The organism is Streptomyces sp. NPDC006624, assembly GCF_040611555.1.
In the GTDB taxonomy this organism is placed as follows: Bacteria; Actinomycetota; Actinomycetes; order Streptomycetales; family Streptomycetaceae; genus Streptomyces.
Genome location: NZ_JBEXOM010000006.1, coordinates 1 through 43,720 on the forward strand (window position 1 = coordinate 1; position 43,720 = coordinate 43,720).

Below are 43,720 nucleotides of genomic sequence, written 5' to 3' on the forward strand. Positions count from 1 at the left end.
CCGCGGCCGACGGCCGCGGCGGCGGGGGGGGGGGGGGCCCCCCCGCCGCGCGGGGCCGTGGGGGGGGCGTCGGGGCTTCCCCCCCGCGCCCGGCGCGGCCTCCAGCTCCAGCCCCGCGCCCCGGGCCCCCCGCAACCCCCGTGTGCGGTGGTTCCGTACGGTGTGCCGCACCCTCGCGGCTACTCCGTCGCGATCGCGTTCAGGACGTTCATCCGGCCCGCCCGGAACGCCGGGACCAGTGCCGCGAACAGGCCCACGAACGCCGAGCCGATGAAGACGCCGATGATCGTCGGCCAGGGGATGTCCAGGACCATCAGGCCCTCCAGCGCGAGCAGCTGCTGCGCGGTGGCGCCCCAGCCCATGCCCAGTCCGAGGCCCAGCAGGGCGCCGAAGAGGGCGATCACGACCGACTCCATGCGGATCATGCGGCGCAGCTGGCGGCGGGAGAGACCGATCGCCCGCATCAGCCCGATCTCCCGGGTGCGCTCCACCACCGACAGCGCCAGGGTGTTCACCACGCCCAGGATGGCCACGATGATCGCCAGGGCCAGCAGGCCGTAGATCATGTTGAGCAGCTGGCCGATCTGGTCCTTCAGCGCTTCCTTGTAGTCGGTCTGGTCGCGCACGGTGTACTGCGGGTAGCCGTCCAGCGCCGACTTCAGCGACGTGTAGGCGGCGTCCTGCCGCCCGTCCTCGGCGGTGGCGAAGAGCAGCGAGTCGAGCGGCATCCTGTCGGCCGGGACGTACTCGGCCAGCGTCGAGATGGACGTGTACATCGCGCCCGCGTCGATCACGACGTCGCTGCTGGTGATCGCCCGGACGGTCAGGTCGGCGGTCTCACCGTCCTTGAAGGCCACCTTGATCGTGGAGCCGAGGCTGATGCCGTGGTCCTTCGCGAACTTCTCGTGCACCGACATGGAGTCGGGCTTGTAGGCGTCCGGCAGCTTGCCGGCGACGACCTCGGTGCGCAGGTCGGTGGCGTAGGACGGGTCGGCGGCGGTGATCGCCGTGTCCTTCAGCGTCTTGCCGTCGGGGGTGGTGAAGTCGGCCTTGGTCCACTTGTACTCGGTGACCCGCTCCAGGCCGGGTGCGGCCTTGACGGCCTCGACCGCCTGCGGGGTGATGAGCTGGCCGCTGTCGGACTGCACGATGAAGTCCGTGCCGACGGTCTTGTCGAGCTGGTCGGTGGCGGACGCCACCATGGACGAGCCGACCACGGACAGGCACGCCACCAGGGCGAGGCCGATCATCAGCGCGGCGCCCGTCGCGCCGGTGCGGCGCGGGTTGCGCAGGGCGTTGCGCTCGGCCATGCGCCCCACGGGGCCGAACATCCGCAGCAGCACGGCGCCGAGGACGCGGACCACCGCGCCGGCCAGCAGCGGGCCGATGACGACGAAGCCGATCAGCGAGAGCACCACGCCGAGTCCGAGCCACAGCGAGCCGTCCTTGGCCTGGTCGGCCGCCGCGGCCAGGTACAGGGCGAAGCCTCCGGTGCCGGTGAGGACCGTGCCGAGCACGCCGCGGATCCAGCCCGCCTTGGCGTCCGCGGGGGCGCCGGCGTCGCGCAGGGCGGCCATCGGGGAGATCTTGCCGGCGCGGCGGGCGGGCAGGTAGGCGGCCAGGACGGTGACGAGCACGCCGAGGACGAGACCGACCACGGGGGTCGTCCAGGCCACGGTGAGGTCGTCGGTGGACAGTTCCATGCCCATCTGGCCCATGAGCTGCATCAGGCCGACCGCGAGGCCGACGCCCGCGCCCACGCCGAGCACGGAGCCGACGAGGCCGAGCAGCAGCGCCTCGGCGAGCACCGAGCGGTTGACCTGCTTGCGGGAGGAGCCGATGGCGCGCATCAGGCCGATCTCCCGGGTGCGCTGGGCGACCAGCATGGAGAAGGTGTTGATGATCAGGAAGATGCCGACGAGGAAGGCGATCCCGGCGAAGCCGAGCATCGCGTACTTCATGACGTTCATGAAGCCCGCGACGTCCTTCTGGTTGGCGTCGGCGGTCTCCTGGGCGGTCTTCACCTGGAAGCCGGCGCCCAGTTCGGCCGTGACGTTCTTCTTCAGCTCGGCGTCGCTGACGCCGGGGGCCGCGGTGACGTTGACGTTCGTGTAGACGCCGCTCTCGCCGACCAGGGCCCGCTGGGCGGTCGCGGTGTCGAGGTAGAGGATCGCCGCGCCGGGGTTGGTGACGGTGAAGTCGGCGATGCCGGAGATCTTCGCGGTGTGCGTGCCGACCGCGCTGATCACGCCGATCTCGTCGCCGAGCTTCAGGTCGTGCTTGCCGGCGGTGTCGGCGTCCACCATGATCTGGCCGGCGCCCCGGGGCGCCGCACCGGAGGTGATCTTCATGGTGCGGGCTTCGTTGCTGTTCCAGCTGCCGACGATGGTCGGGGCGCCGCTGGAGGGCGACAGGCTGTCCTTGTCGGCGTCGACGACGGTGACCGCGCTGGAGAACACGGCGCCCTCGGCCGACTTCACGCCCGGTGCCTTGCGGACCTCGGCGAGCACGGAGGCCGGCATGACCGGCGGCTTGCCGTTGTCGGCGGTGGTCTCACCGGTGTCGGAGGCGCCCTTGGCGCTCACCGTGACGTCGGAGGAGGTGGCCGCGAAGAGCTTGTCGAAGGTGGTCGACATGGTGTCCGTGAAGACGAGCGTCCCGCAGACGAAGGCCACCGACAGCAGGACGGCGATCGCGGAGAGCGCCATGCGGCCCTTGTGCGCGAGGAAGTTGCGCATCGAGGTCTTCATGACGGTCATGACGTGCGCCCCCGGGCGTCGAAGTCCTTCATGCGGTCGAGCACGGCCTCGGCGGTCGGCTTGAACATCTCGTCGACGATGCGGCCGTCGGCGAGGTACAGCACGCGGTCGGCGTAACTGGCGGCGACGGGGTCGTGGGTGACCATCACGATGGTCTGGCCCAGCTCGTCGACGGAGCGGCGCAGGAAGCCCAGCACCTCGGCGCCGGCGCGCGAGTCGAGGTTTCCGGTCGGCTCGTCGCCGAAGATGATCTCGGGCCGGGCCGCCAGGGCCCGTGCCACGGCGACGCGCTGCTGCTGGCCGCCGGACAGCTGGGTGGGCCGGTGCCTGAGCCGGTCGGCGAGCCCGACGGTCTCCACGACCCGGTCCAGCCACTGCTTGTCCGGCTTGCGGCCCGCGATGTCCATGGGCAGCGTGATGTTCTCGATGGCGTTGAGCGTCGGCAGCAGGTTGAACGCCTGGAAGATGAAGCCGATCCGGTCCCGGCGCAGCTGCGTGAGCTTCTTGTCCTTCAGGCCGGTGATCTCGGTCTCGTCGAGGTAGATCTGCCCGCCGGTGACGGTGTCGAGCCCGGCGAGGCAGTGCATGAGCGTGGACTTGCCGGAGCCCGAGGGGCCCATGATCGCGGTGAACTGGCCGCGTGCGATGTCCACGTCGACGTGATCGAGGGCGACGACCCGGGTCTCACCGGACCCGTACGCCTTCACGACCTGCCGCGCCCGCGCGGCAACGGCCGTACGCCCTCCAGTACCCCCGTGCCTGGGAATGGTTACAGCCGAAGTCACGGTATGTCTCCTATATCGGTCAGCAGTTGGTGATGGCGGTCGCCTGTCCGGCTGCCGCTGGTGCGGTGCCGGATTCGGGAATCCGTCCGACGCGTTTCAGTCTCGCGGCGGGGAGGGGTCCCGCGCGCTGGTGTTCAGCGCAGTCTTTTGCTGTGGAAAACCCCACCCCCGCCGGTGTGCCCACCGCCCCCCGGCGGCGTAAAGCCAGGTTAAGGACGGCACCCCGTGCGTCTCGTCCTCCGCCGGTACGAACCCTCCCCAGGTCCTAGTACGGAGGTACCCCTAGGGGCAGTCCGCCGAAGGGTGGAGTCGTTCTCAGGGTCGGCTCCACCCCAGGGCTCGGTCAGCCTCCACCCTCCCGCGACGTCAGGGTCAAGTGGGATGCTGTCCGGCGGCAGATAGGTGCAAGGGGCAGTCGGACGCGAGGGAGGGGATTCCCGGGGTGGGCGGCACCAGACCCGCGGCGCGCGAGGCCGCACGACCCGCCGCGTCCGGACGGCGCACCGCCGTCGTCGCCGCGCTGATGCTGTCGATGGCGCTGGCGGCACTGGACTCCACCATCGTCTCGACCGCGGTGCCGCAGATCGTGGCGGACCTCGGCGGGTTCTCGGTCTTCTCCTGGCTGTTCTCCGGCTATCTGCTGGCCGTGACCGTCACTCTGCCCGTGTACGGCAGGCTCTCCGACACCTTCGGCCGCAAGCCGGTCCTGGTCGCGGGCTCGGTCCTCTTCCTCGCCGGCTCCCTGCTGTGCGCGCTGGCCTGGGACATGGGCTCGCTCATCGCCTTCCGCGTGGTGCAGGGGCTGGGCGGCGGTGCGCTGCAGGGCACCGTGCAGACGCTCGCCGCCGACCTGTACCCGCTGAAGGACCGTCCCAGGATCCAGGCGAAGCTGTCCACGGTGTGGGCGGTGTCGGCGGTCGCCGGCCCGGGGATCGGCGGTGTGCTCGCCGCCTACGCGGACTGGCGCTGGATCTTCCTGGTCAACCTGCCCGTCGCCGCGGTCGCGCTGTGGCTGATCGTCCGTCATCTGCACGAGCCGCAGCGGGAGAAGCCCGCACGCGCGCGTGTGGACTGGGCGGGCGCGCTCGCGGTGTTCGCCTGCGGCGGGGTGCTGCTGACGGCCCTGGTGCAGGGCGGGGTGGCGTGGCCGTGGCTGTCGGCGCCCTCCCTGCTCCTGTCCGGCGCGGGACTCGCCCTGGTCGCGGTCGTGGTGCTGGTGGAGCGCCGGGCCGCGGACCCGATCATCCCGGGCTGGGTGTGGCGGCGCCGGACGATCGCCGCGGTCAACCTGGCCCTGGGCGCGCTGGGTGTGCTGATGGTCGCGCCGACGGTGTTCCTGCCCACCTACGCCCAGTCGGTGCTGGGCCTGGCGCCGGTGGCCGCCGGGTTCGTGCTGTCCGTGTGGACGCTGAGCTGGCCGGTGTCGGCGGCGCTGAGCCAGCACGTGTACCGCAGGATCGGCTTCCGCAACACCGCGATGCTGGGCATCGGCGCGGCCTGCCTGACCCTGCTGGCGTTCCCGCTGCTGCCGTATCCCGGGCGGGCGTGGCAGCCGGCGCTGCTGATGCTGCTGCTCGGCGCCGCGCTCGGGCTGTTCCAGTTGCCGCTGATCGTCGGGGTGCAGTCGACGGTGGGCTGGTCCGAGCGCGGGACGGCGACCGCGTCCGTGCTGTTCTGCCGGCAGAGCGGCCAGACGATCGGCGCGGCCATCTTCGGCGCGGTCGCCAACGGGGTGCTGGCCGCCCGGCTCGGCGGCGCGGGCGACCTCGACTCGGTGACGCGTGCGCTGGACGCGGGCCCCGCCCCGGAGGCGACCCGGCGGGCCATCGCCGACGCGGTGCACGCCGTCCACCTGGGGGCCTCGTGCGCGGCGGCGCTGGCGTTCCTGGTGCTGCTGTTCCTCGCGCCCCGGAAATTCCCGGTGCTCAACGACTGACCGTACGTACGCTCGCCCCATGGTGACCTTGGAACGGCTCCGGGCGGACCACGCGGACGCCCTGCTGGCCTTCGAGCGGGAGAACCGGGCGTACTTCGCGCGCACGGTCCCCGATCGCGGGGACGCCTACTTCACGCCCGAGGGCTTCGCCGCCCGCCACCGGGCGCTGCTCGACGAGCAGCACGCGCGCGTGTGCCACTTCCACGTCGTCCTCGGGGAGGAGGGCGAGCTGGTGGGCCGGGTGAACCTGGTCGACGTGGCGGACGGCGGCGCCGAACTCGGCTACCGCGTCGGCGAGCGCGCCGCCGGCCGGGGTGTGGCGACGGCGGCGGTCGCGGCGGTGTGCCGGCTGGCCGCCGCCGACTACGGCCTGACGCACCTCACCGCCGCCACCGCCCCGGGCAACACGGCCTCCGTGAGGGTCCTGACGCGCAACGGATTCGTCCGGGTGGAGCACACCGCGGTGGCCGGCCGTCCCGAAGTCCGTTTCGTACGCCGCCACTTGGACGCCGGCGCCGGGCACTGATCCACCGCGGGCACCCCAGGGACGCCCACACGCCCGAGTTAACGCGGGTAACACCCGAGGTCACAGCGGCCGGCACGTACCGACCAATCAGTTTGTCGAAACCCTCGCGCAAGCCCGGTACTCCGAAGTAACCTGCGGGGCCGCCCGCCCCCCACCTCCCTGCGGTCCGCCGCACCGGATCCCACGTTCGCAAGGAGCACCGGGATGTCCTACGACCCGCCGCCCTCCCCGTACCCACGCCCCGACTCGTCCCCCTCCTACGCCACCTACTCCTACGAGACCTACCCCTGGACCCCACAGCAGGAGCCCGAGCCCGCCGAACGGCGCTCCCCGCACCACCCCGCGCTCGGGCACCACAGCGACCTGCGGCTCCTGCGCGGCGCCTACCGGTGGCAGCGGCGGACGGCCACGCTCACGGCCCTCGGCTACTTCGTGCTGTTCCTGCTGCTGTCGGCGTTCGCGCCGTCGTTCATGACGAGCACCGTCACCGACGGGCTCCCCACCGGCGTGCTGCTCGCGCTCCTGCAGGTCCCGGTGACCTGGGCGGCGATCGCCCTGTACGAGACGACCGCCCGCCGCCGCGTGGACCCGATCGCGGACCGGATCCGCCGGCACGCCGAGCTGGACGTCAAGCGGGAGGCGACGCGGTGACCACCGAGTTCAGCGGCAACGCCCAGACGATGTCCCTGGTCGGCTTCTCCACGGTCGCCACCATCACGCTGCTGCTGTGCGTGATGACGGGCCCCGACCGGGACGACCTCGACGAGTTCTACACCGGGTACGGCTCGCTGTCCCCCATGCGCAACGGCCTGGCGATCGCCGGCGACTACATCTCCGCCGCCACCGTCCTCGGCACCGGCGGCGTCATCGCCCTGTTCGGCTACGACGGGACCGTGCTGGCCCTGAGCACCGCGCTGTCGCTGATGCTGCTGATGTTCCTGCTGGCCGAACCGCTGCGCAACGCGGGCCGGTTCACCATGGGCGACGCGCTGGCCCGCCGTATGCCGGGACGCGCCGTGCGGATCGCGGCCTGCGTGGTGACCCTGGCGGCGCTGCTGCCGCTGATGCTGGTGCAACTGGCCGGGACCGGGCAGCTGATGGCGTTCATCCTGGGCTTCTCCGGCGAGTCGCTGCAGACGGGCTGCATCATCGGCGTCGGCGCACTGATGATCAGCTACGCGGCGATCGGCGGCATGAAGGGCACCGCCCTCATCCAGATCCTGAAGATCGTGCTGCTGCTCGGCTCGGGCCTGGTGGTCGCGGCGCTGATCCTGCACCGCTTCGACTGGGACCCGGGGGCGCTGTTCACCGCGGCCGCCGCGAACAGCGGCGCCGGCTCGGCGTTCCTGTCGTCGGGCCTGCAGTTCCAGGGCGGCACCAGCCCCGACCTGGACATGATCACCGCGCAACTGACGGTGGTCCTCGGCGGGGCGGTCCTGCCGCACGTGACGATGCGCATGTACACCGCCGGCAGCGCCCGGCAGGTGCGGCGCTCGATGTCCTGGGCGGTGTCCATGGTGGCCCTGTTCGTGCTGGTCATCACGGTCATCGGCTTCGGCGCGACCGCACTGGTGGGACGGGCGGTGATCGCGCAGGTGGACCCGCAGGGCAACACGGCCTTCCTGCTGGGCTCGCAGGCGGCGTTCGGCGCGGACGTGTCGACGGCGGAGACGTTCCTGTTCACCACCGTCACCACGGCCGTCTTCCTCACGGTGCTCGCCTCCGTCGCCGGCATGATCCTCGCCTGCGCCAACTCCCTCGCGCACGACGTGTTCGCCGCCCGGGTCCGGGAGATGTCTCCGCGCCGGGAGATGACCCTGGCCCAGGTCTCGGCACTGGCGGTGGGCATCCCGGCGATCGCCCTCGCGACGCTCGTCCAGCACCGCAGCCTGCAGCCCCTGGTGACGCTGTCGTTCTGCCTGGGCGCCTCGGCCATCGCGCCCGCGCTGGTCTACAGCCTCTTCTGGCGCCGCTACACCCGGACGGGCCTGCTCAGCACGCTCATCGGCGGCTCGCTGGCCGTCCTGCTGCTGATGCCCGGCACCAACCTGGTCTCCGGCTCACCGGTGTCCGCCTTCCCCGAGGCCGACTTCAACTGGTTCCCGTTCACCACGACCGGACTGCTCTCCATCCCCTTCGGCTTCGCCTGCGGCTGGCTGGGCACCCTGGCGTCCGGCCGCCGCAAGTCCGAGGAACAGCGCCACCAGTACGAGGCGGTGGAGGCCTGGATCCTGGCGGGCGCGGTGCGCAAGGACGGGTGACGGAAGGGGCCGGGGGAATCCGGGAGCAGCGCCGGAAGGCCACTCCTCCCGGTGCCCCGGCCTCCCCCGGACTCTCCCCTCGCACACGGGAAGCCGGGCCCCGGTCGCGTAAACGACCAGGGCCCGGCTTCCCCGCAGACGTCAGCGGCCCGTCACACCGTCACAGCAGTCCGTCCCACATCTGCTCCAGCAGCACCGACCACCAGCTCTCCGGCGACCCCAGCGCCGCCGGGTCCAGCGCGGCCAGCTGCGCCTGGAAGTCGACGGTCCAGCGGCCCGCCTGCTCCTGGTTCAGCCCGAACCGCAGCCGCCACATCCTCCCGAGCAGCGCCAGACAGCGCGCGAACTCCGGCAGCCCGGTGTTCACGAACTGCGGCGGAACGGGCGCCCCGCCCGGACCCGCCTCCACCGGCACCGCGACGATGTTGGCCGTGCCGTACTGCACACAGATCGCCTTGCCGAAGTCGCTGCCCATCACCAGGTAGGAGCCCGCGTCCGAAGCCGGCTGCACACCGCGCTCGGCCGCCAGCTCCGCCAGCGTCGGAACGGGCCGCCCCGGCTGGGCCTGCGCCCAGAAGAACGGGCCCATGTCCATCGGCAGACCGGCCACCACCAGCGTGTGCGCCACGACCGGCGGCACCCCCTGCCGGGACACCGCCGCCTGCTCGAACCGGAACACGCCCGGCCCGAACGCCGCCGCCAGCTCCTGCGCGATGCCCTCCGGCGGGACCGGCGGCACCGGCGGCACCGGCGCAATCGGCGCGCGGACCGGCGCGGGACGCGCCGGACCGTCCGCGACCTGATGCAACTCCCCCTGGTGGGCGAGCAGTTGCCGCATGCCCTGCTGCCGGCTCGCGTGATCCGTGCCGTACGGGGCGATGCTCGTGATCCGCGCCTGCGGCCACTGCTCCCGGATCATCCGCGCGCAGTACGCGCCCGGCAGCTCACACGACTCCAGCTCGGTGTGCAGCTCCAGCACCTGGTCCGGCGGCACGTTCATGGCACGCAGCTCGTGGAAGATCTGCCACTCCGGGTGCGGCGTGCCCGGCGCCGAACGCCGGATCAGCTGCTGCTCCGAGCCGTCCTGCGCGCGGTAGCGCAGCACGGCCTGGTAGCCGGGCCCCACCGTCGGCAGCCCGGCCGGCTGCTGCGGATAGCCGTACGCCGCGGGCTGCCCGGGGACGGGCGCGCCGGGCGGCGGCACCGCACCGGGCGGCACACCGGGCGGCACCGCTCCCGGCACACCGGGAACACCCGGAGCCGCGGGAGGTGCGCCGGGAGCCTGCGGCGGCGGGGGCACGCCGGGGCCGCCCGCCGGGGGCGCGGCCAGCATGGTCTCCGCGTGGTGCACGGGACCCGGCGCGCCGGGCGGATGCGGCGCACCCGGAGGCTGAGGCGCACCGGGCGGGCCGGGGACACCGGGAGGCTGGGGTGCACCCGGCCCACCCGGAGCACCGGGCGCTCCCGGAGGTCCCGGCGGCTGCGGCGCGCCCGGGCCCGTCCGAGCAGGGTCGGCGAACATGGTCGCGGCGTGGTGCACACCGCCGGGCGGCGTACCACCGGGCGCACCGGGAGGACCGGGCGGGGTCGGCGCACCCGGAACACCGGGCGGACCGGGCGGCCGCGGCGCGCCCGGCGCCCCCGGCGCGGCACCCGCACCGGCACCGGCACCCGAGGAGTCCCCGGACCCGCCCGGGACACCGGGCCCACCCGGACCCTGCGCTCCCGGCCCGTCGGGCCCGAGCGCCGACACCAGCTGCGTCGGCACGTAACCACCCGCCGGAGTCCCCGGAGTACCCGGAGCCCCGGGCCCCGGCGGCACGGGCGCGGCACCCGGCCGCGCCCCCGGCGTCCCCGGGGCACCCGGCGGGGGCGGCGTCGTGGGACCCGTACCCCGCCCACGGCCCTGCGGCGGAGCCGCCTTGCTGGTCGCCGCGTCGGCGATGTCGGCCGCGCTCGGCACACCCGGCTGCTGCTGCGGATAGCCGTACGGCTGCGAACCGGTGCCCTGCGCGGGCGTACCGCCCTGCGGCACACCGCCGGGCGGCGTCCCCGGCCACGCGGGCGCCTGCGCGCCCGGCGCGTGCGGGTCGCCGATCGCCGGCGACACCGCCGTGGGCGGAAGCCCGCTACCGCCCGACATCAGCGCCGTCTTGGCGTCGGAAGCCGCGGACGGAGGCGGCGGCGCGTCCTCGTCGGTCCCGCTCAGCGGCGGCGCGAAGACCGTCGCGGGCAGCGGAACGGAACGGTCCTCACCGGCGTCCGCGTTGGTGTCCGTACCGGCCCAGGGAGTCGCCCCGGCCGGCGCCCCCGGAGCACCGGAAGCACCCGGGCCCTCCGCCGCGTCGCTCCCCCCGGCCGCCGGCCACGCCGTACCACTGCCCGGCGCGGCGGGCGCCCCCTGGGCGTCGGCCACCCCGCCACCGGCCGCGACGGCCCCCGAAGCGGACGCCGCCGGAGCCCCGGAAGCCCCCCGCACCCCCGCACCGGAGGTCGAGGACGCCCCGGACCCCGACCCGGCCCCACGCCGATCCGGAATCCCCAGCTTGTCCGCCGCGTCCTGCAACCACTCCGGCGGAGTCAGCAGGAACGACGTCTGGTTCAGATCCACCCGCGCGGCAGGCGCCGCCACCGGCTCGTCCGCCCCGTCGGAACGCCCGTACTCCTCCTCGTACCGCCGGATCACCTCACCCACCGGCAGCCCGGGCCACAGCGTCGCCTCACCGCTGTCCCGCGCGATCACCAGCCGCTGCGCACCACCGTCCGACCGCGGCCCGTCCGCCCGGTCCTCGGCCCACACCACGAACCCGAGGTCGAACTCCCGCACCCGCACCTCACGATGCTGGTACGACGGCACATCCCCGTTGATCCACTCCTCGGCGCGCTCCTGCGCCTGCGCGAAGGTCACCATCGCCGAACGTCACTCCCCCACAGCCGACGACGACACCGCGTCCACCGGCACCACACGCGCGAAACCGCCGTCCACCATCAGGTTCGCCACCGTCTCCAACTCCGGCGGATTCCCCGCCAGCCGCGACAGGAAGTCGTCGAAATCGTCCCCGCAGGGCAGCAGCAACCGCTCCACCCGCTCCGCCGGCGGCAGCGCCGGATCCACGTCCCGCACGTCGTCGTACGCGCAGAACCACACCGACCCGATCCGGTCACCCTTCACCTTCACCGCGAGCAACCCGCCCTGGACGAAGGAGACACCCAGGTAGTCCTTGGTCAGATGGTCACGCAGACACTTGTTCACGTACACCAGGTCGTTGACCGCCGCCTCGTCGCGCACCGTGAAGAACGGCTGATCCAGCAGCAGCCCCAGCTCCGCGTCCAGCGCCGCACCCACCGGGGCGCAGCCACCCGCCGCCTTCAGGAACGACCGGTACGCACCCGGCAGCCGGTACCCGAGGTCCTCCTCGACACCCTGCACCTGCGACTCCGTCACCGCCACACCCGACTTCGGCAGCCCGAAATGCGCCGGACGCGTCTCCTGCAACGGCCGCGTGCCCCGCTTGGCATGGTCGACACCCGACGTCGCCACCCCACCGTGATGCCGCAGCAGCGCCTTCACCTCGACCGGCACCAGCTCCAGCCGCCGCGAACCCACCACGTGATGCCACGTCCAGCCGTGCGGCGTCGCCACCGCCGGCACCGTGTCCCACAACTCGTGCCCCGACACCGACAACGCCGTGTTCGCCGACACGTAGTCCGTCAACCGCAACTCGTCGACACCGAAACCCTCCGGCGGCTCCGCGATCTCCGCCGCCGCACGCGCGTAAGGCGAGAAGTCGGGGTAACCGTGCTCGTCGACCCGTACCCCTCTCGGGTGACGCGCCGCCCGGACCGGATCCGGGAAATGCACGACCTGCCCGGCGTAGGCCGCGTTCGGCGGCGCGGCGTCTCCCCCGGCCTGGCGGCCGGGAGGTGCCCCCAGCCCGAGCCGACCTGTCGTCATGGCGGTTGCCCCCTGCGGCACTCTGTACGACCCGTATTGACCACCCTTGGCGCACTACGGCCCGTATCGACTGTCACGTCTGCTGTCTCGACTTCACCGCATCACCCGCGGTGCCGACAGCCTATGCGGTACGGCCGACCCGGTCACCGGCACCGGTCCGCCCCCCCCCACCACCTCCGTGACCAGGCGTCACCCCACCGTGACGCCATGCCCCGCTACGGGCGTGTCGCCCCGCCCCAGCTTCCCGACGAGCCACGCCATTTGGCAGTCTGTGACCTCCCGGGGGATGCACGGAGGGGAAGACGATCATGAACGCGACACAGACGGGACCACACACCGGCAGGTCCGCCGACCCACGCACCGGCGACCCGCGCACCGGCGACCCCCGCATCGGCTGGAGCGCCACCGACAACGCCCACACCCCCGTCCTCCGCCACCGCCGCGACGGCATCCTCCCCACCGTCGCCGCCGCCCTCTCCGTCCGCGGCGCCACCCTCACCGGCACCGCCGCCCGCGGCGACACACCCCCCGCCCTGCACCCCCTCGTCCAGGACTTCCTCGACACCCTCACCAGCGCCCAGCGCGACCGCTTCACCGGCCGCTGCGCCGAAACGATCCTCATCTCCCGCCACATCACCGCCGCCGACGCCGCACGCAGCAAACGCGCCGCCCGCAAACCCATGACCAACGGCGAAGCCCGCAAAGCCCTCAAACAGGCCAAACTCACCACCCGCCGCATCCGCGAGGACGGCGACCCCCTCCACGGCGCCTACGCCACCCCCTGCCGCGCCTGCACCGCGCTCAGCGCCCACTTCGGCGTCCGCATCGTCGACCCGGCGACCCAGAACACCTGACACCCGGCCGGCACCCACCCCACCCCCACACCCCACGCACGGCACGGCGCCCCCACCCCGGCCCGCCACGCAACGACCTCGACGAGACGAAGGGCAGATGCACACCGACCGCACCTCGACCACCCGCTTCGCCGTACCCGTCGACGCCGCACTGCGCGCCGCCGGCTGGCAACCCGGACGCTGGGACATCAAACAAGCCGAGATCTGGGCCGACACCCTGCGCGACCACACCTCCCCCGCAGGCCACCGCCACACCGTCTTCCCCGCAGCCGTCGAAGCCTGGGCCGAATTCGGCGGACTCCACATCACACCCACCGGCCCCGGCCGCCAGGTCGCCCCCGCCACCCTCCACCTCGACCCCCTGCACGGCCTCCACATGGCCCGCACCCTCGGCGACCTCGGCCGCGCCCTCGACACCGAGGTATGCCCCCTCGGCACCGAAACCGACAACCAGGCACTCCTCGCCATCGACACCGAAGGCCGCGTCTACACCCTCGACCACACCGGCGACTGGTACCTCGGCCCCGACATCGACCAGGCCCTCACCACCCTCATCGCCGGCACCGCACCCCCACGCCTCACCACCGGCTGACCCCCGCACCCACCCCGCCCCGCCCGGAGCAGGGCTACGACGCCGGAATCACCGCCGACACCCGGAAACCCCCCGCATCCGTCGGCCCCGACACGAACACCCCGCCCAGCGCCGACACCCGCTCCTTCATCCCCACCAGCCCGTTCCCCCCGGACGGCAACCCCGCCGACGACGCCGCCGCCTGCGGCGGCTCGTTCTCCACCTGCATCGCGATCTCCGACACCCGGTGCGCCAGCCGCACATACGTCTTCGCACCCGCCGCATGCTTGTGCACGTTCGTCAACGCCTCCTGCACCACCCGATACGCCGTCTGCTCCACCTGCGGCGCATACGACCGGGCATCCCCCTCCACCGACAGATCCACCACCATCCCCGCCGCAGCCGACTGCCCGACCAGCTCCTCGATCTCCGCCAAGGACGGACCCTCGTCATCCGCCGCCCGCGACGCCGCCGCGGCAGCCGCCGCCCCCACCGCCGCCAACGGCACCGGCACCACCGGCGCACGCCGCCCACCACCACTGCGCAGCACCCCGAGCATCTCCCGCAACTCGGTCAGCGCCTGCCGCCCCATGTCCCCCACCAACGCGGCGTTGCGCACCGCCTTCTCGGGATCCTTCCGCGCCACCGCCTGCAACGCCGCCGCGTGCACCACCATCAGACTCACCCGGTGCGCGACCACGTCGTGCATCTCCCGCGCGATCCGCGTCCGCTCCTCGTTCCGGGCCCACTCGGCCCGCTCCTCCGCCCGCTCGGCCAGCAGCTGAAGCTCCCGCTCCAGACTGTCCGCCCGCTCCCGCAGACTCTCCATCAGCCGCCGCCGCGCCCCCACGTACAGACCGAGCAGCACCGGCGGCGCCGTGAACCCGAGCGACATCGTGACGGCCGCGAAGGGCACGAACCAGTCCCCTATGTCCAGGTCCCCGCGCGACATGTCCTGCCGCGTCTGCACGAACGTCACGATCAGCGTGCCCACCAGCGACATCCCCGCCAGCACGGCGATGATCCGCCGGGGCAGCTCCGAGGCGGCCAGCGTGTACAGGCCCACCACGCCCATCAGGAAGCCCATCTGGGCCGGCGTGATGGCGATCGACACCAGCACGACGGCGATCGGCCACTGCCGGCGCACCAGCAGCACGGACCCGGCGAGCAGCCCGAACACCACCCCCGCGGCCACCGGCACCCCGGCGTCCCTGGCGAACGGAATCCCCTCCAGCCCGCACTCCAGCGCGGACACCACGGCCAGACCCACATCGAGTACGGCACTACGCCGTCTCGCCCACCACCAGGGCCCTCCCCGGGCCGTCACATGCTCTTCCCCCGTCGCGGTCATGCCTCCAGCCTACGGGCGCCCCCCGCCGGTTTTCCGGCGAGTTTCCCCGACTCGCCTGCACCACACTCCGTGACCGTTCGGCTGCGAATCGACCCGATATCCCTCGAACTGCTGAATCGCTCACCGTTCGGTCCCGGACGCGCCCATTCCGCCCGGACGGTATGCGTATGACACATGCACCCGGCAAGTACGCCGACTTCGAGGGACTGCGGGAGAAGGCGGTGGCGCTGCGGCGGGCGGGGCTGAGCCGACGCCAGATCCGCGACCGCCTGCACGTCGACAACAACGACCTCCTCAACCGCCTCCTGGAGGGCGAGCCCCCACCGGACTGGACGAGGCGCCCGAACGCCAAGGACGACCTGAGGGAGAAGGCCAGGGAACTGCGGCTCCAGGGCTGGACGTACGACCGGATCCAGGTGGAGCTGGGGTGCTCGAAGAGTTCGATCTCCCTGTGGGTGCGGGACCTGCCGAAGCCGGAACGCAGGAGAACCCCCGAAGAGGCTTCGGCGATCGCGAAGCGGGGCTGGGAGGCCACACTTCGACTGCGCGAGGAGGAGCGTCAGCGCACCAGGCGCCAGGCCATGCTGGCCGTCAGTGAGCTGACCGACCGCGAACTCTTCCTGGTGGGCGTGGGCCTGTACTGGGCAGAAGGGGCCAAGAGCAAGCCCTACAGCCGTCGGGAGCGCGTCACCTTCGTCAACAGCGACCCCGACATGATCACGGTCTTCCTCGCTTGGCTGAGCCTGCTCCGCGTCGACCCCTCACGCCTCAGGTTCGCCGTGCAGATCCACGAGACCGCGGACGTGGCGGCCGCCGAGGCCTTCTGGGCCGGTCACGTAGGGATCGACACGACAGACCTCCTCAAGACCACCCTCAAGCGACACAACCCCAGGACCAACCGCAAGAACACCAGCGGGACATACAACGGTTGCCTCCGTGTCGACGTGAGAGACGGGGCCGACCTCTACCGTCGCATCGAAGGCTGGTGGTGCGGCATAGTAGGGGCTGCCACCGCGTCCGATCCGCGAAATCGGACATAGCGGTAATCCCGGGTCGTCTAAGGGCAAGACGTCAGATTTTGGTTCTGATCATGGGGGTTCGAGTCCTCCCCCGGGAGCACACACTCCGTTCGGGTCCTGGCTGATGCAATGCCGGTCAGGCCCCACACCCATACCCCCCACAAAACCCCCCGGTATCCTGCGGATGTCACCCCACCCCATCCACAGCCGAAGGGCATCCCGTGAGCGCCAACCGCCCGGCAGCCGTCGTCGTTCTCGCAGCGGGTGAGGGCACCCGTATGAAGTCGGCCACACCCAAGGTCCTGCACGAGCTCTGCGGACGCAGTCTCGTGGGGCATGTGCTCGCCGCCGCGGGCGAGCTGCACCCCGAGCACCTGGTCGTCGTGGTCGGGCACGCGCGCGAGAAGGTCACCGCGCATCTCGGCGAGATCGCGCCCGACGTCCGCACCGCCGTCCAGGCGGAGCAGAACGGCACGGGCCACGCCGTCCGGATGGGTCTCGAGGAGCTCGGCGGGTCCGTCGACGGGACCGTCGTCGTCGTGTGCGGGGACACGCCCCTGCTGACCGGCGCGACGCTGCGGGCCCTGTCGGAGACGCACTCCGCGGACGGCAACGCGGTCACCGTGCTGACCGCCGAGGTGCCGGACGCGACGGGTTACGGCCGGATCGTGCGGGACGGCACGGGCGCCGTGACGGCGATCGTCGAGCACAAGGACGCCACCGACGCGCAGCGGTCGATCCGGGAGATCAACTCGGGTGTGTTCGCGTTCGACGGCCGGTTGCTGGCGGAGGCGCTGAAGCAGGTGCGGACGGACAACAGTCAGGGCGAGGAGTACCTGACGGACGTGCTGGGGATTCTGCGGGAGGCCGGGCACCGGGTCGGGGCGTGCGTGGCGGGTGACCACCGCGAGATCGCGGGGATCAACAACCGTGTGCAGTTGTCCGAGGCGCGCCGGATCCTGAACGACCGGTTGCTGGAAGCGGCCATGCTCGCCGGGGTGACCGTCGTCGATCCGGCCACCACCTGGGTCGATGTGACGGTGACGTTCGAGCAGGACGCCGTGGTCCACCCGGGTACGCAGTTGCAGGGTGTGACGCATCTGGCCGAGGGGTCGGAGGTGGGGCCGAACTGCCGGCTGACGGACACCCGGGTGGGTGCGGGTGCGCGGGTGGACAACACGGTGGCGTCGGGTGCGGAGGTGGGTCCGGAGGCGACGGTGGGGCCGTACGCGTACTTGCGTCCGGGGACCCGGCTGGGTGCGAAGGGCAAGATCGGTACGTACGTGGAGACGAAGAACGCGTCGATCGGGGAGGGGACGAAGGTTCCGCATCTGTCGTATGTGGGGGACGCGACGATCGGTGAGCAGACCAACATCGGTGCGGCGAGCGTCTTCGTGAACTACGACGGGCAGGAGAAGCACCACACGACGATCGGTTCGCACTGCCGGACGGGTTCGGACAACATGTTTGTGGCGCCTGTCACGGTGGGGGACGGTGCGTACACCGCCGCGGGGTCGGTGATCACGAAGGATGTGCCGGCGGGTTCGCTGGCCGTGGCCCGTGGTCAGCAGCGGAATATCGAGGGTTGGGTGGCGCGCAAGCGTCCGGGGAGCGCGGCCGCGAAGGCGGCGGAGGCGGCTTCCCGTGAGTCGTCCGGGGAGGGGTGACCGGAAACCGGTGCCTCAAACACGGCGTACGGTGATAAGTGCACACCCGCACCCCCACCAGCTGAGACGGCCTCCGGCAAGCCGGCTGCGAGGTCTCTCGACACCTAGCTGCGACACCTCTGAGGAGACAGTGCTGTGACCGGGATCAAGACGACCGGCGAGAAGAAGTTGATGTTCTTCTCCGGCCGCGCCCACCCCGAGCTTGCCGAGGAGGTCGCCCAACAGCTGGGTGTCGGGGTCGTCCCGACGAAGGCCTTCGACTTCGCGAACGGCGAGATCTATGTGCGTTATCAGGAGTCGGCCCGTGGTGCCGACTGCTTTCTGATCCAGAGCCACACGGCTCCGATCAACAAGTGGATCATGGAGCAGTTGATCATGATCGACGCGTTGAAGCGGGCGTCGGCTCGTTCCATCACGGTGATCGTGCCGTTCTACGGTTACGCGCGGCAGGACAAGAAGCACCGCGGGCGTGAACCGATTTCGGCGCGTCTGATCGCGGACATGATGAAGACCGCGGGTGCGGACCGGATCCTGACGGTGGATCTGCACACGGACCAGATCCAGGGCTTCTTCGACGGTCCGGTGGACCATCTGTTCGCGTTGCCGCTGCTGGCGGACTACGTGGGGCGGAAGGTGGACCGGTCGAAGCTGACGGTGGTGTCCCCGGACGCGGGCCGGGTGCGGGTCGCGGACCGCTGGTGCGACCGGCTGGGCGCGCCGCTGGCGATCGTGCACAAGCGGCGGGACAAGGACGTCGCGAACCAGGTGACCGTCCACGAGGTCGTGGGTGAGGTCGAGGGCCGGGTGTGTGTGCTGGTGGACGACATGATCGACACCGGTGGGACGATCTGTGCCGCGGCGGACGCGTTGTTCGCGCACGGTGCGGAGGACGTGATCGTGACGGCGACGCACGGTGTGCTGTCGGGTCCGGCGGCGGACCGGCTGAAGAACTCGCGGGTGAGTGAGTTCGTGTTCACGAACACGCTGCCGACGCCGTCGGAGCTGAGCGCGGATCTGGACAAGATCTCGGTGCTGTCGATCGCGCCGACGATCGCGAGCGCGGTGCGTGAGGTGTTCGAGGACGGTTCGGTGACGAGCCTGTTCGACGAGCAGTAGAGATCCTTTTGGGTGCGGCCTCCCTCGCCGAGTAGACTGCTGCAGTTGCTCGGCGAGGGAGGCCGTTCCCGTTGTGGGTCGGTGGTCCGTTATCGACGCGCTCTTCGTAGCAGGCCGTTCGTGGCCGGGTGACCACGTCCGTTTCTGACTTTCGAGGAGTGGTTGACATGTCCGAGGTGAAGATCTCCGCGGCGACGCGCACCGAGTTCGGCAAGGGTGCGGCGCGCCGTATCCGTCGTGAGGACAAGGTTCCGGGTGTGCTGTACGGGCACGGCGCGGACCCGCTGCACCTGACCCTGCCGGGTCACGACCTGCTGATGGCGCTGCGTACGCCGAACGTGCTGATCGCGCTGGACATCGACGGCAAGACGAACGAGCTGGCGATTCCGAAGGCCGTGCAGCGTGACCCGCTGAAGGGTTTCCTGGAGCACGTGGACCTGCTGCTGGTGAAGCGCGGCGAGCAGGTGAACGTCGACATCTTCGTCCAGACCGAGGGTGAGCTGGCTCCGGGCGGCAACCTGCTGGAGCACGTGCTGAACGCGCTGCCGGTGCAGGCCGAGGCCACGCACATCCCGGAGTCGGTGACGGTGTCGGTCGAGGGTCTGACGGCGGGTGACTCGGTCCTGGCGAAGGACATCCCGCTGCCGAAGGGCACGACGCTGGCCGTCGAGGAGGACACCGTCGTCCTGCAGGTCCTGGCCGCGCAGGCCGAGGAGGCCCCGGAGGGCGAGGAAGAGGGCGGAGAGGGCGCCGAGGCCTGATCCTCCGCGTCGTCGTTTCGTCGGCCGCTGTTCCCGTGCGGGGCAGCGGCCGACGCGTATGAAGGAGACATGGACGTGACGACCGATGCCGCCGCTCCCTGGCTGATCGTGGGGCTGGGCAATCCGGGGCCGGAGTATGCGGGGAACCGGCACAACGTGGGTTTCATGGTGGCCGATCTGCTGGCGGACCGGGTCGGGGGGAGGTTCAAGCGGGCCGGCCGGGCGCAGGCGCAGGTCGTCGAGGGGCGGATCGGGCCGCCGGGGCCGGCGAACCGGCGGGTGATCGTGGCGAAGCCGATGTCGTACATGAACCTGTCGGGTGGTCCGGTGAACGCGTTGCGGGACTTCTACAAGGTGCCGGTGGGGCATGTGGTGGCGGTGCACGACGAGTTGGACATCGATTTCGGGACGCTGCGGCTGAAGCTGGGTGGCGGGGACAACGGTCACAACGGGCTGAAGTCGATGACGAAGGCGTTCGGGGCGGATTATCACCGGGTGCGGTTCGGGATCGGGCGGCCGCCGGGGCGGATGCCGGTGGCGGATTTCGTGCTGAGGGATTTCTCGTCGGTGGAGCGCAAGGAGCTGGACTACTTCGTGGACCGGGCGGCGGATGCGGTGGAGTGTCTGGTGATCGAGGGTCTGGAGCGGGCGCAGGGTACGTACAACTCCTGACTTGTCGCCCGGCGAGGTTGACGGGCCGTTCAGGCATGGCCAATGATCCCGGCCATGCCTGCCACTGCCGCCTCTTCCCGTCGGGCCTCGGTCGTCGCGCTGCGGTTCGGGCGGTTCGCGATGATGGGTGCGGTCGCGGTGCTGCTTCTGATCGCGGGGGTGTGGGCGTCGTGGGGTACGGCGCAGCACGTGATGCTGACGAAGGGCCGGGAGCGGGGCACGGTCGAGGTGGCGCAGTGCGGGCCTGAGACGTGCTGGGGCCGGTACACGCCGTTGTCGGAGGGTTCGCAGCCGCGGCCGCGGGTGGTGCTGGAGAAGTCGGTCGCGGTGGAGCGGGGCCGGACGTACACGGTGGTGATGAAGCCGGGCGGTGCCGAGGCGGTGCGTTCGGGTCCGGCCGGGGTGCTGTACGCGTGGATTCCGCTGGGTGGTGCGCTGCTGCTGGCGTCGGTGGTGGTGGCGGGGGGTCTGTTGCGGACGCGGGCGGCGTGGGTGCTGGCGTTGTCGGGGGTGGCGTTGCTGACGGCCGCTTTCGTGGCGGTCTGAGGGGTGGGGCGTTCTCTTCCTGTGGGGAGGGCGTGAGCGTTGTGGGTTCGTGATTGACCGGGTGACGGGCGGGGCTGGATGCTGAGCCGCCCCCTCCACATGTTTCCGGTCACTTCTCGTAGACGGACGACTTTCGATGCGAAACCTCTCGCGCGCCGGCGCCGTGTCCGCCGTCGCTTCCGCGGTGCTCCTGCTCGCTCCGGCCGCTCATGCCGCTCCTGCGGGGGACAACGGCACGGTGAAGATCCACGATGCGGCGACGGGTGAGGAGCTGCGCCGCAACGAGCCGAAGGTGTGCTCCTTCTATCTGGACGCGTTCGGTTTCGACGGGGGTCAGGAGGTGGACTGGCGCATCGTGGCGATCCCTCCGAGTGCGGACAAGGGGGAGACGGTGGAGTCGGGTTCGCTGGTTCTGGACGGTCAGGGGCACGGCCGGACGGATGAGCTGTCGCTGCCGGACGGGCACTACAAGCTGTTGTGGACCTTCGACGGTGAGAAGGGTGCGGCCAAGCACAAGGTGTTCTGGACGGACTGCGAGGACGAGGGGGGTCCCGGTGGCGGGAAGCCGTCGGGGTCGGCGTCGGTGACGCCGTCGGCGGGGGCGTCCGAGGAGCCGTCGGGTGGGCCGGGGTCGTCGCCGTCGGCGGGTGCGCCGGCGGGTGGGGGTGCTGCGGCGTCGTCGTCGCCGTCGGCGCAGGGTGTGGCCGGTGGTGATCTGGCGGAGACGGGCAGCGGGGCTCCGGTGGGTCTGCTGTCCGGTGTGGCGGCGGTGCTGGTCGCGGCGGGCGGGTTCCTGCTGCTGCGCCGCCGGGGCGTCGGCCGGGGCTGACCGCAACGTGCCGTGCCCCCGAGCCCGTACGGGTTCGGGGGCACGGTGGTGTCCGGGCCGGGTCAGCCGGTGTTGCGCAGGCCGGCTGCCACGCCGTTGACGGTGAGGAGCAGGGCGCGGGCGAGCAGCGGGTCGGGCTGTTCGCCGGCGGCCACGGCGTCGCGCTGCCGCTTGAGCAGGGCGACCTGGAGGTAGGAGATCGGGTCGAGGTAGGCGTCGCGGATGGTGAAGGTCTGCTTCAGCACGGGTGCGGCGTCGAGGAGTTCGTCCTCGCCGGTGACGCGGAGCACTTCGCGGACGGTGAGTTCGTGTTCGGCCTTGATGGTGTCGAAGACGTGCTTGAGCTCGTCGGGGACGAGGGTGTCGACGTAGTGCTGGGCGATCCGCAGGTCGGTCTTGGCGAGGGTCATCTCGACGTTGGAGATGAAGTTGCGGAAGAAGTGCCACTGCTGGTGCATCTCGTCGAGGACGGTGTCGAGGCCGGCCTCGCGCAGGGCCTTGAGGCCGGAGCCGACGCCGAACCAGCCGGGGACGATCTGCCGGGACTGGGTCCAGCCGAACACCCAGGGGATGGCGCGCAGGCCGTCGAGCGAGACGCCGGAGCCGGGGCGGCGGGAGGGCCGGGAGCCCAGGTGCAGGTCGGCGAGCTGGTCCACCGGTGTCGACGCGAGGAAGTACGTCGGCAGGTCGGGGTCCTCGACGAGGCGGCGGTAGGCGGCGTGGGCGGCGTCGGAGACGACGTCCATCGCGGCGTCCCAGCGGGCGAGGGCCTCGTCGGACTGGCGGGGCGCGGTGTGCAGGGCGGAGGCCTGGAGGGTGGCCGCGACGGTGAGTTCGAGGTTCTCGCGGGCCAGGGACGGGATGAGGTACTTGTCGGAGATGACCTCGCCCTGTTCGGTGACCTTGATCTCGCCTTCGAGGGTGCCCCAGGGCTGGGCGAGGATGGCGTCGTGGGTGGGGCCGCCGCCGCGGCCGACGGTGCCGCCGCGGCCGTGGAAGAGGCGCAGGCGGACGCCGTAGCGGTGGGCGACGTCGCGCAGGCGGCGCTGGGCGCGGTGGATCTCCCACTGGCTGGTGGTGATGCCGCCGAACTTGGAGGAGTCGGAGTAGCCGAGCATGACCTCCTGGACGTCGCCCCGGAGCGCGACGAGGCGCCGGTAGGACGGGTCGGAGAGCATGTCCTCGAGGATGGTGTCGGCGGCCTTGAGCTCGTCGGTGGTCTCCAGCAGCGGCACGATGCCGATCTTGGCCCAGCCGGCGTGCAGGTCGAGGAGCCCGGCCTCGCGGGCGAGGACGGCGGCGGCGAAGACGTCGTCGGCGCCCTGGCACATGGAGATGATGTAGGACTCGATGACCTCGGGTCCGAAGACCTCCAGGGCCTTCTTCACGGTCTGGAAGACGCCGAGGGTCTTCTCGCCGGGGGCGTCGACGGGTGCGGGGGTGGGGGCGAGGGGGCGCCGGGAGCGGAGTTCCTTGGCGAGGAGCTTGGCGCGGTACTCGCGGGGCATGTCGGCGTAGCGCCAGGATTCCTCGCCGAGCCGGTCGAAGAGCTGGCCGAGGGCGTGGTGGTGGGCGTCGGCGTGTTCGCGGACGTCCATGGTGGCGAGCTGGAGGCCGAAGGCGGCGAGGGTGCGGATGGTGCGGGCGAGGCGGCCGTCGGCGAAGAGGCTGCCGCGGTGCTCGCGCAGGGAGCTCTGGATGATCCGCAGGTCGGCGATGAGCTGGCTGGTGCCGAGGTAGTCGCGGCCGGGCTGGTGTGCGGTGCCCTTGGCGAGGCGCTGCTTGGTGTTGACCAGCTTCTGCCGGATGCAGGTGGCCTTGAGCCGGTAGGGCTCCTCGGCGTTGAGGCGCTTGTAGCGGGGGCTGATCTCGGGGAGGTTGTCCAGGTCGGCCTGGAGGGAGGTCAGCAGTTCCTCGGTGGCGCCGGCGTAGCGGATGGAGTTGGACAGGAAGCCGCGGAGTTCGTCGATGGTCTCCAGGGCGTCGTTGATGCCGTGCTCGTGCTGGAGGATCAGGACGTCCCAGGTGACCTGGGGGGTGACGTTGGGGTTGCCGTCGCGGTCGCCGCCGATCCAGGTGCCGAAGGTGAGGGGGCGGGTGTCGTCGGGGAGCTTGACGCCGGCCCGTTCGAGTTCGGCGGTGAGGTCTTCGAGGACGTCGCCGACGGCGCCGGCGTGCAGTTCGTCGAGGTAGTAGATGGCGTTGCGGGCCTCGTCGGCGGGCTCGGGGCGGACGACGCGCAGTTCGTCGGTCTGCCAGACGAGGTCGATGTTCTCGGCGAGGCGGGTGTCGAGGCGGCGGCGGTCGGACTCGATGACCGGGGTCTCCAGGAGCTCGGCGATGCGCCGGAGCTTGTTGAGGACGGAGCGGCGTGCGGCCTCGGTGGGGTGTGCGGTGAAGACGGGGCGCACGGTGAGGTTGCGGACCGTCTCGCGCAGGTGCTCGGGGTCGGCGTCCTTGAGGCGGTCCGCCGTCCGGGCGAGGAGCCCGCCCTCGGCGGCGCGCCGGGCGCGCAGTTCGCGGCCGCGGTGCACCTGCTCGGTGACGTTGGCCAGGTGGAAGTAGGTGGAGAAGGCGCGGACCAGCTTGGCCGCGGTGTCGAGTTCGGTGCCGCGCAGCAGCTCGGCGGCGGCCTCGCCGTCCTCTCGGGTGAGGCGGCGGACCTTCTCGACGAGTTCCAGGAGCTCGGGACCCTCCTGCCGGACGAGGGTCTCCCCGAGGAGGTCGCCCAGTCGGCGGATGTCGGCCCGCAGCTCGCTGCTCGTCGTCGTGGTCTGGTCGTCGGCACTGCTCACAGGTGCGGCTCCTTGCAGTGTTGAAGCTCGTCTGGGAGGGGAACCCGGACGGCGTCTCGCGGCGGCGGCTGCCGCATACGGTTCGGACATCCGGGAAGAAATCAGAGCGGACCGCGCTGTCCGACCGACTCCAGGATAGGTGTCGGCCGGGACGCGCAGGCTCGCGGGCTCTTGCCGCCGGGCGAGGCACTGCCATACTTACGAAGCCGTAGGTTACGGAACCGTAGGAAGCACGTCGCGGTTCCGCCGGCCCGGCCACCCTTCTCCCATTCCACATACCCCCCAGGGGACGCGTATGACCAGTAGCTCCGACGTGATCGAGGACGCCCCGAAAGCGCCCGGTCAGCCCACCGATGCCGCAGAGCCCTCCGCCACGCTCGGCGGCGAGAAGAAGCGGTCCGTCGAACAGATCGCCCTCCTCCTCTTCATCGTCGTCCCCTTCCTCGCGCTGCTGGGGGCGGTCCCGCTGGCGTGGGGCTGGGGGGTGAGCTGGCTGGACCTGGGTCTGCTGGTCTTCTTCTACTTCCTGGGGTGCCACGGCATCACGATCGGGTTCCACCGCCACTTCACGCACGGGTCCTTCAAGGCGAAGCGGCCGCTGAAGATCGCGCTGGCGATCGCGGGGTCGATGGCGGTCGAGGGTCCGCTGGTGCGCTGGGTGGCCGATCACCGCAAGCACCACAAGTTCTCCGACGCGGAGGGCGACCCGCACTCGCCGTGGCGGTTCGGCGAGACGCTGCCGGCCCTGATGAAGGGCCTGTGGTGGGCGCACATCGGCTGGATGTTCGACGAGGAGCAGACGCCGCAGGACAAGTACGCCCCGGACCTGATCAAGGACAGGACGCTGCGGAACATCTCCCGCCAGTTCGTGCTGTGGACGGTGGTGTCGCTGGGGCTGCCGGCGCTGATCGGCGGTCTGGTGACGATGTCCTGGTGGGGCGCGTTCACGGCGTTCTTCTGGGGTTCGCTCGTCCGGGTGGCGCTGCTGCACCACGTGACCTGGTCGATCAACTCGATCTGCCACGCGGTCGGCAAGCGCCCGTTCAAGTCGCGGGACCGCTCGGGCAACGTGTGGTGGCTGGCGATCCTGTCCTGCGGCGAGTCCTGGCACAACCTGCACCACGCGGACCCCACCTCGGCGCGGCACGGTGTGATGCGCGGCCAGCTGGACTCCTCCGCCCGGCTGATCCGCTGGTTCGAGCTGGCGGGCTGGGCGTACGACGTGCGGTGGCCGTCACGCTCGCGTATCGATTCGCGCCGTAACTCCGGGGAAGGCGGCTCCCGGCGCGGGAAGGAGCCCGTCGAGGCGGCATGATGGTCGCTGTGGCGACCGACTCGAGCAGCACCCCCAGCAATGACAAGCCGCGGCGAGTGCGTCGCACCCGGATGACCGGTGCCGAGCGCCGTCAGCAGCTGCTGGAGATCGGTCGCACGCTCTTCGCCGCGAAGGGCTTCGAGGGCACGTCGGTGGAGGAGATCGCGGCGAAGGCCGGGGTCTCCAAGCCGGTGGTGTACGAGCACTTCGGCGGCAAGGAGGGCCTGTACGCGGTGGTCGTGGACCGCGAGATGCGGCGTCTGCTGGACATGGTGACCGGCTCGCTGACCGCCGGTCACCCCCGTGAGCTGTGCGAGCAGGCCGCTTTCGCGCTCCTGGACTACATCGAGGAGTACACGGACGGTTTCCGCATCCTGGTCCGCGACTCCCCCATCCCCCAGTCGACCGGTTCCTTCGCCTCGCTGATCTCCGACATCGCCACGCAGGTCGAGGACATCCTGGGCCGGGAGTTCAAGAGCCGGGGCTTCGACCCCAAGCTGGCGCCGCTGTACGCCCAGGCCCTGGTCGGCATGGTCGCGCTGACCGGCCAGTGGTGGCTGGACGTGCGCAAGCCGAAGAAGGCCGAGGTGGCCGCGCACCTGGTGAACCTGGCGTGGCACGGCCTGGACGGCCTGGAGGCCAAGCCGCATCTGATAGGCCGGCGCAAGAGCTGACGGCGGTTAGACGTTTGGGTCACAAGGTTAATCTTGTGACATCATGTGCTCATGATTGAGATCACGATCAGCTCCGCCCGTTCCCAGCTCGGCGACCTGGTCCGGCGCGCGGCCCACAGCCGCGAGACCATCGCCATCACCGACCACGGCCACGTGGCCGCGCTGCTCGTGTCTCCGCAGGTGATAGAGGATCTCGAAGACGCGCTGGCCGTCGCGGACTATCAGCGGCGCAAGGCGGAGGGCACCCTGGGTGAGGGGGTTTCCCACGAAGAGGTCGGACGCATGCTGGGGCTGCGCCCGTGATCTACCGCATCGTCTGGGAGACGAACGCCACGAACGCGGCGGTGCGGTTCCTCAAGGAAGATCCGGCCGGACTGGCCGCCGCCTACGAAGCCGTCGACGCCCTCGCCGAAACTCCCCGGCCACTCACCACCTCCATCCCCTACGGCCCGGACTTCCGTCGGCTCCGCGTCGGCGAATACCGCGTCCTCTACGCCGTCGACGACGACGTCATCCGCATCCTCGTCACCCACCTCGGCCGCATGGCCTGAGCGCCGGTCACGCCTGTTTCCGCGCCACCGCGAACACCCGGCGGAACGGGAACGGCGTGCCGTGCGGCCCCGCCCGATAGGCCTCGCGCAACGCGGCCCGATACTCGGCGACGAACGCCTCGCACGCCTCGGGATCGTCGCCGAGGGCGGTCAGCACGGGCCGCAGCCCCGTCCCCTTGACCCAGTCGAGCACCGGGTCCTCGCCGTGCAGCAGGTGGAGGTACGTCGTCTCCCAGACGTCCGCCACGCAGCCGAGCGACGTCAGCCGCTCCAGGTAGGTCCCGGGGGTGTGCACGGCGTCGGCGTGGCGCAGGACGCCGTCGAGCCGGTAGCGCCAGCGGGGCGACGCGGCGAGGTCGCGCATCAGCCGGTGGCTGGGGGCGTCGAAGTTCCCGGGGACCTGGAAGGCGAGGGTGCCGCCGGGTTTCAGGCCGGCGACCCAGTCCGCGAACCGCTCGGCGTGACCGGGCACCCACTGCAGCGTGGCGTTGCTGACGATCAGGTCGTACGGCTCCCCGGGCCTCCAGGTCCGGACGTCGGCGGGGGCGAAGTCGAGCCGTCCGCCGCCGGGCGTCGGGCCTGCGTGCTCGACGTGGGCCCGGTCGAGCATCTCGGGGGAGTTGTCGTAGCCGGTGACGCGGGCGGCGGGCCAGCGGCCGGTGAGCAGCGCGGTGACGTTGCCGGGGCCGGAGCCGAGGTCGGCGATGCGCGGCGGGTCGGAGGGCGGTTCGGGCACGCGGGCGAGGAGGTCGGCGAAGGGGCGGGCGCGGTGCCCGGCGTGGCGCAGGTACTGGGCGGGGTCCCAGGTGGGGGCGGCTGCGGACATGGCTCCTCCGGGTGTCCTGCCGTGCGGACCGTACGGGCCGTGAGCCCAGCCTCGGCCGGGCAGTCTCTCGATGTCAAGATACTGGACATCAAGAGACTCTACGTCGACACAACCACTACACTGATCGTCATGGAGGACGAGGTCGACCGGCTGGTCGCAGCATGGCGCCGGGAGCGCCCGGACCTCGACGTGGAACCGCTCGAGGTGCTCAGCCGCGTGAGCAGACTCGCCCGGCATCTGGACCGGGCGCGGCGGCTGGCCTTCTCGGAGCACCACCTGGAGCCGTGGGAGTTCGACGTGCTGACGGCCCTGCGCCGCGCGGGCACGCCGTACCAGCTCTCGCCGGGTCAGCTCCTCACCCAGACGCTGGTCACATCGGGGACGATGACGAACCGGATCGACCGCCTGGCCAAGAAGGGCCTGGTGGAGCGCCTCCCCGACCCCTCCGACCGCCGCGGTGTCCTGGTCCGGCTGACGGACGAGGGCCGCGACCGCGCGGACCAGGCCCTGGCGGGTCTGCTGGACCAGGAGCGCGCGATCCTCGCGGAGCTCTCCCGCGCCCAGCGCGGCGAGCTGGCCGGGCTGCTACGCCAGCTGACCGCCCCGTTCGACAACATCCCCGGCTAGGTCGGCCGGACCGACGCCGGCCCGGCGCGCGAGGGCGACGGCGGCGAGCGTGGAGTGCACGCCCAGCTTGCCGAGGACGTTCTGCATATGGGTCCGCACGGTGTGCGGCGACAGGTAGAGGCGCTCGGCGACGGCCTTGCGCCCCAGCCCCGCGACCATGCAGCGCAGCACCTCCCGCTCGCGCGGCGTCAGCGACTGCACGAGCCGCTCGCTCTCGGTGCGGTGCTTGCGGGCGGCGGTGAGTTCGCGCAGGACGCCGGTGAGCAGGGCGGGCGGCAGATGGGTCTCGTCGCGCAGGACGCCGCGGATGACGGTGAGCAGCCGGGACAGCGAGCAGTCCTTGGCGACCCAGCCGGACGCCCCGGCCTGCAGCGCGAGCGCCGCCCGCCGCGGGTCGTCCTTCTCGGCGAGCACCACGATCCGTACGTTCGGCTGGGCGGCCCGCACCCCCGTGACGAGGGAGATCCCGTCGACGAGCCCGTCCTCGTTGCCCTCCTGCACGGGTACGGCCGGCCGGGCGCCGGGCACCTTCCCGCCCAGGTCGGCGTCGACGAGCAGCACGTCGAACCGGCGCCCCTCGGCGACCGCCCGCTCCAGGCTGCGCAGCGCGGCCGGGCCGCTGCCGGCCGCGGACACGTCCACGTCGGGCTCGGCGGCCAGGGCCGCGGCGAGTGACTCGGCGAAGATGCGATGGTCGTCGACGACCAGGACTCGGATGCGAACCACGTAACCCCCCTTCCCCGGTGCTCCTGAAGAGCAGGGGATACCCCATCGTCGGCAGACGACACCGCGCGGGCACGACGCCGGAGTGTCCAGATCCGCTGCGTCCGTCCGTCCTTGCCGCAGCCTGGCCGGGTCGCCGCAGCCGCACGGCCGCCGCCGTACGGAAACCGCTACCCCCACCCCGGGCGTCGTACCCGGCTGTCTCGCCCCCTGAGCGGCACCGGCCCCCACCGGCGCTGTTCATCAGAGTACGGACGGGGCCCCGGAGCGGAAGGCTATTTGCAGAACTGACCGTCCGGCGCGTTTATGGTGTGCCGCATGTTCCGTCTTGAGACAGAAGTCGACAAGGCCCGACGTGATCTGCTCCGCGCACGGCTGCGGGACGCGAACACGGCCGCCTCCCCGGTCCTGCGAGCCCTGCGCGGAACACCGGACGAAAGGGACGTCCCGTTGCACGTGTGGGCTGTGAACGACACGGACGGCACCCTCGCCGGCGGCCTGGTCGGCTACACCTGGGCGACCTGGCTCCACGTGACCTACCTGTGGGTCGACGCACCCCACCGCGGCGCCGGCCTCGGCAGCCGCCTGCTCGCACGGGCGGAACACCTCGCGGCCTCCCGGCGCGGCTGCCGCGCCGCCCGCCTGGAGACCTGGGACTTCCAGGCCCCCCGCTTCTACGAGAAGCAGGGGTACGAGGTGGCGTGCGCGGTGCCGGACTATCCGCCGGGGATCACGGAGTACCTGCTGACGAAGAAGCTGGGCTGAGCCTCAGGCCAGGCGGTGGGCGCCCGCCGCCGGCACCGCCTCGAAGACCCGGGGGGCCGTGAAGCCCGCCGCCGCGAAGGCCTCCGTGACGGCCTTGGTGAGGGCGTCGACGTCCGCCTCCTCCGCCAGGACGATCGCCGAGCCGCCGAAGCCGCCGCCCGTCATACGGGCGCCCAGGGCGCCGGCGGACAGGGCCGTGTCGACGACCAGGTCCAGTTCCGGGCAGGAGATGCGGAAGTCGTCGCGCAGGGAGGCGTGGCCCTCGACCAGGACCGGGCCGATCGCGCGGGTCTCGCCCGACTCCAGGAGGGCGACCACGCGCTCGACGCGCTCGTCCTCGGTGACCACGTGGCGGACCAGGCGCCGGACCTCCTCCTCGTCGCCCAGGCGGGCCAGCGCCGCGTCCAGGCCGTCGTAGGGGACGTCGCGCAGGGCGTCCACGCCCAGCAGGGCGGCGCCCTTCTCGCAGCCCGCGCGGCGCTTGCCGTACTCGCCCTCGCTGTGGGAGTGCTTGACCTGTGTGTCGACGACCAGCAGGCGCATGCCCTCGGCGGCCAGGTCGAAGGGGATCTGCCTCTGGGAGAGGTCGCGGGTGTCGAGGAACAGCGCGTGGCCGGCCTCGCAGCACGCCGAGGCCGTCTGGTCCATGATGCCGACCGGGGCGCCGACGTAGACGTTCTCGGCGCGCTGGCAGAGGCGGGCCAGCTGCCAGCCCCGCAGTCCGAGCTCGAACAGGTCGTTGAGGGCCAGCGCCACGACCACCTCGAGCGCCGCCGAGGACGACAGGCCCGCGCCCGAGGGGACCGCGGAGGACAGGTGGACGTCCGCGCCTGTCACCGCGTGGCCGGCCTCGCGCAGGGCCCACACCACGCCCGCCGGGTACGCCGTCCAGTTCCGGTCCGACTCGGGGGCCAGGTCGTCCAGACGGAACTCGGCCACGCCGTCCTCGACGTCCGCCGAGTGCAGGCGCAGCACCCCGTCGTCGCGGCGTGAGACCGCCGCCACCGCCCGGTGCGGCAGGGCGAACGGCATGACGAAGCCGTCGTTGTAGTCCGTGTGCTCGCCGATGAGGTTGACGCGGCCCGGCGCCGCCCACACCCCGTGCGGCCGGGCGCCGTACAGCTCGGTGAACCGCCCGGCGACCGTCTCGGCAACAGCCTCGCTCATGCCCTGACCCCTGACCCTTTCCGTACCTACTAGTTGCCGCGCCGCTGCGCGAAGTCCCACGCGTCCGCGACGATTCCCGCGAGGTCCGCGCGGGACGGGTTCCAGCCCAGCTTCTCGCGGGCGGTGGCGGCCGAGGCCACCAGGACCGCCGGGTCGCCGCCCCGGCGGGGGGCGATCACCTCCGGGATCGGGTGGCCGGTCACGCGGCGGACCGTCTCGACGACCTCGCGGACGGAGAAGCCGTTGCCGTTGCCGAGGTTGCAGATGAGGTGCTCGCCGGGGGCCGCGGCCTTCAGGGCCAGCAGGTGCGCCTCGGCGAGGTCCGCGACGTGGATGTAGTCGCGCACGCAGGTGCCGTCCGGCGTCGGGTAGTCGTCGCCGAAGACGGAGATCGCCTCGCGCCGGCCCTGCGCGACCTGCAGCACCAGCGGGATCAGGTGCGACTCGGGGTCGTGGCGCTCGCCGTACGCGCCGTACGCGCCCGCCACGTTGAAGTAGCGCAGCGAGACCGCGCCCAGGCCGTGTGCGGCCGCCTCGCCGGTGATCATGTGGTCGACCGCGAGCTTCGAGGCGCCGTAGGGGTTCGTCGGGTTCGTCGGTGCCGACTCCACGATCGGGACCTGCTCCGGCTCGCCGTAGGTGGCCGCCGTGGACGAGAAGACGAGGGTGCGCACGCCCGCCTCGCGCATCGCCGCGAGCAGGGCCATGGTGCCGCCGACGTTGTTGTCCCAGTACTTCTCCGGCTTCACGACCGACTCGCCGACCTGGGAGAACGCCGCGAAGTGCAGGACGCCGTCGAAGGAGGGGTCCAGCCACTTGGCGGCGTCGCGGATGTCGCCCTCCACGAACGCCGCGCCCGCCGGGACGCCCTCGCGGAAGCCCGTGGAGAGGTTGTCCAGGACGACGACCTCGTGACCGGCCTCCAGCAGGTGCTGGGCCACCACGCTGCCGACGTAACCCGCGCCGCCCGTCACCAGGTACTTCCCGCTCATGAACTCGCTACCTCTCGCAGTCGCTCGGCCGCGCGCTCCGGCGGCACGTCGTTGATGAACACGTTCATGCCGGACTCGGAACCCGCGAGAAACTTCAGCTTGCCGGAAGTGCGGCGGATGGTGAAAAGCTCGAGGTGGAGCGCGAAGTCCTCACGCACGACCCCGTCGAAGTCCTCCAGCGCGCCGAACGGGGCCTGGTGCCAGGCCGCGATGTACGGCGTCGGAGTCTCACCCTCACCGAAGATCCGGTCGAAACGCCTCAACAGTTCCAGATAGACCTTGGGGAACTCTGTGCGCGCGTCCTCGCCCAGGCCGAGCAGGTCGGGCACCCGGCGCTTGGGGTAGAGGTGCACCTCGTAGGGCCAGTGCGCCGCGTACGGCACGAAGGCCGCCCAGTGCTCGCCCTCCAGGACGACCCGCTCACCGGCGAGTTCGCTCTCCAGGACGGCGTCGAAGAGGTTGCCCCCGCCGGTCATCTCCTTGTGCTCCGCGGCCGAACGGAGCATCAGGGCGGTGCGCGGGGTGGTGAAGGGGTAGGCGTAGATCTGCCCGTGGGGGTGCTGGAGCGTGACACCGATCTCGGCGCCCCGGTTCTCGAAGCAGAACACCTGCTCGACGGAGGGGAGATGGGACAGCTCAGAGGTGCGGTCCGTCCACGCGTCCAGCACCAGGCGGGCCTGCTCCTCGGAGAGGTCGGCGAAGGACGCGGTGTGGTCGGAGGTGAAGCAGACGACCTCGCAGCGGCCGGAGTCGCCGGCCAGGGAGGGGAAGCGGTTCTCGAAGACCACGACGTCGTACGAGGAGTCCGGGATCTCGCTGAGCCGGTCGCCCTCGGACGGGCACAGGGGGCACTCGTCGGCCGGCGGGTGGTAGGTGCGGCCCTGGCGGTGCGAGGCGACGGCGACGGCGTCACCGAGCAGGGGGTCGCGGCGGATCTCCGACGTGGTGACGGTGCGGTCCAGCGGGCGGCGGTCGGCCGCGCCGCGCACGCTGTCGTCACTCAGGTCGTAGTAGATGAGCTCGCGACCGTCGGCCAGCCGGGTCGAGGTCTTCTTCACGCCGGACTCCTCATCCTTCAAACATAACTCAACATACCAAAACACAACTCACCACAATCGTCAACATCACAATCAAACAAAGAGGATCACCGGACGTGTTCAATGACTGAACGCGGAGGCGTAGATTCCGCGAGGTATCGGTTCCCGCAGCAAAGCGAGGGCTCATGCACACCCCCACATACCTGGCAGCCGAGCTTCGACTCCCCACCAACTGGCTCGACTACACGATCCTCGGCCTCTACTTCGCCGTCGTCCTCGGCATCGGCTTCGCCGCCAGACGCTCGGTGAAGACCAGCCTCGACTTCTTCCTCTCCGGCCGCTCCCTGCCCGCCTGGGTCACCGGTCTGGCGTTCATCGCCGCCAACCTGGGCGCGACCGAGATCCTGGGCATGGCCGCCAACAGCGCGCAGTACGGCGTCTACACGACCCACTGGTACTGGATCGGCGCCATCCCCGCCATGGTCTTCCTCGGCCTGGTGATGATGCCCTTCTACTACGGCTCCAAGGTCCGCTCGGTCCCCGAGTTCCTGCTGCTGCGCTTCGACCGGGCGGCGCACCTGCTCAGCTCGGCCCTGTTCGCCTTCGCCGCCATCCTCATCGCCGGCGTCAACCTCTACGCCCTGGCCATCGTCGTCGAGGCGCTGCTGGGCTGGCCGGAGTGGGTGGCGATCGTGGTCGCCGGCTTCTTCGTCCTCGCCTACATCACCCTCGGCGGCCTGTCCTCGGCCATCTACAACGAGGTCCTGCAGTTCTTCGTGATCCTCGCCGCGCTCATCCCCATCACGGTGCTCGGCCTGAAGAGCGTCGGCGGGTGGGACGGTCTGTCGGACTCCCTCACCGAGTCCCGCGGCGGCGACTTCATGACCGCCTGGGGCGGCACCGGCATCGGCAGCGACAACCCGCTGGGCGCGAACTGGCTGACCATCGTCCTGGGGCTCGGCTTCGTCCTCTCCTTCGGCTACTGGACGACGAACTTCGCCGAGGTGCAGCGCGCCCTGTCCGCGAAGAACCTCTCGGCGGCGCAGCGCACCCCGCTCATCGCCGCGTTCCCGAAGATCTTCATCGTGTTCCTGGTGATGATCCCGGGCCTGGTCGCCGCGGTCCTGGTCCCGAAGATCGGCACCTCCGGATCCGACCTGCAGTACAACGACGCCATCCCCTACCTGATGGAACAGCTCCTGCCCAACGGGGTGCTCGGCATCGCCGTCACCGGTCTGCTCGCGGCCTTCATGGCGGGCATGGCGGCGAACGTGTCGTCCTTCAACACGGTGTTCACGTCGGACATCTGGGCCAAGTACGTGGTCAAGGGCCGGGAGGACGCGTACTACGTGCGCTTCGGCCGGCTCATCACCGCGATCGGCGTGCTGGCCTCGATCGGCACGGCGTTCCTGGCCCGCTCCTTCTCCAACATCATGAGCTACCTCCAGACGCTGTTCTCCTTCTTCAACGTGCCGATGTTCGTGGTCTTCATCATCGGCATGTTCTGGAAGCGGGCCTCGATGAAGTCCGGCTTCTGGGGCCTGCTCGCGGGCACCACGGCGGCCATGGTCAACTACTTCGTCCTCTACAAGCAGGACGTCATCGACATCCCCTCCGACCAGGGCGCCAACTTCGTCTCGGCGATCGCGGGATTCGTCGCGGGCGCGGTCGTCATGGTGGCGGTGTCGCTCTTCACCGCACCCAAGCCGGCCGAGGACCTCCAGGGCCTGGTCTACGGCACGACCTCGCCCGGCATGGCGGAACCGCCGGCCCCCGGCGACGAGGCGTGGTACCGCAAGCCGGCACTGCTCGGCTGGGGCGCGGTCGTCCTGGCCGCGGCCTGCTACATCCCGTTCTCGTTCTGACCGAGGGAGAATCGACAGATGTCCGAGCACTACTCCGACAAGGACGTCCAGCGGGAAGTCACCGACCTGGAGGGCAAGTCGGCGACGGCCGCGAGACTGTTCGACATCCGGCGCATCATCGGCGGGCTGTTCGTGGTCTACGGCGTCATCGTCACGATCGCGGGGATCACGGCGTCCGACGCCGACATCGACAAGGCGGAGGGCGTCAACATCAACCTCTGGACGGGACTGGGGATGCTGGCGCTGGGGGTGTTCTTCCTGGTGTGGCTGCGGCTGAGGCCTTCGGCTCCGCCGCCGCCGGGGGTGGAGCCGGGGGATGAGCCCCAGGAGTGACGGAGGGGCGGGGCCGCGCCCCGTCAGCACCGCCGACGCATGTGTGGGAGACAGGGCCGCTCCGCTCCGGCGCCCCCATGCGGCAGCCCGTGCGGGGCGGGTGGGTTCGTGCCGCCCACCCGCCCCGCACAGGTCATTTCCGGTAGCGGAGGTCCTCTGTCACCAGGGCCGTGGGTGGCCGAGCCGATTCCCGGGGCCGAAGGCTGCGGCGCCTGGCGATTCGTTGCGGATTCGTCGTGCAGCGACCGTCAGCGTGGCTCCTGGTGACTCGTTCCTGAGAGTACGGCCTCAAGCGCGTCACCCGTCATGTCGATGACGACCGCTTCCTCCTGCATGTCCGCGGGAAGCCCCGTCCGCTCCTCAGCACGGCACACAACCCTGCCGGTACGTGGGTCGAAGATCACCGCCCCGAGCGCGGCGACCAGATCGGCGAGGATGGCGAAAACGCGACCAGCCTGTGGGCGCTCCACCAGGATGCCGGTTTCGTCGGCGGAGATCTCGGCTTCGCTGCCGTCAGGCGCCCGGAGCCAGAACCGCAGGCTTCCGTCCTCACTGACAGTGGACTGTGGATCCCCCACGTTGTGGGGCTCCAGGACCGCCCGCACCAGTTCCATATCCGGCGGAACGGGTACGTCACCACCGTCGACGAACTTGTAGATCGACGGGCTGTAACTCATGAAGCTCCTCTCGGTGTCCTGCCACCGCCGTGGCAGGACACCGCTTTCTCATCACGTCACAGCGGCCGCCGTGTCGTCGGACCAGTGGGACGAGTCGCCCGCCGGGGTGGCCGGCTCCGTGCCGGTGGGCCTGTCCGACAGGCCCGGCTGGACGGCCACGCCGGCCAGTACGGCCACCGCTGCCGCGGACGTGACGACGGACGTCAGGAACCGGGGTCTGCCCGATCCGGTCAGGAATCGGGTTCTGGGCAGGAAAGGCCCTGGTCTCGGGCGCAAGGAAACTCCCCCTCGTCGCAAAGGAAGGCGTCCGGGGGTGTGGTCGGAACACGGGAGAGATGCGCGACGAACCGGCGATGCCGTCGCGGCATGCCGGTGCGTCCCTCCCCCGTGGCGACGATGTTCCCCCGGTCGCCGGTTGACGCGCCTCGTGGCGGAGTGGTCAGCTCCGCCGAGCGCGACGATCACTTTAGGTACAGGAGTTCGAATCGACCAGGGTGTTTTGCCGAGCCCGGGGCGGAGTGGCGCGAAAAGAGCCCCGGGGGTTCGCCGGTCCGGCAGCCGCAACTCCCTCTGGAAGCTGTGGAATTACTGTGTGCATCCCGTGAAAGCGGCGGGGAGGCCGCGGGCCGGTCAGGGCTGAGATCGACCAGAACCCGCCCATGCCCCACGGCTCGGTGTGCAGCGGGTCAGGCCTCCGGCCCGGTGCCGGTGTTCCGGGTCACCGCACCCGCCCGGTCCAGCAGCCCCGTCCGCGCCGCCAGCGCCGCCGCCTCCAGGCGGGAGCCCACGCCCAGCTTCATCAGGACCCGCTGGACGTGCGTGCGGGCCGTCGAGGGGGCGATGTTCATGCCCGCCGCGATCAGGCGTGTGTCCTCGCCGTCCGCGACGCGGACCAGGACCTCGACCTCGCGGGGGGTGAGCATCGACAGCAACCGCTGCCCCTCGTCGTCCGGTTGGGCCGCCGGGTTGAGCAGCTCGCTGAAGGCCCCCTGCAGCAGCCCCGGGGCCACCGCCGCCTCCCCCGCCCGCGCCTTCATGATCGCCCGCTCGACCCCCTCGATGCGCTCGTCGTGCCGGACGTAGCCGGAGGCCCCCGCCGCGAACGCCGCCGCGATGCCGCGCGGGCTCGGAACCGGTCCCAGCACCAGCACGGCCACCTGCGGCCGCTCCCGCTTGATCCGCACCACCGGGTCGAAGATCCCCGGCTCCGCCGGCGCGGCCGTCCCCAGCAGGCACACCTCCGGCGCCCGCGTGATCACCAGCTCCGCCGCGCCCGCCGCCGGCGCCGCCGCGGCCAGCACCCGGTGGCCCCGCAGCTTCAGCGCCGAGGCCAGCGCTTCCGCCAGCAGTCGGTGGTCGTCGACCACCATGAGCCGCACTCCCATCGGCAACCCCCCAGTCACCCCAGTCCCCCCGATGGAAGCCCCCCGGCCTCCCCGCCGTCATGCCCCCGGAAGCTACACGCTTGTTCGACGTTGCGCTCCCCCTACCCGTGAGAATCGCCCCGGATCGCCGAAATTCCTCGCATTCGAGGTTGACTGAGCCAAACGCGAACGGTCCCGCCCCTGAACAGGGACGGGACCGTACAGGCCACCAGTCGGTCAGCAGCCGATCACCACCGTGCGGATGATCGACCACTGATCACCAGCCGGTCGGAAACCGATCACCCGGTGCCGAAGCCGACCGCGAGGTATTCCTTGTCGCTGATGCCGGACCGCTTGCTCGCGTACACCTTGGACATGTATAGGCGCCCGTCGCCGTAGAGGAACTCGGCGTACTCCGGCGACATGCTGGTCTCCACGTCGCGCACCTGGTCCGTCGCGGGGTTCTCCAGCAGCGTCGTCTGCTTGAAGCTGCTGCCGTCGATGCTGACGACCTGACCGCCCTTGTCGTACGGCGGCCGCTTGTACGCGAGGAGGTTGCCGCCGTCCATGCGCAGCGGCGAGATCGTGTAGCCGTCCCCGGCGTCGGCCCGTCCACCGGTCTGCTTGCCGGTGGCGAGGTCGAAGGCGACGATCTCGTTGGTCTGGCTGTACTTGCCGGTCCCGTCGTGCTCCTCGGTCGGCAGGTAGAGCCGGTCGTTGCCGACGGCCAGCAGGGTGCAGGCCTCGATGCGGGTGATGCCCTCGCAGCGGGCCGCGAACTGCTCGCCCGGCGCGGAGATGCGGGTGCGCAGCTCGCCGGTCTTGTTGTCGATGGAGAAGAAGTCCGAGATGCCGCTGCCGTCGCCGGCGGAGTCGCCGACGTCGGCGGCCACCACGAGCGGGTTGGTCGACACGATGCTGGCGTACTCGATGCCCCGGGTCATCTTGTACTCCGAGATCACCTTCCCGGACTTCGGGTCGATGGTCTGGATGTGCAGCTGCCGCTGGGAGTACGAACCGCACTTGCGCACCGCGACCAGCTTCTCGCCGCCGCCGTACCCGGCGTCGTAGCAGGAGTCGGAAGGCTTCGGGCTCCACAGGAGCTTGCCGGACACGTCGAAGGCGGCGCCGCCGCTGGTGCTGCCGACGGCGACGGTCTTCCCGCTGATGGTGATGTTGTCGAACGTGATCGGCCGGTCACCGGTCTTGACGGTCTTGGTCCACAGCTCCTTGCCCGCGTCGAGGTCGATCAGCGCGACCTGGCTGCACCCGTGCGAGGGGTCGGCCTTGGTCGGCATCGCGGGCTGGTAGATGATCGCCGTCAGGTTGTCGTCGGTGACCTGGCGGCTGGCCTGGCAGACCGGGCCGTCCAGCGGGATCTTCCACAGCTCCTCGCCCTTGTCACGGTCGTAGCCGACGATCTGGGCGATGCCGCTCTTGACGTAGGCCTTGTCGGTGAGCCACGAGCCGGAGACGACGACCGTGCTGTCGTTCTTCACCTCGGGCGCCGGGACCTGGAAGAGGACCTTGGCGGCCGGGTCGGACGGGGCCTTCTCCTTGCCGCCGGAGCCGCCGCCCTTGCCCTCGGTCGTGCCACCGGTGGCACCGCCGGAGTTCGCGGTGTCGTCCTTCCCGCCGTCGTCCTTGGTCGAGGAGTACCAGACACCGCCGCCGATGATCAGGGCGATCGCCACGACCGCGGCGACGATGATCGCGACCTGGGCGTTGAACTTCCCGCCGCCGCCGGGCTGTCCGGGCTGCGGCTGGAGCGGCACGGTCGGCTGCGGGTAGCCGTACCCGGGCTGCTGCCCGTATCCCGGCTGGCCGTAGCCGGGCTGGCCCGGCTGTCCGTACCCGGGCTGGCCGTACGGGCCCGGCTGCTGACCGGGGTAGCCGTAGCCGGGCGGCGCCTGCGGCGGCTGGGGCGCCTGCGGGTAGCCGTACCCGGGCTGCGGCTGGGGCGGCCCGGGCGGGGGCGACTGCGGCGCCGGCGGCGGAGGCGTCTGCGGTGCCTGCGGGGGCTGGGGTGCCTGCGGGGGCTGGGGTGCCTGCGGGTAGCCGTAGCCAGGCTGGGGGTTCTTGGTCAGGTCCGGGCCACCCGAGGGCGGCGGGGTCTGCGGCGGCTGGTCCTGGGGCGGCTGGTCCTGGGGCGGTCCGAAGCCGCCCCCCTGCGGGGGCTGCTGCGGCGGCGGGGGCTGGCTCATGACGTGAGTACCTCGGGGAAGGGGACGGTCGGCGGGGACGAACGCGCGAAGGAAGGGGGAAGCGCGGGGGGAAGTGTCACTTGCCGTAGGCGAGCATCAACTTCTCCTTCGTGTCGTCGTTCCCGCTCAGCCGGGTCGTCGAGATGTAGAAGCGCCCGTCGACCCAGTCGATGTCCTTGGAGAAGAACCCGTTCTCCAAGTCCGCGACGCCCTGCGGGTTCTGCAGCAGCTTGGCGGGCTCGCGGCTGCCGCCGCCGGTGGGGATGGCGACGACCTGGCCGCCCGCGTCGTACGACGGCTCCACGTAGGCGATGAGCTTGCCGTTCTCGACCTTCATCGGCAGCATCGATTCGTCGGCCGGGGACTTCACCCGCCACTTCTCCTTGCCGTCGGCGAGGTTGACGGCGACGATCTCGTTGGCGCCGGTGGTCGCCTTCGTCGGCAGGTAGAGCGTGTCGGCGTCGGCGGCGACGCCCTGGCAGCCCGTGAGATCGCGCTCCAGGATGGCCCAGCCGCACTCGGGGGCGAAGTCCTCGTCGAAGCCGACCTGCGAGCGGAACTTGCCGCCCGAGGTGAAGGTGGAGATGTTCCAGGCCTTCTTGTCCTCGTTGGTGCTGTAGACGACCAGCGGGCTCACCGAGTAGGTGCGCGCGACCCGCCAGCCCTTGTCGAACGGCTGGGTCCACAGGGCCTTGCCGGTCTTCGGGTCGAGCTCCTGGACCTCGTCGTGCGCGTTGTCGCTGCCGGCACCGCAGGAGGAGACGGCGATCAGCTTCTCGCCGCCGGCGAACGCGGTGGGGAAGCAGGCGCTGCCGTACTTCTTCTTGTCGAAGAGCTTGTCGCCGCTGGTGACGTCGTAGGCCGTGCCGGACTGGGAGCGGCCCACCATCAGCGTCTTGCCCGTGATGGACAGCTCGACGGAGAGCGTGGAGTCGAACAGGGCGCCCTCGGCGACCTCCTGCTTCCAGCCCTTCTCACCGGTGGCGAGGTCGATCTCCTGGAGCTGGTTGCACTTGGCGCGGTCGCTGCTGCCGCTCATGTACGCGACGACGATCTTGTCGTCGTCCGTCTTCTGCGGGGTCGTCGCGCAGATCTTCTGCGGGAAGGTGATGGCGTCCCAGGTGGGCTTGCCGTCGCCGACGTCGTAGGCGAAGAGCTGCTTGTACGCCGCCTTCACGGCCGTCTTGTCGGTGATCCACATGCCGTCGGCGTCGGCGCCGCGGCCGGGGGCGTCGGGCGCCTCCTTGTACCAGAGGACCTTGGCCTCGCCGGCCTGGCGGCCCTCGTTGAGGTTCTCCGGGTCCTCGCCGCCGTCGCCGCTGCCGTCACCGGGGTTGACCGGGTCGGAGCCGCCCTGCTTGGCGTCGTCGCTCTGCTGGGCGACGGGCTTCTTCTTGCCCTTGCCGCCGTCGTCACCGCCGGCGACGGCCCAGACGGTGCCGGCGACGACGAGCAGCACGGCCACGGCCGCACCGATGATCACGGCGGGCTTGCCCTTGAAGGGGTTGCCCGAGCCGCCCCCGGGCGGGGTGCCGGGCGCGCCCGGGTACTGGGGCTGGGTCGGGTAGCCGTAGCCGGGCTGGGCGTACGGGCCGGGCTGCTGCGGAGGCTGCTGGGGAGAGCCGTATCCGGGCTGCTGCGGATAGCCGTACCCGGGCTGCGGCGGTCCCTGCGGGGGCGGCGGCGTCTGGGGCGCGCCCTGGGGCGGTGGCGGGGTCTGCGGCGCCCCGAAGCCACCACCTTGCGGCGGCGGGTCCTGCGGTGCTCCAAAACCACCGTGCGGTGGCTGACTGGGCGGCTGAGTCATCAGTCGCTTCCCCCGTTCACTCACTGATTTTTAGCCACGCCCTGAGGTACGCGATGGGCTCAGAGTCGCTTCATAAAGTTCTAAGACGGCTCTTTCTATCACCCCGTTCCCACAAGGGAGCGGGCCGTCCCAACCCCTGTTCCCAAGGGAGGACCGGCCCGTGATGCCGCCGTTACGCGCCTTCACGCACCCTTCACGCGTCCTCGGCGAGTTCCAGCCACCGCATTTCGAGCTCCTCGCGCTGACCAGCCAACTCGCGCAGCTCGGCGTCCAGTTCGGCCACCTTCGCGAAGTCCGTGGCGTTTTCGGCGATGTGTGCGTGGAGCTTGGCCTCCTTCTCGGAGACCTTGTCGAGCTGCCGCTCGATCTTCTGCAGCTCCTTCTTGGCGGCGCGCTGGTCCTGCGCGCTCCTCTCGGGGGCCGCGGACTGCTGCGGCGCGGCGGCGGGCGAGGAGGCGGCGGCGGCCTCCTCCATGCGCTGCCGCCGCTCCAGGTACTCGTCGATGCCGCGCGGCAGCATCCGCAGGGCGCCGTCGCCGAGCAGCGCGAACACCCGGTCGGTGGTGCGCTCGATGAAGAACCGGTCGTGGGAGATGACGATCATCGAGCCGGGCCAGCCGTCGAGGACGTCCTCCAGCTGGTTCAGGGTCTCGATGTCGAGGTCGTTGGTGGGCTCGTCGAGGAAGAGGACGTTGGGCTCGTCCATCAGCAGGCGCAGCAGCTGGAGCCTGCGGCGCTCACCGCCGGACAGGTCGCCGACCGGCGTCCACTGCTTCTCCTTGGTGAAGCCGAACGTCTCGCACAGCTGACCGGCCGTCATCTCGCGCCCCTTGCCGAGGTCGACGCGCTCGCGCACCTGCTGCACGGCCTCCAGCACGCGTGTGGCCGGGTCGAGTTCGGCGACCTCCTGGGAGAGGTAGGCCAGCTTGACGGTCTTGCCGACGCGGACGCGGCCGGCCGCGGGCTGGGTCTCGCCGTCGCTGCGGGCCGCGTCGGCCATGGCCCGCAGCAGGGAGGTCTTGCCGGCGCCGTTGACCCCGACGAGGCCGATCCGGTCGCCGGGGCCGAGCTGCCAGGTGACGTGCTCGAGGAGGACCTTGGGGCCCGCCTGGACGGTGATGTCCTCCAGGTCGAACACGGTCTTGCCGAGCCGCGAGGACGCGAACTTCATCAGTTCGCTGCTGTCCCGGGGCGGCGGCACGTCCGCGATGAGTTCGTTGGCGGCCTCGACGCGGAAGCGCGGCTTGGACGTCCGGGCCGGTGCCCCGCGGCGCAGCCAGGCCAGCTCCTTGCGGACGAGGTTCTGCCGCTTGGCCTCCTCGGTGGCGGCGATGCGCTCGCGCTCGGCCCGGGCGAAGACGTAGTCGGAGTAGCCGCCCTCGTACTCGTAGACCGAGCCGCGCTGGACGTCCCACATGCGGGTGCAGACCTGGTCCAGGAACCAGCGGTCGTGGGTGACGCAGACGAGCGCGGAGCGGCGGTTCTGCAGGTGCCGGGCGAGCCAGGCGATGCCCTCGACGTCGAGGTGGTTGGTCGGCTCGTCGAGGACGAGCAGGTCCTGCTCCTCGATGAGCAGCTTGGCCAGCGCGATACGGCGGCGCTCACCGCCGGAGAGCGGGCCGATGACGGTGTCGAGTCCCTTGGGGAACCCGGGCAGGTCCAGCCCGCCGAACAGGCCGGTCAGCACGTCCCGGACCTTGGCGTTGCCCGCCCACTCGTGGTCGGCCATGTCGCCGATGACCTCGTGGCGGACGGTGGCGGCGGGGTCGAGGGAGTCGTGCTGGGTGAGCACGCCGAGGCGGAGCCCGCCGGAGTGCGTCACCCGCCCGGTGTCGGCGCCCTCCTGCTTGGCGAGCATGCGGATCAGCGTGGTCTTGCCGTCCCCGTTGCGCCCCACGACCCCGATCCGGTCCCCCTCGGAGACGCCGAGGGAGACACCGTCGAGCAGGGCGCGGGTGCCGTACACCTTGCTGACGTTCTCGACATTGACCAGGTTGACGGCCATTTCTCTCCTGACAGGGGGGACGATCGACCCTCCAGGGTAGTCGGGCGGCGGGGTGCCGCGGCCGGGGTGCTCAGGAGCGGGCCGGGGCCTCCCGGCGGGGCCGGTGCCGCCGCACGTCCCGGAGCGTCTCGTGCGTCCGCTCCGCCCGCCGCGGGCCGTCGTCCCCGGACGGGCATCGGCCCACTCTCCGTCCACCCCGGGCCGTCGCCCCGGACAGGCATCGCGCCACTCTCCGCCCGTCGCCGGCCATCGCCGCGGACGGACATCGCCCCACTCCCCGCCCGCCATCGGCCATCGCCGCGGACGGACATCGCCCCACTCCCCGCCCGCCATCGGCCATCGCCGCGGACGGACATCGCCCCACTCCCCGCCCGCCATCGGCCAT

37 protein-coding genes and 1 tRNA gene are annotated in these 43,720 nt (G+C 71.3%); 22 read left to right on the plus strand and 16 right to left on the minus strand.

Annotated elements, in window-relative coordinates:
* Nucleotides 1-179: 179 nt before the first annotated feature.
* A complete protein-coding gene (locus tag ABZY20_RS12920) occupies nt 180-2,759 on the minus strand; it encodes an ABC transporter permease (protein ID WP_356440757.1) in 2,580 nt (859 codons plus the stop codon).
* Complete coding sequence (locus ABZY20_RS12925) at nt 2,756-3,544, minus strand: ABC transporter ATP-binding protein (protein WP_356440760.1); 789 nt, start codon at nt 3,542-3,544, stop codon at nt 2,756-2,758. The genes ABZY20_RS12920 and ABZY20_RS12925 overlap by 4 nt, the downstream gene beginning before the upstream one ends.
* A 442-nt stretch (nt 3,545-3,986) precedes the next feature.
* On the opposite strand from ABZY20_RS12925, the gene ABZY20_RS12930 reads away from it, so the two are divergent.
* The 4 genes from ABZY20_RS12930 (at nt 3,987) to ABZY20_RS12945 (ending at nt 8,267) form a co-directional block, all read left to right on the plus strand.
* On the plus strand, nt 3,987-5,480 hold the full coding sequence (locus tag ABZY20_RS12930; RefSeq protein ID WP_356440762.1) for an MFS transporter: 1,494 nt from the start codon (nt 3,987-3,989) through the stop codon (nt 5,478-5,480).
* 19 nt (nt 5,481-5,499) lie between these two features.
* Complete coding sequence (locus tag ABZY20_RS12935) at nt 5,500-6,006, plus strand: GNAT family N-acetyltransferase (RefSeq protein WP_356440764.1); 507 nt, start codon at nt 5,500-5,502, stop codon at nt 6,004-6,006.
* A gap of 204 nt (nt 6,007-6,210) precedes the next feature.
* Nucleotides 6,211-6,657, plus strand: coding sequence for a DUF485 domain-containing protein (locus ABZY20_RS12940; RefSeq protein WP_356440766.1), 447 nt, complete (start codon nt 6,211-6,213; stop codon nt 6,655-6,657).
* Nucleotides 6,654-8,267: a cation acetate symporter gene (locus ABZY20_RS12945; protein WP_356440769.1), complete on the plus strand. Its 1,614-nt coding sequence runs from the start codon at nt 6,654-6,656 to the stop codon at nt 8,265-8,267. Before ABZY20_RS12940 ends, ABZY20_RS12945 begins: the two co-directional genes overlap by 4 nt.
* A gap of 160 nt (nt 8,268-8,427) precedes the next feature.
* On the opposite strand, the gene ABZY20_RS12950 is transcribed toward ABZY20_RS12945, so the two are convergent.
* Both ABZY20_RS12950 and ABZY20_RS12955 read right to left on the minus strand, forming a co-directional pair.
* Nucleotides 8,428-11,178: an SUKH-4 family immunity protein gene (locus tag ABZY20_RS12950; RefSeq protein WP_356440772.1), complete on the minus strand. Its 2,751-nt coding sequence runs from the start codon at nt 11,176-11,178 to the stop codon at nt 8,428-8,430.
* 9 nt (nt 11,179-11,187) lie between these two features.
* Nucleotides 11,188-12,222 carry an SMI1/KNR4 family protein gene (locus ABZY20_RS12955; protein WP_356440774.1) on the minus strand — a complete coding sequence of 345 codons (1,035 nt, stop codon included), beginning with the start codon at nt 12,220-12,222 and terminating at the stop codon, nt 11,188-11,190.
* 308 nt (nt 12,223-12,530) lie between these two features.
* On the opposite strand from ABZY20_RS12955, the gene ABZY20_RS12960 reads away from it, so the two are divergent.
* On the plus strand, nt 12,531-13,076 hold the full coding sequence (locus tag ABZY20_RS12960; protein WP_356440777.1) for a YwqJ-related putative deaminase: 546 nt from the start codon (nt 12,531-12,533) through the stop codon (nt 13,074-13,076).
* Nucleotides 13,077-13,173: 97 nt separating this feature from the next.
* The gene (locus tag ABZY20_RS12965; RefSeq protein ID WP_356440780.1) at nt 13,174-13,668 is read left to right on the plus strand and encodes an SUKH-3 domain-containing protein; all 495 of its coding nucleotides are present in this window, start codon (nt 13,174-13,176) and stop codon (nt 13,666-13,668) included.
* Between the two features lie 34 nt (nt 13,669-13,702).
* Here ABZY20_RS12965 and ABZY20_RS12970 read toward each other — a convergent pair whose 3' ends face one another.
* Nucleotides 13,703-14,998, minus strand: a complete 1,296-nt coding sequence (locus tag ABZY20_RS12970; protein WP_356440781.1) for a histidine kinase — start codon at nt 14,996-14,998, stop codon at nt 13,703-13,705.
* Nucleotides 14,999-15,159: 161 nt separating this feature from the next.
* Between ABZY20_RS12970 and ABZY20_RS12975 the strand changes: the two genes are divergently transcribed.
* The 8 genes from ABZY20_RS12975 (at nt 15,160) to ABZY20_RS13010 (ending at nt 21,608) form a co-directional block, all read left to right on the plus strand.
* On the plus strand, nt 15,160-16,038 hold the full coding sequence (locus ABZY20_RS12975; protein WP_356440784.1) for a hypothetical protein: 879 nt from the start codon (nt 15,160-15,162) through the stop codon (nt 16,036-16,038).
* Between the two features lie 6 nt (nt 16,039-16,044).
* Nucleotides 16,045-16,115: transfer RNA gene (locus ABZY20_RS12980), tRNA-Gln, on the plus strand.
* A 123-nt stretch (nt 16,116-16,238) separates the two neighbouring features.
* Nucleotides 16,239-17,684, plus strand: a complete 1,446-nt coding sequence (gene glmU / locus ABZY20_RS12985; RefSeq protein WP_356440787.1) for a bifunctional UDP-N-acetylglucosamine diphosphorylase/glucosamine-1-phosphate N-acetyltransferase GlmU — start codon at nt 16,239-16,241, stop codon at nt 17,682-17,684.
* Nucleotides 17,685-17,819: 135 nt separating this feature from the next.
* Nucleotides 17,820-18,800, plus strand: a complete 981-nt coding sequence (locus ABZY20_RS12990; protein ID WP_356440790.1) for a ribose-phosphate diphosphokinase — start codon at nt 17,820-17,822, stop codon at nt 18,798-18,800.
* A gap of 167 nt (nt 18,801-18,967) precedes the next feature.
* On the plus strand, nt 18,968-19,561 hold the full coding sequence (locus ABZY20_RS12995) for a 50S ribosomal protein L25/general stress protein Ctc (RefSeq protein WP_356440793.1): 594 nt from the start codon (nt 18,968-18,970) through the stop codon (nt 19,559-19,561).
* Nucleotides 19,562-19,630: 69 nt separating this feature from the next.
* Nucleotides 19,631-20,233 carry an aminoacyl-tRNA hydrolase gene (pth, locus tag ABZY20_RS13000; RefSeq protein WP_356440795.1) on the plus strand — a complete coding sequence of 201 codons (603 nt, stop codon included), beginning with the start codon at nt 19,631-19,633 and terminating at the stop codon, nt 20,231-20,233.
* Between the two features lie 54 nt (nt 20,234-20,287).
* On the plus strand, nt 20,288-20,779 hold the full coding sequence (locus ABZY20_RS13005) for a hypothetical protein (protein ID WP_356440798.1): 492 nt from the start codon (nt 20,288-20,290) through the stop codon (nt 20,777-20,779).
* A 136-nt stretch (nt 20,780-20,915) separates the two neighbouring features.
* Nucleotides 20,916-21,608: an LPXTG cell wall anchor domain-containing protein gene (locus tag ABZY20_RS13010; protein WP_356440800.1), complete on the plus strand. Its 693-nt coding sequence runs from the start codon at nt 20,916-20,918 to the stop codon at nt 21,606-21,608.
* A gap of 62 nt (nt 21,609-21,670) precedes the next feature.
* Here the strand turns inward: ABZY20_RS13010 and ppc are convergent, their stop codons facing one another.
* On the minus strand, nt 21,671-24,403 hold the full coding sequence (ppc, locus tag ABZY20_RS13015; RefSeq protein WP_356440802.1) for a phosphoenolpyruvate carboxylase: 2,733 nt from the start codon (nt 24,401-24,403) through the stop codon (nt 21,671-21,673).
* Nucleotides 24,404-24,698: 295 nt separating this feature from the next.
* On the opposite strand from ppc, the gene ABZY20_RS13020 reads away from it, so the two are divergent.
* From ABZY20_RS13020 to ABZY20_RS13035, 4 genes are read left to right on the plus strand one after another with little or no spacing between them, the layout of a single operon-like run.
* Nucleotides 24,699-25,718, plus strand: a complete 1,020-nt coding sequence (locus ABZY20_RS13020) for a fatty acid desaturase (RefSeq protein WP_356440805.1) — start codon at nt 24,699-24,701, stop codon at nt 25,716-25,718.
* A complete protein-coding gene (locus tag ABZY20_RS13025; protein ID WP_356440808.1) occupies nt 25,715-26,392 on the plus strand; it encodes a TetR/AcrR family transcriptional regulator in 678 nt (225 codons plus the stop codon). The genes ABZY20_RS13020 and ABZY20_RS13025 overlap by 4 nt, the downstream gene beginning before the upstream one ends.
* A gap of 51 nt (nt 26,393-26,443) precedes the next feature.
* The gene (locus tag ABZY20_RS13030; RefSeq protein WP_356440811.1) at nt 26,444-26,695 is read left to right on the plus strand and encodes a type II toxin-antitoxin system Phd/YefM family antitoxin; all 252 of its coding nucleotides are present in this window, start codon (nt 26,444-26,446) and stop codon (nt 26,693-26,695) included.
* The gene (locus tag ABZY20_RS13035) at nt 26,692-26,943 is read left to right on the plus strand and encodes a type II toxin-antitoxin system RelE/ParE family toxin (protein WP_356440814.1); all 252 of its coding nucleotides are present in this window, start codon (nt 26,692-26,694) and stop codon (nt 26,941-26,943) included. Before ABZY20_RS13030 ends, ABZY20_RS13035 begins: the two co-directional genes overlap by 4 nt.
* A gap of 7 nt (nt 26,944-26,950) precedes the next feature.
* Here ABZY20_RS13035 and ABZY20_RS13040 read toward each other — a convergent pair whose 3' ends face one another.
* The gene (locus ABZY20_RS13040; protein ID WP_356440817.1) at nt 26,951-27,769 is read right to left on the minus strand and encodes a trans-aconitate 2-methyltransferase; all 819 of its coding nucleotides are present in this window, start codon (nt 27,767-27,769) and stop codon (nt 26,951-26,953) included.
* Between the two features lie 129 nt (nt 27,770-27,898).
* Here ABZY20_RS13040 and tamR point away from each other — a divergent pair, with 129 nt between their 5' ends.
* The gene (tamR, locus tag ABZY20_RS13045; RefSeq protein ID WP_097223022.1) at nt 27,899-28,396 is read left to right on the plus strand and encodes a MarR family transcriptional regulator TamR; all 498 of its coding nucleotides are present in this window, start codon (nt 27,899-27,901) and stop codon (nt 28,394-28,396) included.
* Here tamR and ABZY20_RS13050 read toward each other — a convergent pair.
* A complete protein-coding gene (locus tag ABZY20_RS13050) occupies nt 28,355-29,122 on the minus strand; it encodes a response regulator transcription factor (protein WP_356440820.1) in 768 nt (255 codons plus the stop codon). The two genes, tamR and ABZY20_RS13050, sit on opposite strands and share 42 nt — an antisense overlap.
* Nucleotides 29,123-29,425: 303 nt before the next feature.
* Between ABZY20_RS13050 and ABZY20_RS13055 the strand changes: the two genes are divergently transcribed.
* Nucleotides 29,426-29,884, plus strand: a complete 459-nt coding sequence (locus ABZY20_RS13055) for a GNAT family N-acetyltransferase (RefSeq protein WP_356440822.1) — start codon at nt 29,426-29,428, stop codon at nt 29,882-29,884.
* Between the two features lie 3 nt (nt 29,885-29,887).
* Here ABZY20_RS13055 and galK read toward each other — a convergent pair whose 3' ends face one another.
* Genes galK through galT form a run of 3 tightly spaced genes read right to left on the minus strand, consistent with a single transcriptional unit; the run spans nt 29,888 to nt 33,101 of the window.
* Complete coding sequence (gene galK, locus ABZY20_RS13060; protein WP_356440825.1) at nt 29,888-31,051, minus strand: galactokinase; 1,164 nt, start codon at nt 31,049-31,051, stop codon at nt 29,888-29,890.
* A gap of 29 nt (nt 31,052-31,080) precedes the next feature.
* Nucleotides 31,081-32,043 (minus strand): UDP-glucose 4-epimerase GalE, encoded by a 963-nt coding sequence (galE, locus tag ABZY20_RS13065; RefSeq protein WP_356440828.1) that lies wholly within the window; start codon nt 32,041-32,043, stop codon nt 31,081-31,083.
* A complete protein-coding gene (gene galT / locus ABZY20_RS13070) occupies nt 32,040-33,101 on the minus strand; it encodes a galactose-1-phosphate uridylyltransferase (protein ID WP_356440831.1) in 1,062 nt (353 codons plus the stop codon). Before galT ends, galE begins: the two co-directional genes overlap by 4 nt.
* A gap of 164 nt (nt 33,102-33,265) precedes the next feature.
* On the opposite strand from galT, the gene ABZY20_RS13075 reads away from it, so the two are divergent.
* Together ABZY20_RS13075 and ABZY20_RS13080 are read left to right on the plus strand one after the other, a co-directional pair.
* On the plus strand, nt 33,266-34,945 hold the full coding sequence (locus tag ABZY20_RS13075; RefSeq protein WP_356440832.1) for a sodium:solute symporter family protein: 1,680 nt from the start codon (nt 33,266-33,268) through the stop codon (nt 34,943-34,945).
* Nucleotides 34,946-34,963: 18 nt separating this feature from the next.
* Nucleotides 34,964-35,278 (plus strand): hypothetical protein, encoded by a 315-nt coding sequence (locus ABZY20_RS13080; RefSeq protein ID WP_356440834.1) that lies wholly within the window; start codon nt 34,964-34,966, stop codon nt 35,276-35,278.
* Nucleotides 35,279-35,526: 248 nt separating this feature from the next.
* Here ABZY20_RS13080 and ABZY20_RS13085 read toward each other — a convergent pair whose 3' ends face one another.
* The 5 genes from ABZY20_RS13085 to ABZY20_RS13105 all read right to left on the minus strand — a co-directional run bounded on the left by ABZY20_RS13085 (nt 35,527) and on the right by ABZY20_RS13105 (nt 43,335).
* Nucleotides 35,527-35,955 (minus strand): hypothetical protein, encoded by a 429-nt coding sequence (locus tag ABZY20_RS13085; RefSeq protein ID WP_356440837.1) that lies wholly within the window; start codon nt 35,953-35,955, stop codon nt 35,527-35,529.
* Between the two features lie 686 nt (nt 35,956-36,641).
* Nucleotides 36,642-37,340: a response regulator transcription factor gene (locus ABZY20_RS13090; protein ID WP_356440839.1), complete on the minus strand. Its 699-nt coding sequence runs from the start codon at nt 37,338-37,340 to the stop codon at nt 36,642-36,644.
* Between the two features lie 278 nt (nt 37,341-37,618).
* Nucleotides 37,619-39,523: a PQQ-binding-like beta-propeller repeat protein gene (locus ABZY20_RS13095; RefSeq protein WP_356440842.1), complete on the minus strand. Its 1,905-nt coding sequence runs from the start codon at nt 39,521-39,523 to the stop codon at nt 37,619-37,621.
* A gap of 76 nt (nt 39,524-39,599) precedes the next feature.
* The gene (locus ABZY20_RS13100; RefSeq protein ID WP_356440845.1) at nt 39,600-41,330 is read right to left on the minus strand and encodes a PQQ-binding-like beta-propeller repeat protein; all 1,731 of its coding nucleotides are present in this window, start codon (nt 41,328-41,330) and stop codon (nt 39,600-39,602) included.
* Nucleotides 41,331-41,523: 193 nt separating this feature from the next.
* The gene (locus ABZY20_RS13105; RefSeq protein ID WP_356440848.1) at nt 41,524-43,335 is read right to left on the minus strand and encodes an ABC-F family ATP-binding cassette domain-containing protein; all 1,812 of its coding nucleotides are present in this window, start codon (nt 43,333-43,335) and stop codon (nt 41,524-41,526) included.
* Nucleotides 43,336-43,720 lie beyond the last annotated feature (385 nt).

What these genes read in the sequence shown, in the direction of transcription:
- ABZY20_RS12920 (WP_356440757.1), bottom strand. Translation starts at nt 2,759, where the DNA reads ATGACCGTCATGAAGACCTCGATGCGCAACTTCCTCGCGCACAAGGGC.
- ABZY20_RS12935 (WP_356440764.1), top strand. Translation starts at nt 5,500, where the DNA reads ATGGTGACCTTGGAACGGCTCCGGGCGGACCACGCGGACGCCCTGCTG.
- ABZY20_RS12940 (WP_356440766.1), top strand. Translation starts at nt 6,211, where the DNA reads ATGTCCTACGACCCGCCGCCCTCCCCGTACCCACGCCCCGACTCGTCC.
- ABZY20_RS12950 (WP_356440772.1), bottom strand. Translation starts at nt 11,178, where the DNA reads ATGGTGACCTTCGCGCAGGCGCAGGAGCGCGCCGAGGAGTGGATCAAC.
- ABZY20_RS12955 (WP_356440774.1), bottom strand. Translation starts at nt 12,222, where the DNA reads ATGACGACAGGTCGGCTCGGGCTGGGGGCACCTCCCGGCCGCCAGGCC.
- ABZY20_RS12960 (WP_356440777.1), top strand. Translation starts at nt 12,531, where the DNA reads ATGAACGCGACACAGACGGGACCACACACCGGCAGGTCCGCCGACCCA.
- ABZY20_RS12965 (WP_356440780.1), top strand. Translation starts at nt 13,174, where the DNA reads ATGCACACCGACCGCACCTCGACCACCCGCTTCGCCGTACCCGTCGAC.
- ABZY20_RS12970 (WP_356440781.1), bottom strand. Translation starts at nt 14,998, where the DNA reads ATGACCGCGACGGGGGAAGAGCATGTGACGGCCCGGGGAGGGCCCTGG.
- ABZY20_RS12975 (WP_356440784.1), top strand. Translation starts at nt 15,160, where the DNA reads ATGCGTATGACACATGCACCCGGCAAGTACGCCGACTTCGAGGGACTG.
- ABZY20_RS12995 (WP_356440793.1), top strand. Translation starts at nt 18,968, where the DNA reads ATGTCCGAGGTGAAGATCTCCGCGGCGACGCGCACCGAGTTCGGCAAG.
- pth (WP_356440795.1), top strand. Translation starts at nt 19,631, where the DNA reads ATGGACGTGACGACCGATGCCGCCGCTCCCTGGCTGATCGTGGGGCTG.
- ABZY20_RS13005 (WP_356440798.1), top strand. Translation starts at nt 20,288, where the DNA reads ATGCCTGCCACTGCCGCCTCTTCCCGTCGGGCCTCGGTCGTCGCGCTG.
- ABZY20_RS13010 (WP_356440800.1), top strand. Translation starts at nt 20,916, where the DNA reads ATGCGAAACCTCTCGCGCGCCGGCGCCGTGTCCGCCGTCGCTTCCGCG.
- ABZY20_RS13020 (WP_356440805.1), top strand. Translation starts at nt 24,699, where the DNA reads ATGACCAGTAGCTCCGACGTGATCGAGGACGCCCCGAAAGCGCCCGGT.
- ABZY20_RS13025 (WP_356440808.1), top strand. Translation starts at nt 25,715, where the DNA reads ATGATGGTCGCTGTGGCGACCGACTCGAGCAGCACCCCCAGCAATGAC.
- ABZY20_RS13030 (WP_356440811.1), top strand. Translation starts at nt 26,444, where the DNA reads ATGATTGAGATCACGATCAGCTCCGCCCGTTCCCAGCTCGGCGACCTG.
- ABZY20_RS13040 (WP_356440817.1), bottom strand. Translation starts at nt 27,769, where the DNA reads ATGTCCGCAGCCGCCCCCACCTGGGACCCCGCCCAGTACCTGCGCCAC.
- tamR (WP_097223022.1), top strand. Translation starts at nt 27,899, where the DNA reads ATGGAGGACGAGGTCGACCGGCTGGTCGCAGCATGGCGCCGGGAGCGC.
- ABZY20_RS13055 (WP_356440822.1), top strand. Translation starts at nt 29,426, where the DNA reads ATGGTGTGCCGCATGTTCCGTCTTGAGACAGAAGTCGACAAGGCCCGA.
- galK (WP_356440825.1), bottom strand. Translation starts at nt 31,051, where the DNA reads ATGAGCGAGGCTGTTGCCGAGACGGTCGCCGGGCGGTTCACCGAGCTG.
- galE (WP_356440828.1), bottom strand. Translation starts at nt 32,043, where the DNA reads ATGAGCGGGAAGTACCTGGTGACGGGCGGCGCGGGTTACGTCGGCAGC.
- ABZY20_RS13075 (WP_356440832.1), top strand. Translation starts at nt 33,266, where the DNA reads ATGCACACCCCCACATACCTGGCAGCCGAGCTTCGACTCCCCACCAAC.
- ABZY20_RS13080 (WP_356440834.1), top strand. Translation starts at nt 34,964, where the DNA reads ATGTCCGAGCACTACTCCGACAAGGACGTCCAGCGGGAAGTCACCGAC.
- ABZY20_RS13085 (WP_356440837.1), bottom strand. Translation starts at nt 35,955, where the DNA reads ATGAGTTACAGCCCGTCGATCTACAAGTTCGTCGACGGTGGTGACGTA.
- ABZY20_RS13090 (WP_356440839.1), bottom strand. Translation starts at nt 37,340, where the DNA reads ATGGGAGTGCGGCTCATGGTGGTCGACGACCACCGACTGCTGGCGGAA.
- ABZY20_RS13095 (WP_356440842.1), bottom strand. Translation starts at nt 39,523, where the DNA reads ATGAGCCAGCCCCCGCCGCCGCAGCAGCCCCCGCAGGGGGGCGGCTTC.
- ABZY20_RS13100 (WP_356440845.1), bottom strand. Translation starts at nt 41,330, where the DNA reads ATGACTCAGCCGCCCAGTCAGCCACCGCACGGTGGTTTTGGAGCACCG.
- ABZY20_RS13105 (WP_356440848.1), bottom strand. Translation starts at nt 43,335, where the DNA reads ATGGCCGTCAACCTGGTCAATGTCGAGAACGTCAGCAAGGTGTACGGC.